This is a genomic window from Thaumasiovibrio clandestinus, assembly GCF_047250365.1.
Classification (GTDB): Bacteria; Pseudomonadota; Gammaproteobacteria; order Enterobacterales; family Vibrionaceae; genus Thaumasiovibrio.
This window is the reverse complement of sequence record NZ_JBLBVL010000001.1, coordinates 287505-345175: the sequence shown is the minus strand read 5'-3', so window position 1 is coordinate 345175 and position 57671 is coordinate 287505. Positions and strand designations below refer to the sequence as shown.

Here is a 57671-nt window from a genome sequence, read left to right as displayed (position 1 = left end):
GTTAATTTTCGTCCAGTTGTAAACGCATGCGCGATCAATGGGTTGACAGTTTACTGTCTAACCGTAGACTAGCCAAGTAATACACATGGAAAAATTAAGGTGAATACGTGGACATTAGGCATAACTGGACCATCAGCGAAGTTGAAGCGCTGTTTAACCAACCCTTTATGGACTTGCTCTTTCAAGCGCAGCAAGTTCATCGACAATCTCATGTGGCAAATAGCGTGCAAGTGAGCACTCTATTGTCGATTAAAACGGGCGCATGCCCAGAAGACTGTAAGTACTGTCCACAAAGCGCGCATTATCGTACCGGATTGGAGCGCGAACGTTTGTTAGAAGTGGAGCGCGTACTGGAAGCCGCGGACAAAGCGAAAGCGTCCGGTGCAACACGTTTTTGTATGGGGGCGGCGTGGAAAAACCCCAAACAACGTGATATGCCGTATTTAACTGAGATGATTCAGGGCGTGAAAGACAGAGGGCTTGAAACGTGTATGACACTGGGGATGTTAACCCCAGAGCAAGCCCAAGAGCTGGCAAAGGCAGGGCTGGATTATTACAACCACAATCTGGATACCTCACCTGAGTATTACGATCAAATTATTACCACCCGCACTTATCAAGACCGTTTGAACACCCTAGGCCATGTGCGAGAGGCCGGGATGAAAATCTGCTCTGGCGGCATTATCGGTATGGGAGAATCTGCGACCGACCGGGCGAGTTTGCTGGTGGAGCTAGCTAACTTGCCTCAGCACCCGGAAAGCGTGCCAATTAACATGTTGGTAAAGGTAAAAGGCACACCATTAGAAAACGCGCAAGATGTTGACCCATTTGACTTCATTCGCATTATCGCCGTTGCGCGCATCCTTATGCCGGCATCGGCAGTGCGCCTATCTGCCGGGCGTGAAAACATGAACGAACAAATGCAGGCGCTTTGCTTTATGGCTGGTGCAAATTCCATTTTTTATGGCTGCAAGCTACTCACTACCCCAAACCCTGATGAAGATAAAGATATGCAACTATTTAAAAAGTTGGGTATCAATAGTGTCGATAAAGCGCAGAAACCTGACGAAGTAGAAGAAGCAGCCCTGTTAGAGCAGGTCACCGAGCGTATTGTCTCGCGTCCGTCGAAAGATGATCTTTTTTATGATGCCAGTGTGTAAAGCATGAAACTGAAGCAGCGCTGGCAGCAGCGCGTAGCCGAGCGACACAGCCAAGGTTTGTTGCGCGGGCATGATGTTAATCAATTGTCGCAGCGCGGGGTGGTTAATTTTTCCAGTAACGACTACCTCGGCTTATCGCAAGCAACGGCGGTTAAACAGGCCTTTTGCGAAGGCATCGCACAATATGGCAGTGGAAGTGGGGCTTCACCTTTGGTCACTGGCTATTTTCCAGCCCACCGTGAGCTAGAGGCCGCTTTATGTGATTGGTTAAATCAGCCACGCGCCTTGCTGTTTAGTAGTGGATTTGCGGCTAATCAGGCTGCGTTGTTTAGCTTGCTAGACAAAGGTGACGTGCTGTTGCAAGACCGTTTGAACCATGCCTCACTGATTGAAGCCGGCCTATTATCTAATGCCACACAGTGGCGGTTTCGTCACAATGATATGCACGATCTTTCTCGCTTATGTCAGCGACATTCGGCAGAGATGGTGGTGACAGAGGGGGTGTTCAGTATGGACGGTGACATGGCACCCTTGCCGGATATCGCTAAGATAAGTTCTGAAGCAAACAGCGTGCTAATGGTCGATGATGCCCATGCCATCGGGGTGGTGGGCGAACAGGGCGAAGGTAGCGCTAGTCAGATCAGCCCAGATATTACCTTGGTGACATTTGGTAAAGCACTGGGTGTGGCAGGGGCGGCGTTGGTATGCAGTGAGGCCGTTTATGATTACTTACTGCAATTTGCACGCCACTATACCTATTCGACAGCCATGCCGCCTGCGCAAGCATTGGCCGTGTATCAATCAATTCGACTTGCTCAATCTGAGCGCTGGCGCCGCGAAAAACTCGCTAGCTTGTCGGCGTTATTTTACCAACACTTGCCAGAGCCTTTGCGGTCGCCATATACGGCGACACCGATCAAGCCAGTCATTATGGAGAATGCCGACCAAGCATTGGCGGTATCACAACAGTTATTGAGTGGTGGGTTTAAGGTGTCTGCGATTCGGCCGCCTACCGTACCCACATCGCGTTTAAGAATAACGTTAAGTTGCGATCATCAACCGCATGAGGTTATTGCATTATGCCGGGCATTAGACAAAGCCACGGAGGCGATATGCTAAAAAATACGGAACAGAAACGCGCTATCGCACAGGCTTTTGGGCGAGCGGCGCAGAGTTATGACAACAGCGCCGAGTTCCAGCGTATTGTTGGCGAACAGTTATTAGCAAAAATACCCCACTATGATATGCCTCAGCGAGTGCTTGATGTGGGTTGTGGCACGGGCTACTTTTCGGCTGAGTTAATAAAGCAAGGCCATCAAGTGACTTGCCTCGATTTGAGTGAGGCAATGTTAGCTCAGGCGCGAACACGCTGTGGAGAGGCAGCAAACTACCTTACCGCAGACGCAGACCATTTACCGATACAAGATAATAGCGTTGATATAGCGTTTAGTTCATTGGCGTTGCAATGGTGCACAGACTTAAGCGTTCCGCTTGCGGAATTGCGGCGTGTGGTTCGGCCTGGGGGGATTATTGCATTTTCCACATTGGCCGAAGGTAGCCTATTTGAACTCGCCAATGCATGGAGGCAGGTCGATAATCTTCAACATATTAATGAATTTTTATCAGAAAAGTTGATAAAAATTGCGTTAGCGCAAGCGAAGCTGAATTTAAAGGGGTTAGAATTTAACCCTATTGTTCAATATTATTCTTGCGCAAGAGACTTAATGCGGGATTTAAAAGGCATTGGCGCGACCCACTTGCATCAGCAACGCAAGTCAGGTTTGCTCAGCCGACGTGCGTTAGCCGAGTTAGAAACGGCGTATATGCACTACCGTCATTCGAATGGTCTCTTGCCCGCAACTTATCAAGTATGTTTTGGAGTGATCGTCAATGAGTAACGCGTTTTTTGTTGCAGGCACCGACACTGAAGTAGGCAAAACTGTTTGTAGTCGTGCCATTATTCAGGCAGCAGTTGCCGCTGGCGTTAATATTGCTGGTTTCAAACCGGTTGCATCGGGCAGTCAACTGACGCCTGTTGGCACCAGAAATACAGATGCACTGTATTTGCTGGATGCTGCAAATGTAGAAATGAGCTACGAAGAAGTAAACCCTTATCCATTAGTGGAAGCAGCATCGCCACACTTGGCAGCACGCAAAGAAGGGGTTTCAATTGACTTTGATGTTATTGATACCGCTTTTGAAAATGCGAAGTCTAAAGCTGAAGTGGTGTTAGTTGAAGGTGCTGGGGGTTGGCGTGTGCCTGTGGCAGATGATAAATATCTGTCAGAGTGGGTACAACACCAGCAATTACCGGTGATCTTGGTCGTCGGGGTTAAGTTGGGCTGTATGAGCCATGCAATATTAACCGCCGAAGCCATCGAGCGTGATGGTTTGAAGGTGGTTGGTTGGGTGGCAAACCGAATCAACCCAGGCCTAGATAACTACGCCGACGTAATTCGCTTGTTAGAAGCGAAGCTGCCGGGTAACAAACTGGGTGAAATCCCTTATATGCCGGGCATAACCAAGCGTGACCTGTCTAAATACATCGACTTTTCGCTACTTCAAGGCGAATAAAGTAGCCTGAGCCTCATCAGATATAAAAAAAGCAGCAGAAATGCTGCTTTTTTTATGCCTGCTCGTTGCGATCATCAGCATCTTGTTGTTTTCCCTGTCTTTAACCTGAATCGCCCAAGACTAAAGGTGTGATTAGTGTGACCAGTATAACATTCTGACATTGGTTCTAGATGGAGCGATATATACAGCACAAAAACATAAAAACAGTAGCACATTTCACGATAAAGCTGGTCTAATAGCGCCAAATTCTAGGTGTGCAGCTAAATAGCAGTTTAGGTGACTACCTTAATCTTGTTTTTGACGAATAATAATCTGTGAGGTTGCGGTGAAAGGGCGTGTTTGTATACGAAATGCGGTAGCAAATGTTTTTGCTATGGTTTTGTTTGGTTTTGTTGCTGGAATGGCAATCGAAATTTTTGTTAGTGGCATGTCGTTCGAACAATCGTTAGCTTCACGTATTTTATCGATTCCGGTCAACATCTTAATCGCATGGCCTTATGGGGCATTTCGTGACTTGGTTATTCGCATATCACAGCGATTGGGGCGCCACAGTGCAGTGAAAGGGTTAGCTGACTTTGTCGCGTATGTACTGTTTCAATCGCCGGTGTATGCACTGATTCTGATTACCGTAGGTGCAGACTTTGATCAAATTGTCACGGCAGTGACCAGTAATGCATTAGTATCGGGTGCATTAGGGGTGGTTTATGGCCATTTCCTTGAGCTTTGCCGCCGCATGTTCCGTGTGCCGGGGTATTACGAAATGGCCCGCTAGTTGGTGCCTTTTACAGCGAAATGTTTAATTGCCGAACAAACAGTTAGCGAATAGGGCTTTTTTCCATAAAGTCGCTTGACCTTAGGGCGGCAAATCATTAAATTAGCCCCCGTTGAGACGCAAAGCGTTACAACAAAACAATACGGTGAGTTGTCCGAGTGGCTGAAGGAGCACGCCTGGAAAGTGTGTATACGGCAACGTATCGAGAGTTCGAATCTCTCACTCACCGCCAAATTTAGAAAAAAGACGTCTTCGGACGTCTTTTTTTGTGTCTGCGGTTTATCAAGCTCAGCCAGTAGCGATTTTGTCTAGTTTCTGTAGCGCGCCACAGTATATGAACAAAGAATTCGGATAAGTTGAACAACTTTGGGTTCAAAATGCTCTTATCATTGAGCTTGGCTCTACTTTTAGAGTCCTCTGTTACACCATATATGTGAGTCCCGTCACATTAATCGATGGTTAAATCATACCGAGCCACCATATAGCTTTCATGCCCATCTCTTATCGTGCTTAAACGCTCAAGGCCTTCGACCTTTTCTAGCTTGTAGCTGGTGAACGTACCTTGCTGCATGTGAAGCAGATCACCATCTTGATCTTCTATGTGGATAACACTCTCAACCCCAGCCTCCATGCCGCCTTCTGTATACCAGCTGGTTAGATCTTCGGGGGTGCCGACTTGGCTTAGGCGGTTGCGGTGTGACCATTCGATGGTGAGGGGTAGCGTGATTGAATCAGGATCGTAAACACCGTTTAAACGGACGTTACATACTGGAAGTGGGCGGATGGCGCGTGCGGTGACTTCTCGGTTTGCTACTGTAGCGAGGGCTCCATCTAATGTGCCGCGCGGGGTAACGGTTAACCCGCGAGCCTTCACCGCTTCACCGAGAATAAACTCATTGTTTAGCGCTTCGCCGTTAATATTAACAAGCCAGCTCATTGCCGCGTGTTGTTGTGGATGGGTATCAAGATGTAGCGCGCCACAGTATATGAACAAAGAATTCGGATAAGTTGAACAACTTTGGATTCAAAATGCTCTTATCATTGGGCTTGGTTCTACTTTTAGAGTCCTCTGTTACACCATATATGTGAGTCCCGTCACATCAGTCGATGGTTAAATCATACCGAGCCACCATATAGCTTCCATGCCCATCTCCATATCTAGTTTAGTTTTTCCTCATAGCACGCGGCAGATTAGGGTATTACAAAAAGTATACTCAAACTGTTTCATGATTGACTGGCGATAGTTCGTTTTAGTCGCGATTAGCATCACAATTACTAGCGCTTGTATAATTCTTGATCGTCATACGTAACTAATCCATATATTATGAATCAGGTTGATATATGGGTTGGTTTATGTCTGTAAATGTCTCTTTCTATAATGAAAATGCTACTCAGCTAGCAACGCAATATGATTCTCTAGAATTTGAAAACGTTCATCGCGCGTGGCGTATGTATTGGCCTAAAGGGGATACCAAGATCCTTGATATTGGTGCTGGATCAGGCCGAGATGCTAGGTGGTTCTTTAAACAAGGTTGCTTTGTTGTTGCTATCGAACCAGCAAGTGAACTTCGTCAACTAGGGCGCTCAAACTCCTCTTCGCAAATTCAGTGGTTAGATGACTCGCTACCAGCTTTAGCGAAAGCAAGAAACTTATGTCAGCAGTATGATTTGATTTTGGTTTCAGCAGTATGGATGCACTTAAATAGAGAAGATAGAGAAGAATCGTTCTCTGTATTTTCTGAGCTTATTTCCGACAATGGAAAGCTGGTGATCACATTGCGCCATGGCGGTTTTGATGATGGACGTAGTGCTCACAGCGTTTCCATTGAAGAAATAGAAACATTAGGTAAGGTTGTTGGTCTGACAGTATGTCATGTGGCTGATGGAGCGGACTCTTTGAACAGGACAAATGTTTCGTGGCAAACAGTTGTGTTGGAGAGAGAAAATTATCGCATCTGCAAAGGATAGATGATGGCGTTAGAATATTACTTAGAACGTTTTCAGAACCTGAAAATGAACAGTGCTGGTGGTAAAAAAAGTCCTCATAAAGTGTGTATGCTGCTTGCTGTCATGGATTTGATTCAAGCAGGACATATAACGACGAATAAGATCTATTTTAATCAGCCCCTTAAAGATCAGTTTACTCATCATTTCGACAACCTTGCTCAGAGCAAAGATAAAAATACACCTGAAAACCCTTTCTTTCATTTAAGAAGTGAAGGCTTTTGGTTTCTTTCTTATCATGACGGCTACGATAAGGTATCAACCAGGCGCTATTCCGCTAAGGCGGTAGATCATGCGTATATTGACGATGAATTGTTTAGCTATATGAAAAGCTATATCGTTTCCAACGAACTAAAAGAAGCGCTAGTCTCCAACCTTTCTGATTTAGCGACGTTATATCATCAGTGGTTGATTGATATAGGTAAGTCCGAAAAAACAGCCAGTAACTATCTGGGAGCGGTGCGGGGATCAATATCTAATTGGTTGATGGATGTTGGTGAAATAGAGGGGCCACTTACTGATATTAATTCATATCGACAATTTGTTAGTTATGAAGAAAAGGCACGAGAATTAGAAGAGTTTCAAATTCGTGATACTAAGGGAAAGGGGATGTACAGCGCCGCCTTATCTCATTACCACAAATTTTTATCAGACTTATCTCAGGTGGATATTAATGCCGATATCAAGCAGGTCATGACTGATAACTCCTTATCCGAGACAGAAAAGACCATCTTGGTTAATACAAGGGTAGGGCAAGGACACTTCAGAACAAAACTGATCCAAATGTGGGGTGGTTGCGCAGTAACAGGGTATCGTAATACTCAATTATTGTTGGCTTCTCATATTAAGCCTTGGCGAGACTCTAGTAACGAAGAACGGTTAGATAGGTTCAATGGTTTGTTACTGCTCGCCAATCTTGATAAGGCTTTTGACCTCGGGTTTATCTCCTTTGACGATCACGGAAAAGTCTTGATCTCTAGATACTTGGAGTCGCCGAATGTGATCGGTTTGAAAGAGGATATGTCATTTAGCATTAAGGATAACCATAAGCCATATCTTCGCTATCATCGTGGTGAAATATTTAAAGGTCGTTAAATGAAAAAACTCTAAACTGGAAAAAGGCACACTAACAACTCCCGGTTTTTACTTTGTAGCACTTGGGTTGGCGCCTAATCGACAGTTGCACATGAAATGGTCACTGAGGTTAACGTTGGCTCGTTACTTCCAAAGGTTAGCTGTGTTGATAGTCGTTCATCAGAAACATCTCTGGCATTACTTTTTGCTTTAACGTAGTTGCCTTTGCCGAATCTAACATCGAGCTCAAACCCTGTAATCCACGGGAGTGTATTGGTTGGCGATATCAATGCACTCGTACCGATGAGTACTTCTAAATCATTAGCTCTAAATATTGATTCAAGATAGTCAGTATCTGAAGTGAGTTTTGTTTGTTCTGTTTTAATTAGAGTAGGGTAGTTAGAAATATAACCTTCGTTAATGATTACGCATTGCACTATGTCATTTGCATAAGCTATGCTTGAAGCGCATAAACATAGGTAAAACGCTTTTAATAGTAAAATTAGTTGCTTCATTGCTTTTCTCATGTTTTTTAATATAAAGAGTTACTCTCGTAGAAAGATAAATATACAAATCAAAGGTGGGAATAACTATGTCATGTCTATATATGGTGTGTAAAATCACATTAATATAGGCGTCTCAATGCATGGGGTGATGTGTTTAGTTCTTCTCTAGTATCTAATGATGAGGTGTTTCTAAGGTCATTTAATTCCGTTGTGTTTTAATAAAAGAATGTTGCTTAATTTGGGTGCAATATTGTTGAGGTAGATAACATTGAAGTGAGTCGCATTTATAAAGAAAAAATAGTGTTTATTTCTTGGCCGCCGAGAATCACTTCGCATCTATTATCTCTCTATATCAACCGCCAGTAATAATGTTTCACCCATCACCTACTAGCATGTGATCATCGCGACCCATAGCGAGATTACACGCCATCAGTACAACTAGCGTGCAGAACCAAACTCAGCAGCGCCTATGGTGGAAGTATTAAGACTCTAGCAATCGGTATCTAGGAGGAGCTTGGCAGTGATGGCAGATGACTTCTTCGAGAACCATGAATTGTCTCTCTGGATTTTTTCTTATGGCATATCAAACATTATATTGCTCTTACTCGGTGGAGGAGTCGCTTGTTTTCTTATGGTTATGTCAATCCATGTTTTAACAGGAGAGTTATCTGCGGAGCAGTTCGGAATATCGTTGACAATAGTCGAAGTATTAATGGCTCTAGCTATAATGGTACCTAACGTTTTAATTATTAGAGGTAAACCTAGTGCGTTGGCGGTAAATAAAATCATGGTCTGTGTCCAAATTGCCAGTTATTTATTGTTTGCAATGACATTCGACCAAGAAAATAAGTGGTTTGGACTAGCATTCGGAGTATTACCTTTCTTATCTCTTTGGTTAATGTCGACACCAAGGTATCGTGCTTTTATCGCATACCACGAAGCGCTTCACAAAGACCCTATTGGTTTTAGAGAAAAGCTCCTGCAAAGAATTAGTGATTCATAAAGTGCCGCCTGTAGGTTTTGTGACCAAAGGCTTGCGGGGCACGGTAACCATCTTACTCAGTCTCACCTAACTAAACCAAAAAACGTTTTGTGACGTCACAGATAATATTAATGGCTTGATTGATTTCAGGGCGATAATCTCCGCCTAGGGAGTGGAATAGGCTGATGCCATAAGTGAACTCCCGCCGTTTATCTAAGAGTGCGATTTTCGCGAGTGTGCCGTCTTTGACATAAGGTTCAGCGTTGTGGGGCGCAAGAATCACCCAGCTATTGTTATCCATTATTCTTAGCAGTAATCGAAAGCTACCAACCGTTTTTACTGTATTGGACACCTTGAAATAGCCCACTCCTCCGCCGGTTGTACAATCAGTAAATAGTTGGGTGGCTAGCCTTAATCCATCGACGGTGGTGGGGGTTTGGGCGAGTTCAGAGTCGGCACGGCAAAAACAAGCGAGTGATAACGCACCAATATAGGTTGCAGCCACCCGTGCTTGAGTTTGCGGTGCATTTTCAATCGCCATTAAGGCAAGGTGACACTGATTATTTTCAAGTGCCTCGTAAGCTTGTTGGCGGGAAGTTTGTCTCCAGTTGATTGCTAATCGTGGTGATACCGCCTCTATTGCAGCGTTTATTTCCGCTAACATTTCCACTGGGAGCATGTTGTCATAATTGATGTTGAGGGTGGTTAGCGTTGTTTTGCTTAACGATAGTGCAGTTAGCTCAAAATCCTCTGCATGTTTGCTCAGATTTTGCGCTCTTAAAAACAGGTGATGTGCTGCATCTGTCGGAATTGCTTTTCTGCCAGAAATTTCAAAAAGTTCGACATGAATCGAATCTTCCAATGCAATCACTAACTCGCGAACGGTGTTACGCTTTTTTCCTAATACCTTCGCTGCGGCACTGTATGAGCCGTGTAAATATACGTGGCGGAAGCTGTGAATTTGTTCAATGGTTATCAAAACTATACTCTGCTTTGTACGTAGAATACGATCAAATTGTATTTTTTCCCGCAAAGATTATGGCTTATTTTAGTCTCAGTCAAATATGCATTTCAGATAGCGTTCGCTGTCTCCTATATTTGTCGGTAAAAATTTGTTTATTAGTCGTAACGTTTAGGGAACAAAGCAATGAAAAGATTGGTTATAGCACTGTCGATTATGGCAAGCAGTGCCAGCTATGCAACGGTGAATAGCGATAGCATCTTCGGTTACTCGGTTGAGCAAGATATTGTCTACGGCCAAGGTGCTGTTCGCCCTGAAGGTGAGCATGGCGAGATTGAAATGCGCGATTTGCTAATGGACGTTTACCATCCAGCAAACATAGAGTCAGATGAGCCATTGCCTGTGGTTGTTTATGTTCATGGTGGTGGTCACCACCGTGGTGACAAATTTATGCCGGGTTTCCGTGTGGGTGATGCGATTCATACAGCACCACAAGAATATGGCCGTATGTTTGCAGCAGAAGGTTATGTAACGTTTGTGCCAGAATACCGTTTGGCTACAGAGTGGCCAGAAACTGATCATATGCCAGGCGAGGCTAACCTGCATGCTGATTTAGATCTTTATGTTGATGATGTCATGCTGGCTGGAGTAAGTCGTGCTCGTACATCATTGGGTCTGTCGACGCCAGAAGGTCAGGAAGGTAAGCTTACTCTTTGGAAAGGCGGTATGTCGGGTGCTGAAGATGTGGTGAAGACAATTAACCATATCATCGAAAACGCGGAGCAATACAATATTGATCCGGAGCGTATTGCGATTGGTGGTCACTCTGCAGGTGGTGGTATTGCAGCAAACGTTGCATTTGGCTTTAAAGCACCGGTTGTGGCAGCTTTCCCGATGTCTGCGCCAGAGATTGCATTTGATGCTAGTGTTATGGACAGCGATATTCCACCAACACTGTTAACGTACTCTCAATTTGACGATCATGCGATGCTTGTACACGCACCACGCATGGTTAAGTTGCTAGAGCGTTCTGGGGTGGATTTCAGCGTAAACTGGGTTCCTGGCTTTATGCATAGCTACCCAGGAAATGCAATCAGCCTAGCCAGTGATGGTACTCGTATGCCGTTGTTTGACCGTATTGTTGCGTTTTTAGACGAGAACGTAAAAAACGCTAAATAGTACGCAAGAATACATTCCGGCACATTTGTGCCGGAATTTGCTAAGTGATAGGGGATAGGTCACAAATCTGCTAAAATTGCTGCGTGCCAGTAATCGTATTGATTGTACTGGGCTTACCTAAGACTAGGATCTATTTTGACCAATAATGATATTTTGCGCCGCCTACGTTACACCTTTGATTTAAATGACAGTGCCATGGTTGAGATCTTTGCGTTAGCAGAGTTCAGCGTAACACAAGAACAAGTGGTGAGTTGGTTAAAAAAGGAAGACTACGACGCGTTTATTAAACTGAAAGACACAGAGCTGGCGATTTTTCTGAATGGATTCATTAATCTGAAACGTGGTAAGCGTGAAGGGGAACAGGCAAAGCCAGAAAGTTATTTGAATAATAACATGGTGTTCCAAAAACTACGTATTGCCCTAAACCTTAAAGCCGATGATATTCTTGAAATTTTAGAATTGGTTGATTTCCGTTTAAGTAAGCATGAACTCAGTGCGTTTTTCCGCAAGCCAGACAATAAGCACTACCGAGAATGCAAAGATCAAATTCTGCGTAACTTCTTGATGGGTGTTCAGCTGCAGCTACGTCCAAACGACACTGCTGAAGCATCAGAATAATCGTTTAAAGAGCCGTTTGTTTAAAGAGCAGTCGCCGATTGTAGTGATGTTACTGCCCATTATTTCAATGGGCTACTGCCTCTGCTACCGCTTTTACTTGAGCTTTACTTGATTAGTGGCTTTGATCTTTCCCCTCAGGGCGACGTTGCTTAATCTCTCCGACATCTGTGGTGCGCTGCTCTGGTGTTACCGACGCGCTACCCCTGTCTTTCTTTATCAATAGACCTATCTGGTAGGCAGTTTCTCTCGCTAACAGTGTTCGTTCACTGCCAGTCCAAGAGCGAACATAACTGCGCTTTGTTGCTTTAATGGCGGGAAAAGGGTGTTGGGCAAATTGTTCACACCAATCTAGTGCTTGCTGCATTGGGTTGTCGGATAGCGCAGTAATTACCCCCAGTTCGAGCGCTGTGTCGGCAGGAAATATTTCACTGGTGAGTGAGAGTTTTAGCAGTTGGTCGCGTCGCGTATTTTCCCTTAGCCCCAATAACCCCCCCATGTCTGGCAGCAACCCCCACTGTGTTTCCATCACCGCAAAGCGGCTATCTGGCGTTGCAATGCGGAAATCTGCGCCGAGCGCAATCTGTAAACCGCCACCTAAGCAATTGCCGTGTATAACACAGATAACAGGCATCGGTAGTTTTCGCCAACAGCGACTGACTTGTTGCGCCAAATTGGTTTGTCCTGGTAGCCACTTAAACAATAGCCGCACGATCGACGTGGGGTGGGTGGTAATAGCGTTAACATCTAGCCCAGCGCAGAAGTCTTGACCCGCACCGTGAATGATCACCGCCCGACACCGGCTGTATTTTGAGAGTTGCTGGGCGATTTGGCTTAGCTGTTTAAACATGGGCATATTTAATGCGTTGCGTTTCTCGGGACGATTGAGTGTAACGACGGCGGTATCACCATGCCAATTGAGTGTGACAGCATCCTGTTTGGTCATATCACTTCCTTCTGGTCAGTCCAGTTAAAGTGTAGCTGAAATGAAGAATGATGAGATATTGAGCATGATAGGTGGCTAGAAGTTGATGGAGTTGAATAATTGCGAGAAATAAGCTGGATATCCATCCAGCTATTTACTATTCTATGGCAAATTTTAAAGAAGAGTTCACTGGTCGTGATTGGACGTTTACGCGGAATTTTAGTTGAAAAGCTACCACCAGAAGTGGTGATTGAAGTGGGTGGTATTGGCTACGAAGTACAAATGCCAATGAGCTGCTTTTACGAGCTGCCAGACGTTGGGCAGGAAGCGATTATCTATAGCCATTTTGTGGTGCGAGAGGATGCGCAACTACTCTACGGTTTTAATACCAAAAGTGAGCGTTCACTGTTTCGTGAGGTAATTAAAGCCAATGGAGTAGGGCCTAAATTGGGCTTAGCTATTCTGTCAGCGATGACGGCCAGTCAGTTTGTTTATTGCGTTGAGCACGATGATTTAACAACGCTGGTGAAAATTCCTGGTGTCGGTAAAAAAACCGCTGAGCGCTTGCTGGTGGAGATGAAAGATCGACTCAAAGGTTGGGGAGAGGGCGATCTATTTACGCCAGCTGATCCGGCTGCTGCATCAAACCACGCCCCTGCGGCCAAACAGGCTAGCGCCGACGACGAAGCGATCAGTGCACTGATATCTTTGGGCTATAAAGCGCCGCAAGCGACCAAGGTGGTGGCACAGGTCTCTCAAGCAGAGATGAGTAGTGAAGCGATTATTCGTGAAGCATTGCGCAGTATGGTATAGGGATCGTCATGATTGAAGCGGATAGAATAATCAGCCAGTCGGTACAATTGAAAGAAGACGAGGTTATCGACAGAGCGATACGCCCCAAGAAATTGGCGGAGTATAAAGGACAAGATCACGTTCGTTCTCAAATGGAAATTTTTATTCGTGCGGCTCAACTGCGTGAAGAAGCGCTCGATCACTTATTGATTTTTGGCCCTCCCGGGTTGGGTAAGACGACATTGGCAAACATTGTAGCCAATGAAATGGGTGTGAGCATCCGTACCACGTCCGGCCCTGTACTAGAAAAGGCCGGTGATTTAGCGGCACTGCTAACCAACTTAGAGCCGCATGATGTGTTGTTCATTGATGAGATCCACCGACTTAGCCCGATGGTTGAAGAGGTGCTGTATCCGGCAATGGAAGATTATCAACTGGACATTATGATTGGTGAAGGCCCGGCAGCACGCTCTATCAAGATTGATCTACCCCCATTTACTTTGATTGGCGCAACGACGCGTGCTGGTTCATTAACATCACCACTGCGTGACCGATTTGGTATCACGCAGCGTTTAGAGTATTACAAGTTGGAAGATCTGCGTGATATTGTGCAGCGCAGTGCTGATTGCTTGGGCTTATCAATGGAAACCGAAGGGGCGATTGAAATTGCCCGCCGAGCACGAGGAACGCCACGTATTGCCAACCGCCTGTTACGCCGTGTTCGAGATTATGCCGAAGTGAAAGGTAACGGCCATATCTGCAATGATGTTGCAGCCAAAGCGCTGGATATGCTCGATGTAGATAGTAGCGGGTTCGATTATATGGATCGTAAGTTACTGTTGGCTATTATTGATAAGTTTATGGGCGGTCCTGTTGGTCTTGATAACCTTGCTGCAGCGATTGGCGAGGAAAAAGAGACAATCGAAGATGTATTAGAGCCTTACCTTATTCAACAAGGCTATTTGCAAAGAACGCCGCGTGGACGTATTGCGACGCAACGCGCTTATTTGCACTTTGGTCTGCCTCAACCCGAGTAGCCCTTTCTGTTATCAAGGTAGGAGTCTTCTCTTGCCTTGATGCTCGCAGCCTTTCCTCCTAATTTGATGTAAATCGCCTCCCTTCGCGTAACCATAGCCTAAAAACGCGGTATACCGCCGTAATTGTTAACGCAAATCTAACTATAGCGTAACGGCATACGGATAAAATCCCTTTTTAACATGACCTAAGTCAAAGGTTTGACGTAACTAAAATAATGCAAGGGAAATATTGATATTTATCAATGAAAAAAGTGCACATTGCCCCTTTGAAGCTGATTGTTATTTCAGTAATATGAGTTGTGACAGCATTAGCTGTCGCCCAACGGTGCCGTAACAATAATGACGCGATTGCAACATAAAAATGGAGTGCTAACATCGGCAATACCAGGAAGGTAGTTCCGTAACTCGTGTTCAACTATTTGGCTTAAGCCAATACCGGTACGGAGTAGTACTGCTCGCCATCAGCCTGGCGACAAAAGGAGTTTTATCATGTTTGATATTGTTGAGCTATCGCGGTTGCAGTTTGCACTCACTGCGATGTATCACTTTTTATTTGTTCCCCTTACTTTAGGTATGGCCTTCTTGCTGGCGATTATGGAATCGGTTTATGTGATGACCGGTAAGCAAGTTTATAAGGATATGACAAAGTTTTGGGGTAAGTTATTTGGAATAAACTTTGCGTTAGGCGTTGCTACCGGCCTTACCATGGAGTTTCAGTTTGGTACAAACTGGTCATATTATTCGCACTATGTTGGCGACATTTTTGGTGCACCACTCGCTATTGAAGCATTAATGGCGTTCTTCCTCGAATCGACTTTTGTTGGCTTATTCTTTTTTGGATGGGACAGGTTATCTAAACGACAGCACTTAGCGGTGACTTGGCTGGTGGCGTTAGGTTCAAATTTCTCTGCGTTATGGATTTTGATTGCCAATGGATGGATGCAAAACCCGGTCGGTGCTGAGTTTAACTTTGAAACCATGCGAATGGAGATGGTGAGCTTTGCGGAAGTGGTGTTTAATCCGGTTGCACAGGTGAAGTTTGTGCATACGGTGGCTTCTGGCTATACCACAGGTGCTGTTTTTGTCTTGGCGATCAGTTCTTATTACCTGCTAAAAGGGCGTGACATTCCGTTTGCACGTCGTTCATTTGCGATTGCCTCCTCGTTTGGTTTAGCGGCCATTCTCTCCACGATTGTGCTAGGTGACGAATCTGGTTATGAACTGGGTGATGTGCAAAAAGTGAAGCTTGCGGCGATCGAAGCGGAGTGGCATACCGAACCCGCTCCAGCTGCCTTTACAGTGATTGGTTTCCCAAATCAAGAGAGAATGGAGACCGATTACGCCATAAAAATCCCGTATTTAATGGGGATCATTGCGACACGCTCCTTTGATACTGAAGTGCAAGGCTTGCGTGAGATAAAAGAAGAACATGCCGATCGAATCCGTAATGGCATGGTAGCGTATGAGTTGTTAGAAAAACTACGTGCAGGGGATAAGACCGCTGAAAATATTGCCGCCTTTGACGCAGTAAAACATGATCTAGGCTATGGGTTCTTACTCAAACCTTACACCGATACGGTTTATGATGCGACGGAAGAGCAGATTGCCGCGGCAGCGGATGATTCCATTCCCACCGTGTGGCCACTGTTTTGGGCTTTCCGTATTATGGTCGGATGTGGTGTGATTATGTTGCTGGTTATTGGTGCGGCCTTTATTCAGACATGTCGTCATAAAATCACGCAGAAAACGTGGGTGCTTAAGGCGTGTTTGTATAGCTTACCGCTACCTTGGATAGCTGTAGAAGCCGGTTGGTTTGTGGCGGAATATGGACGCCAACCTTGGGCGGTGGGTGAAGTGTTGCCTGTGTCTATGGCAGTATCGCAACTCAGTACGGGTGAAGTACTTACATCGATGCTTGCGATCTGTGCGCTTTACACTGCGTTCCTTATTGCTGAAGTTTACCTTATGTTGAAGTTTGCCCGATTGGGACCAAGTAGCCTGAAAACAGGCCGTTATCACTTTGAGACAACGAACGACGCTGAAAATGTTGTCGCTCGCCAAGTTGAAGCTTAAGCAGGGAGAGTTCAGCTATGTTTGATTATGAAATTTTACGTTTTATTTGGTGGGCTCTGATCGGTGTCTTGTGTATTGGCTTTGCGGTTACCGACGGTTTTGATATGGGGGTGGGAGCACTCATGCCCGTATTGGGAAAAACGGATACAGAACGTCGTGTTATGATCAACGCAATTGCGCCGCATTGGGATGGTAACCAAGTGTGGTTAATTACTGCCGGTGGTGCGCTTTTTGCTGCGTGGCCTTTGGTGTATGCCACTGCTTTTTCAGGCTTTTATTTTGCCATGATCCTAACACTTGCCGCGTTATTCTTTCGTCCAATAGGCTTTGATTACCGCTCTAAAATTGAAGACCCACGTTGGCGTAAAACATGGGATTGGGGCATTTTTGTTGGTAGTTTTGTACCACCGGTGATTTTTGGCGTTGCTTTTGGCAATCTAATGCAAGGGGTGCCGTTTGAATTGAGTGAATTTTTGGTGCCAACCTACCGCGGTTCGTTTTTTGGCCTCTTGAATCCGTTTGCGTTGCTATGTGGCTTGGTCAGTCTATTTATGATCATAACGCATGGTGCGGCTTATCTACAGATGAAAGCATCCGATGAGTTGCGTGAGCGGGCACACTCGATTGCGCCAGTTACTGCGCTGTTAACTGCGGCACTGTTTGCTATTGGTGGTATTTGGTCACAAGGTATTGAAGGTTATGTGGTTCAAGGTGGGCTGGATATTACTGCGGCATCAAACCCGCTCAATAAAGAGGTAATGAGGCAGACAGGGGCGCTATTTAATAACTTTGAGAGCTATCCACTGCTTTGGATTGCACCCGCGTTGGGGGTCGTTATGCCACTGCTAACCGCACTATTTTCGAAAGTGAATCGACCAGGCTTTGCCTTCTTAACCTCGAGCCTTGGTATGGCGGGCATTATTCTTACCTCTGGCTTTGCTATGTTCCCATTCGTGATGCCATCGAGTCTGTTTCCTTCACACAGCTTGACGATGTGGGACGCGACCAGTAGTGAGTTGACCCTTAATATCATGACGTTTGTCGCGATGGTGATGGTGCCAATTGTGTTGTCATACACGATTTGGACCTATTACAAAATGTTTGGTCGCATTGATAATAAGTTTATTGAAGATAATAAAACGTCACTTTATTAAGGAGTTAAGATATGTGGTATTTTGCTTGGATTCTTGGTGTATTGCTGGCGTGCTCGTTTGGGATCATTAATGCGCTGTGGTTAGAAACAACAGAAGACATGGACAAAGAGATTGAATCTTGATCAACGTGTAGCGGTCTGGCATCAGGCTGCTAATCAACCTATTTGGCGGGCCATCGCGTTTACATCTGGCATATTGTTGGCTGGTAGCGTGATGTGGGACCCCACTTTGTTTACAGCAGCCATGGGTGAGTTGAGCAACTTAGGTGCTCTATCGCTGGTTTGGGCGTGTTGTAGTGCAATGATCTATGGGGTCGGTTTCAGCCCCAAACGCTGGTATTGGCAGTTGGCGTTTTCGCCATATATCTCATCATGGGTGCTGGGCTACTTCTTGCTACAGCGCTTTGTGGTTTGAAATCTCTATAAATGACAGGGTAATGGGTGACTTGTCGTAAAGACAGTGTGTGCTTAGCTCTAAATTAGAGACGTTAAATGAAGCCTCGATAGTGATATCGAGGCTTTTAGCTATATTAAAGAGTTACGATATTAAGATAAGTTATCAGAGATCGCTTTAAACACTTCTTGCATTTCTAAATCGTATTGTGCTGATGATGGGAATTCAGCAGAAGCCAAGCGGACAACAACGATGTCTTTTTCTGGATTCATGTAGATGAACTGAGAATACATCCCTTTTGCCATCATCGCGTTATCATCATTGTTGGTTAGCCAAAAATAGCTGCTGTACGCGCCACCTGGCAGGTTTTCAGCATGTGAACCTTTAGCAAATTTGCTTACATCGCCTGTTGAAATACGCTTATAGGTTTCTTCACTAAAAATGCGCTCGCCATGTAACTCACCTTTATTGACGATAAGCTGGCCAAACTTAGCAGCGTCTCTGGCTGTCATATTGAGACCACCAGTTGCCCACGCAAACGAGTTAGTATCAGTCATCATATAGGTATCATTCTCAGTGCCTAGTTTTGACCAATAGGTTTCCATCATGACATCTTCTAAACGCTTTCCTGTTACAGAGCTAATCACCCAACCGATAGCATCAATTTGTGGGCCAGCATTTGATTCGTATAACTAAAGAGAAGTTCGGTCTTTATGTCAACGATGAAGTCACGGCGGTGTTAAAGTCTTAACGGGGCATTTATTAGGCGGTTAATTAAATATTTAGCACGCAATCAAAAATAAATAAACCACTAAATAAATCGCTTAATAAGCAGAAAAAAAGTCTGGCTATTGGGCCAGACTTCATTTGCACAGGTCGATCTGATACCGTCAAAGCTGACGATATTCGATAGATAGTTTAGATCTTGATGGTGGTACGTAGGCCAACAACCACTACGTCATTGTCTTCACTACTCAAGGTTTGAGTATTACGGACTTGAACGTTACCAGTGAAGGTTAGCCAAGGTGCAGCTTGGTAAGCATAGAATGCTTCCGCGCCAGACTCATCTTTGATTTCCAGTCCCATCTCTTCGGCACGATCTTGCATGTCGTTTGAAATGCTGGTTGAATAGTAACCGATACCCCAAGTATCTTGTGGGCGGTCAAAGAACAGCGCGCTACCACCTAAGCCGCCAGAGAAGCTGCTGCTTAGTAGGTTAGGGTTGCCATCTGCAATCGCACCGCGTAGATATAGTCCCCAGTTGTGTGCGCCTTGCTCTGCTAGGTTATGAGAAAATTGCACACGAAGGTTATATTTACCCTCACTTTCTGTTGCAACGTCGCTACCAATGCTTAACCAGTCAGCACCACTTTCTGTGCTGTATGTGGCACTTAGGCCGATCGCAGTTCCGCGTCCAGCTAGGGTCATTGGGTAAGTGGCGCTAAGTGAAAGGTTCGCTCCGTCTTTAAACAGCTCTTTAAAGTCTAGAGAACGCTCATAACGGTCGCGTGGATCGTACAGCATTGCTGTCCAATTCATGTCAAGCGCTTGGAACATGTACATCGCACCAAAGAAGCTTGGTGGCGTTACGCCCGATGGTGGCGCTGCAAAGTTAAGGTTAGCAAAGCCATAACGACCAGCACCGCCATAGAATGGTGAATTACGACCGAGCTCGATCGCATCAATTTTACCGGCGAGTAAACGTTGACCATTTTCAAATCCATGCATGTAATACAGTGATGAAATGAATGGTTCGCCAATTTTACTGCCATAGTAGGCAACGTTGGTAGGAGTTGCGGTAAGATAGCCAAGATCATTACCATTATTATGGCGATACACCGTTTGGCTATGGAAGCTACCGCCGTCCCATAATCCCATATCGGCAGTTTTTGCCGATAAGAATACGTCTAAACGATGCGCAGTGTTTAAGTCGGCGTCATCAACACCAGAAGTCACTTGTTGAAGGTAGTTAGTGTATTCAGCATTGATATTTAGAGCGCCATCAGTCAGGCTATTTCTTTCTAAAAAAGATGCAGAAGCAATACCGGGAACGGTAAGAAGTAGCGCAGCAAATGCACTTTTACTAATATTTGTGGACATTATAATTACAACCAAAAAAACAACTAAAAAAATAAGAGCTTACACAAATTATAAGATTATCATGTGTAGGCTGGATTCTAGACGACAAATGAGATGCGCTCAAGTTGGTTTTGATGGTGCGGGATCTCATTTTATCACATCAATCTTAACTCAAGTTGAATGCCAGTAAAAATTAGGCATCTAGGTGCATACCGCCTCTTTTGTTGTTCAACAATAAAACAGAGGCGTAAAATTTTGCATTTTTACTTGGACTAAATGCTGACTATTTTTAGGCAGAATACTTATAGGTATCCATATGGCTTAGCGATAAGTCTTGTTGACAGGTAATGATTGCTCGAATAGCGTCAACCACCTCTTGTACATCCAAATAACCGCTAGTATAAGCTGAGAGAATCGAAGCCATATTGCCTTTGTGTCGTTGATCCTGGCTAACATGAAGTCCTGCATCTTTTAAAGCTAGGTTTAGATTCTGCTCTTCTGCGTGGCTTGTATCTTTATTAGTGCAACGTACTACCGCGCTTGTAACATAGTGACATATTGTTTGAGTGGTACGCTGTAGCGAATGCAATAGTTCACTAATAGGGTGGTGCTTTTCTATGTTAATAACTAATGTTGTGTTTTCAATAATTTCGTCACAACGCTGCGATAAGCTGTGTGCTTCAGTATTGCCTTCCATTAGCTCAGAAACCAACTGCTTAAATGCGAGAATTTGATTGATTAGATGCTCTTTATCCTTTACTGGTACTTTTACGCTTTCATCCTTGAGGCACGCGTCTAGTTCACAGCAAAGGTTTTCTAGATAATTAATATCTAAAGAAGTTAAACTGTTCATATATGCTTACGCTACCAAAAATTGATTTTACATTGGCATACTAGGCGCTAAAAATATAAACGGAAAGCCTTTATAATTATTTATCTATTTATTATATAGTTGAAATTATTAGCTTTTCATTGTTGTTCACTCTATAGCGGTGAGGTTTCACTCGTTTAGGTGGGGCTCTCCGGCAGGTAGCAGGGTCGGATGACTTTTTTTAAGCAGTCGAGTGATGCCAAGGTAAGGCAATTCAATAATCAGTTGATGCTCGCTAAAATGGATGACTTCCCTTTGCGGCGTAAAGATATCTAGCAGTGTCGTGTTAACAAAGCTTCTTAGCTCTTCTTCATTTAGGTTGTCGCTAAACTCAAGTAGTGTGATGCTATCTGAAGCGATGTCAATGGTAATGAAGTTATGCTGAGTCATTGTCCATTCACTGATAAAGTAGACCGTGTAAGAGCCGATGATGCTACCGTCGGTTAGCAGTCGCACACGCATTGCTGTTTCTAAATGCCCATCTTTGACATGGGATTCTGAGTCGATATCCATTAAGGCCGTTTGCGGCAATTGATTAAGGCTGCCGAGGTTTCTGGGGTAACTTCGTGCTGAAAATGTCCAATAATGCCCTTTAGCCAGTTGGTCAATGGTGGGCTCAGCAGGGAGTTGATAGCGAAATATGCTTAGGAAAAGCGCCAAACCGGACAAAACTAGCGCTGTACGTGGGGTGGTTAAAAAACGCATTCTATGACCTCGCGTTTGTCAGATGTCCATCTCAAACCAGGCGCGGTTAACGTATTCACCTCTGCTGATGCTGGCAGAATATCAAATAGCGAATACTGCTCAGCATCGTGAACAAGTTCCAAACATTGCTCAATGGATGCGTTATCCCCTTTGGGGATAATGACAGGAACAGGCAGAATGATCTCAGTGGTGGCAAACAGCGCTGAGAATACGTCTTTGTCATGAATAAAAATCAGCGATTTAAGGATACTTAATAAGGAAATAAGACTAACCAGAGTGAAAAATATTGGTCGGTAATAGGTGGCTATCCACTGTTGCAGCTGTGATTGAATAACACGGCGAGGAGAAAGGTAGCGTTGATACTCCTTTTCAGTTAATACTTGGATAGTTGCAATAAACGCATAGCCTTTCATGACCTGAGTTTGAATATAGTCAGGCTGGTCAGGGTTATCATTCAGTGCTTGGCGCAGCTTTTTCACTGTCGTTAATACATTCGACTTTGCTCGAGCTTGTAACCAAACATGACTAAGGATTTGATCGATAGTGATACTTTTCCCTGGATTGTCTAAAAATAGGTTGAGCAGTTTCCACTCATTTGAGCGTAGCTGATGACCATTTTTATCACCTCGACGATGCAGGTAGCCATTTTGCTGGTTAAACAGAAACTGATTATTGAGTAAGTAGTGTTTTGGCATTCTAATCTCGCTCTTTCTGCCAGCTTGCTAATTGTTGCGAAATAATATGCCAACGCTCAAGCCAGGCTTGTACACCATCGGTTATATCTGTTTTGAGGGGGGCACTAGGGTCGATTTTTTTTGTTTTCAATTTTCGTTGTATGAGGCGTTTTTCGCACTCAAGGCAGCGTATTGAGAATGCACGTTTCTCTTCTGTGCTAGATAACTCTGCGGCCATTTTTTCGAGTTCTGCATCAATATCAGCAATTTGCTGGCTGAGATCAGTTTCTATTTCACCCGCTGCCCGCTTGGGGCGCCCTCTTGATGGCGTTGATGGCGTTGATGGCGAATATTCGTCGGCCCTCAGCTGTTGTAACTTACTGCTTAGCTGTAAACGTTGTGAAACTAATTGTTCGTCGCGTGAGTACTGCTTTCTACCTGCTGATTGTGAACTGAGGTAACGGCGAAACTGTAACCAAATTTCGTCAGGACTAAGCGAACGAACGTGCTCGAGTGATGCACATTGTCGGTACTGTAAATGGCAGGCCATCAGTTCGCTTTCTGCACGTAGTAATAGTACGGGGAGGGGGATCTCAGGTCTGCCTGGTTTCTGTCGTTTAACGATTGGATATAGTAGTGCAAGTCGATGGCGCACAATAAACAGTTGCAACTGACGAAGTTGCTGACGACGCCAATACAGATCTTGTAAATTGAAAGGGTTGTCTATCCAACGCATATAGTACTGGCAGAAGCCCAGTAGCCACACGGATTGCTCTTCTGATTTTAATAGTGTGAGCTCGTATTCGAAATGCTCTGACAAATTAGATAAGCAGATATAATCAAAATACTCCGAATTGAAAAGGAGTTGCATGCCTTTCAACTCAGGGTTTGCTCGCAGGCGCAATTGATATAAGCTTGCGATGTCCTCCAATACCTGTTTCAGTGTCTCTGTTGATGCTGCCCATTTTTGTTCTGGCGCATCGCTGCGTTGAATCGTTAACAGTGTATTATCAGTGTCTGACCAGAGCTTATATTCATCAGCCACGCCAAGAATGGTATGTCTGATATCTTGTCGCTGTTCAATGGACAGGTTAGGGTAGCGGTTGTTAATGCTCTGCTCGAATTGAAAACGTAGTGTTTTAAATTTATCGAATGCGCGCGAAACATCAATTTGTAGGCGCTCTAGCTTTGAACGGGCTGGCCGACCACGACGACTTTCTGACACAGCGAATTACCTATGACTAAAATTTAATTTATAGTATATTAATTAGTTCTGATTCGCACTAATCTTTTGAATGATAATACGTGATAAATATTGACAAGTTAAGCCCTCAGGTGCGCCCTGTTGCACAATACCTATTAAATAGGCATGAGGGAACGCATTTAACCATTGATGATATTGCGCTGGCGATGTCGTTGCCACTGGCTATCGTGCGCCCAGCACTGCTATTTTGTGAAAGGGCAGGCATCATCCAACGAGTTGATGACACACATTATCTCATTTTGAAGTCAGAAGTGAGCGGCGAGCCGTTGATCGACAATGAGGTGGTGATGCAATTGAAAAAAGAGGTAGAAAGGCTTCAAGCTGAATTGCAGCAGGCACGCGCAGAAAAAGTGGTAGCAGACAAAAAAGCCACAGATATGGAGCAAGCATTTAGCGAGTTAAATCAGCGAATCAAATCAATATTAAAGCATTGATATCAAATAATTATGTGACGCAATATCGTGTTGCACACGGAATGAGTTGTACCGCTGAAAGGTGACCGTACAGTGAAGATCCGCTTAGCGAAAAGTGCGCTTTTCTGTTTCCATGGATAGAACCTCTCTCGCTTCTTCATAACTCATTGCTTGTGGGATCACCTTGATGGCTTTTAAGCCTTCATTCTCACCACGGTCTTCTATTTCCATATAAACGCGTTGGCCCGGTATCAGACGTTTATAGCCATCCATTTCAATCGCACTAAAGTGGATCATGACATCAATAGCAGCGCAGTCAGGCACGGCAAAGCCAAAACCTTTCTTGTCATTGAACCACTTCACTCTGCCTTTTGTTCTATAAATTTGTGTTGCCATTGTCTTAATCTTTCTAATTTAGAAACATTACAATAACAGGTAACGTGCCGAAAATCTAACCCTTGATTTAATTAATAAGCAATTAAATAATTGCAGTGATATTTTGTCCTATCTCACGTTAATATGTCGATTATTGACATAAAAATGACAATGGGCACATTCAGGTTTAATTCAGCTTCCTGAATTAAACCTGAACTGGTAGCATTTGCCTGGTTGAGTTTATGAAAACTTATTATGTTGTTTTTGATGTTACTGTGGTAAGACAATGATAAAAAATAAAGTTCTGCCTTTCAGCCTATTGGCTGTAAGTCTCAGTGCACCTGCTGTTGCTAAAACAGTCAGCTTGACTGAGTTGTACCAACACTCCTTAGATAATAACCCTGCTTTACAGGCCGCTGCATTAGGAAAAAGCGCAGCCTTTGAGCAAACCAATCAAACCAAAGCTCTTTATCGCCCACAAGTTGATGCGGGTTTGCAGGTTGCTGCGTTGCGTAATGAGTGGACAAATATGAATGAGACTGATGGTCATGGTGCAGAAGCGTCATTAACCCTAGGTCAAAATTTATATAATCAAGAGCTAAATGTTGCCCATCAACTAAATCAGCAAGCAGCGAATCTGCAAGATACGGTTTATCAAGTCACCTTGACTGGCCTTACCATGCAAGTAGCGGCGGCGTATTTCGAAACAGCGAAAGCGCAAGAAGCACTGGAGCTAAGCAAGGCCACGTTGGCGGCGATCTCTGAGCATATGCGCCAAACTGAACGTCGTTATGAGCTGGGCTTGATTCCGCAAAATGATGTGCAGGAAACTCGCGCACAATTCGATCTTGCTACTGCTGCAGTTATCTTTGCTGGAAATGACGTAGAAAAAGCCCTCGATAGCCTATATGAGCTAACAGGCCAAGAGTACACTGCCGTTAAGCCGCTTAACTACAACCACTTTGATGCAGCGATCCCTGCAGCACCGACGGGATCTTCTTGGGAAGAGCAGGCGCAACGTTTTAACCCTGAAATGTTGATTCAAGCGCACCTTGTCGAGCTGAGCAAAGAGCAAATTTCTCTAGCTCAAGCAGGGCAAATGCCATCGCTAGGTTTGTTAGCTCAGTTCCGTTATGCCTTTGCGTCCGAAAGTCGCCGTAATAGTCCGGGTGAGGACAAAGGTGACTTCATGTCTGTTGATAACAATGCGACCGCGGTGTTGGGTATGGCGATGACCCTGCCAGTCTACCGTGGTGGTGCGACCGATAGCAAAATTGAGCAAGCCCGTCTTCAGTACGAGCAAGCGCTGCAGGTTAAAGAGAAAACAGCACGTAATGTAACCCGTCAAGTGCGCAATGCAGAAAAAGATCTTCGTGCATTGATCAGTGCTGAGCAAGCATACCAGCAAGCCGTTGTATCGGCAGAAGTGGCTAAGCAAGCGACTGAGCAAGGCTTTGAGATCGGTACTCGCACCACGGTAGATGTGCTTGCAGCAACTCGTCAAGAGTTCTCTGCGAAGCAAGATCTGAGCGAAGCGCGTATTAACTTCATTCTTGCCGCACTAAATCTGAAATTTATTGGTGGTCAGCTGAATGCTGATGACTTACTAGCTGCAAACGCCAGCCTAGTTAAATAAGTTAACGATTCAAGTCTGTTTATTAAGTGATTAATTAATTTGTTTATAAGTTCATCGCCATTGATGAGCTTTATGTTGTAGCTAAGAGATAAACTATGAAAAAACTATCCCTCACTCTGGTTGCTGCCAGCTTGGCCATGGCCAGTACTTCTGGTTTAGCGTCATCAGGAACACCTGTGACTGTCTTTGAAGCCCAGTCGCTAGCGCATACCCCAGTCTCGTTCCAAATTGGTCGTATGGAAGCGGTTGAATCTGCCAAACTAACCCCACGTGTTAGTGGTTACCTAAAAGCCAAGTTCTTTGATGATGGTGCGATGGTTCAGCAAGGTGACGTTCTATTTGAAATCGATCCAACACCATATCAAGCGGCTTTTGATGCTGCGCAAGCAACATTGGCTGAAGCGAAGGCTGCCCTGCAAATTACCGAGCTTAACCATGACCGTAGCCGTCAAATGCTAGAAACGGGCGGTATCTCACAAGCGCAAATCGATTTGAGCATTGCTGAGCTACAAATGGCACGTTCTCGTGTTACCTCAGCTGAAGCGAACGTTGTTGTTCAAGAAGATAACTTGAACCAAACAAAAGTTCGTGCACCTTACAGCGGCCAAATTGGTAAGTCTAACTTCTCGATTGGTGACATGGTGGGTACAGCGATGGGTCCATTGACCGATATCGTGATGGTAGACCCAATCAATGTGAGTTTCTCTGTTCGTGAAACGGAGCTAAATACATTCAACCTGCGTGGTGAATTGCCAACATTTGTTAGCCTAGAAATCGACAACCAAACTTACCCTGAATTGGGCCAAGTTACCTTTGTTGATAACAAAGTTAGCCGTACCAGCGGTACTGTTGAAATTGCTGCCTCTTTCTCAAATGAAACTGGCGCGTTGCTTCCAAACCAATTTGCTCGTGTAGGTTTAAGTGCTGATCGAGTAAACGGCGTGAAAGTGCCAAACGAAGCCCTACAACAAGATGCGACATCTCAGTATGTTTTAGTGATTGAAGATGGCATCGCAACTCGTCGCGATGTTGTTGTTGCTGATCGTAAAGAGCTGGATGTTGTGGTTAAAGGTTTATCTGCGGGTGAACCTGTAATTATCGGTGGCCTGCAGCGTATTCGTGCGGGCGCTCCTGTTGTCGCTGCTAACTAAGAGTTGTCATGTTAAGTAAATTCTTTATCAACAGACCGAAGTTCGCCTTCGTTATATCAATCTTTTTGACATTGATTGGTCTGATTGCAATCAAAACAATGCCAATCTCGGAATATCCGAGTATTACACCACCACAGGTGCGTGTTGTTGCCTTTATGCCGGGTGCAAGTGCTGAAACGGTAAAAGAGGTTATAGGTAACCCAATTGAAGCGGAAGTAAACGGCGTAGAAGGCATGGTATACATGCAATCACGTTCATCTAACGATGGTCGTTACTTCTTGAACATTACCTTCGAGAACGGCATCGATTCCGATATGGCGATGGTAAACGTATCTAACCGTGTTGCAACGGCTGAGAATATGTTGCCATTTGATGTACGTGCTCGTGGTGTACGTATCCGTAAGGCATCTCCGGATGACTTGATGGCAATCGCCTTCTATTCACCAGAAGGAACCATGAGTGAGCTTGAGCTTAACAGCTGGGTAGAAGCGAACTTCATGGAGCGTTTGTCGCGTGTTCCAGGTCTTGCTGCTGCAGAGCTGATTGGTGCAACTTACGGTATGCGTGTTTGGACTGACATTGACCGTATGGCTAACCTAGGTGTTAGCACTATGGAAGTTAAAGCCGCCATTCGCGAGCAAAATGCCGTTGTGCCAGCAGGTCGAATCGGTCAAGGTCCAAGCCGTGACAATGTAGCGATGCAGTACAACTTGATCACTCAAGGGCGTTTAAGTTCAGCTGAAGACTTCCAGAATATCATTGTTCGTACTAATCCAGATGGGTCACAAATCTATCTTGGTGATGTTGCAAAAGTGGAAGTTGAGAAGCAGTTCTTCGATGCATACGCAACCTACAACGGTGCGCCAGCTGCGTTGGTGACCACGTCGTTGTCACCAGGTTCAAACGCCCTAGATGCAGGTGCATTGACCAAAGAGATCTTGGCGGATATCGAACCATTGTTGCCTGAGGGCGTGATTTACACGATTCCTTACGATACAACAGTAGCGGTAGAAGTATCGATCACTGAGATCGCTAAAACACTGCTTGTTGCTGTATTGTTGGTTATCTTAGTCACCTTCATGTTCCTAGGTAGTATCCGTACTACATTGGCGCCGATTGTCGCTATTCCGGTTTCTTTGATTGGTACCTTTGCATTCATGCAGATGGGCGGATTTACGATTAACACCGTAACTCTGTTTGGTTTGATTCTTGCGATTGGTATCGTGGTAGATAACGCCATCCTCGTAGTAGAAAACGTTGAACGTATTCTAAACGATGAAGACGATATTACAGCGAAAGACGCGACAATCCAGGCGATGGTAGAGGTTACCGGTCCGATTATCGCATCAACATTAGTAATGCTAGCGGTATTTATTCCGGTTGCGATGCTACCGGGTATTACAGGTCTAGTATTTGCTCAGTTCTCTATCACTATCTGTATTGCACTGGTTCTGTCAGCGGTTAACGCATTAACGTTGTCACCAGCACTGTGTGCAATGGTAATGAAGCGTACTGATAAGCCTGCTGGTTGGTTTGTCGCCTTCAACAAAGTATTCGATAAGATTACTGAAGGTTACGGCAAGGTTGTGACTGTTTTTGTTCGCAAATCGGTTGTGCTATTGGCGGCCTTTGCGATTGCGATTGCCTCGATGATGGCAATGAACACCCAAGTACCAACGGCGTTCGTCCCTACCGAAGATAAGGGCGTTCTAGCGGTTGCAATGTTCCTACCGGACAATGCATCAAAAGAGCGTACTCAAGAGTTGGTCAATCAAGCTGAAGCGATTCTTGCGCAAGATCCTGCGGTTGAAGACTTCGCTGCTGCGGTTGGTTTTAACGCCATTACCGGTGGTGTTTCAGCGAATGCTGCTGCGTTATTCGTTAACTTGAAGCATTGGGATGAGCGTCTAGCAATGGACGGTGATCATACCCAAGCGGCAGTTGCACAGCGTTTGAACCGCCAGATGTATAGCATTGATAAAGCAATGTCTATCGCGATGGGTCTACCTGCTATCCCTGGTATCGGTGCAGGTGATGCACTGGAAGTAATGGTTCAAGATAACGTAGGTCGTAGCGCGCAAGAATTGGCGACAATGACTTACACCTTGATGGCAGCTGCTAACCAAGCACCTGAGCTGGTTAACGCAATGACCACTTACCGTGCGAACGTACCTCACTTCAATGTTGACATTGACCGTGAGAAGGCGCGTCAAATGGGTGTCTCTGTTGGTGCAGTTAATGATGCACTAGCGACACACTTGGCATCAGCTTACGTAAATGACTTCGCGATGAGCGGCCGTAGCTACCGTGTATTTGTGCAGGCGCGTGGTGAACAACGTAACGACTTAGATGACGTATTGCGTATTCATGTTCCTTCTGCCACTGGCACACAAGTTCCACTGTCAGCAATCGCAACGATTGAACCAACCATGGAACCTGACTTGGTAACCAGCTACAACATGCTGACTTCAGCACGTTTGCAGATGAACCCAGCGCCAGGTTACTCTTCAGGCCAAGCAATTGCTGCCCTAGAGCGCGTTGCTGCCGAAGTGCTTACTGAAGGTTATACCATCGATTGGACCAACATGGCGTACCAAGAAAAACTGGCAGGTAATGCTGCTCAGGTTGCAATGGGTCTGGCTTTGGTCTTTATCTATCTGTTCTTGGTTGCGCAATATGAGTCATGGGCACTGCCTGCGGCGATCATTATCGTTGCGCCAATTGCAGCGGTTGGTACCTTTGCCGCGCTCCTTGTGGGTGGACAGGCATTGTCTATCTACGGTCAGATTGGCTTAATCCTTCTAGTTGCACTAGCTGCGAAGAACGCCATCTTGATGGTCGAGTTCTCGAAGCTGAAGCGTGAAGAAGAAGGCTTGAGTATCGAAGAAGCGGCCATCCAAGGTGGTAAGATGCGTTTCCGTGCGGTAAACATGACGTCGTGGTCGTTTATCCTAGGTATCTTGCCATTAGTATTTGCTGAAGGTGCGGGTTCTGTTTCTCAGAACACCACAGGCTTGGCACTATTGGGTGGTATGCTGGCGGTATTGTCTGTGGGCTCAATGATGACCCCAGGCTTCTACGCTATCTTCCAGCGTTTACGTGAAAAATTTAAAGGTTAATTAATTATGCTAGCAGTGTGATCTATTCCTCATAGATGCACTGCTTGATTTAATTGAATGCTTATTAAATGGCTGTATTCAGCTTGGGTTAAGCTACCTTGGCTGAATATAGTCACAATACCCGATAGACATTAAGTTTTTGGGTATGACGTTATGGCGGTTTTGGATAAAACCGGAAATAACTTTTGTTCAATAGCTAGCACGGATGCATAGCGTTGTTTATGTTGTAATTGGTATATTAAAAATGAAAAAACTATTAGTTTCTGCGTCGATTCTTGCAGCGTTATCTGCTGCTCCTGCTCTAGCTGAAGAAGAGCTAATTGATCCATCTGATCTTACTCGCGTTTATAAGCAAGCTGCTGCATTTATCACTTCAGATGCTGACATGCGTTTCTCTACCATGATGACTGGTGCTTGGTCTGAAACCACGCAGTTTGCTGGTTTCATTGAAGGTAACTTTGGTAACAAAGACGCAGATAAAGATGGCGACAACTTTGGTATCGACTTTAAGAATGCGCGTGCTCAGTACTTCCAAGTACATGCAATGAACAACAGCGTTCTACCTCGTGCTGGTTTCATGGTTGACGCCATTTATAATGACGTTGCAGACATGTCTCTACTATCTGTTGGTGCAATTGGTTTGATTAACCCTGCTTATACTGCGGGTATCACGACATTCCCTAACCTAAACTACACCTATGGTGAGATCATGAACGATACCGTTGACGGTTTCATGGTTAACTATTTTGCTACTATCCCAATGGGTGATACTGGCTCATTTCTACAAGTATGGCCTGAGTACATGAACGTGTCTGGTGACAGCATTGAAATGGAATCAACCAAGTTTAACGTTATGTTTAACGCGCCAATCAAAACAAACCGTACTACATGGTTGATGACTAAGCTTGAGTACGGTTCAACTGATATGACGATTGATGGCCAAATGCTAGACAGCAACAACGAGCTAAAAGCTGAAATCGGTGTTAAGTGGTTCCTTTAATCCATTAAAGGCACTAACAAAAGCGCATTTCTAGCGCGATGATTAATAATCCCTTAATGCTTCAGGTGTTAGGGGATTTTTGTATTTGGATTTAATAATGTACCAATTAAGTTATATTTTTCTTGCGGGTTTGTTCTTATTCGCGGGTGGCGCTGTTGGCAAGGATGCTGAAGAGCACGCTCAAGAGAATGAAAGTAAAGCGCAGGACAAAAAGTTTGCCATCGCCCCGATGATCTCGTCTAACCCTTCTATGGGTACGGGCTTAGGTTTTAACGCCTCGTACCTGTATCAGGCCGATGAGCAGAGCCGCCCTTCACAACTGATGGTGGGTGGCCAGTACACCAGCAATGACAGTTACAATCTGTTTGTTTTGAACAATGCTTCGTTTAAGGGGGATACCATTCGTAGTGTTTCTTTTATTGGTAATTGGCATGTGAACAACAGCTTTAGCAATAGCTGTGATACGAGTGCGGTGGATTGTGATCCAAACGCAGACGTAAAATACAGTAATGATAACCTCGTTGCTGGCCAACGCTTAATGTTTGATGTTGGCCATAACATTTGGCTTGGTGGTGGGGGCTTCTGGGGGCGTAACATTGCCGAAGGACAAAATGACTTAGGTAGCGATTTTGTCTCTGAACGAGACATGGGTCGAACCAATACTGCTGGCCTGTTTTTAGCCGCAACGTATGACTCACGCGATAATCGTTTCTACCCGCTTGAGGGGACGATGATCGAGATCAGCCCATCGTTTAGCATGAAGGCGTTAGGCGGTGAGTATAACTCAAAACAACTGCGTGTTGATGCGCGCCATTATGTCAATGTTAATCAAAACGATGTCATTGCCCTTCAGTCGGTCGCAAATATCGTAGAGAAAGGCGTGCCTGTATCAGGCCAATCTTTCCTGGGGCGCAATAATGTATTGCGCGGCTTTAGCGTAGGCGAATATATGGGTGAAGAGTTGTATGCAGCACAAGCTGAATATCGTCACCATATATCAGAAAAATGGAAGCTAGTTGGTTTTGGTGGCGTAGGCACATTGCGTGGCGAAACCGCGCGTCGCTTCGACAACGACATTCTTTATTATTCAGCTGGTGCTGGTGTTCGTTATGCGATTCAGCCACAAGCAAAAGTTCATTTCCGATTTGACTTTGCGGTTGGTAACGAAGACAACAATGGCTTTTATGTTGGCATTCAAGAGGCTTTTTAAGCGTCTTTTGCTACCACAGAGACTGTTGTGTGTACAAGCCCGCGTTTGCGGGCTTTTTTGTCTTTCTGGTTTATTAAGAGATGAACTTATTATGTCGATTTGAAGACAGCGGAGTCGTATATTATTTGTTTGTATCGAATACTTGTAACCAGGTGGTGATAATTTACTCATTTGTTGATGAATTAGTTGCGGTCACATGCAAAAAAAACAATTGGTCGACATTGCTGGGTTACAGTGATGATTTGCTAGGGTATAGTTTCAAGTCGGTTTGAAACTATTTAGTGGGTTTTTCCTGCTTAAGCCAAGGAACTTATTGTTTTTATTGTGGTCGTTTCAAGCAGGAATTTGTGCCGAAGTGAGTGTCGATTTTGATGCTGTTTTAAGCAAAAATGGCGACATTGAGCTGGCTTATTGGCATTTTTGTCAGGTTTTAGTCAATAACGATAGCATAACGTTGTGCTTTGATACCATTACGGTAGCCTTGCTACAACTTACATCGCTATCGTATGTAACGAGCTATATGTTGGAGAAAAATTGTGGCTGCTGATTTATCTATTCTTGACCTGTTTTTACAGGCAGGTCCACTTGTTCAAATTATCCTGTTTGGATTGTTGATAACATCGGTGATGTCTTGGTCCATTATCATTCGACGCAGCCAAGCGATATCGGAAGCGAATCGCCGAGTTACGCGTTTTGAAGATCGTTTCTGGTCTGGTGTTGATTTATCACAGCTTTACCATGAAGTGCAGGCAAGAAAAAATGACCTGAGTGGCACGGAAAAGATTTTTTTCCATGGATTTAAAGAGTTTGCTCGTCTACATCAAGTTAACGAACCTCAGCCTTCCGCGGTTATGGAAGGGACGTCACGTGCGATGCGTGTTGCGCTATCACGTGAAGTTGATGAATTAGAAGTTAACTTGCCGTTTTTGGCAACGGTAGGCTCGGTGTCACCATACATCGGCTTGTTTGGTACGGTATGGGGCATTATGAACGCATTTATCGCTTTGGGTGCGGTGAAACAAGCGACACTAGCGATGGTGGCACCAGGTATTGCAGAATCATTGATTGCGACAGCGATGGGTTTGATCGCGGCGATTCCAGCGACGGTATTTTTTAACCGCCTTACCAATAAGGTGGAAAAGCTAGAACACAGTTATATGACCTTTATGGATGAGTTCACTAGCATACTTCACCGACAGGCCTTTGCATCAAAGGAGGGCTAGTCGATGTACTATCACCGTAAGCGTCGTAAAATTAGTTCAGAAATCAATGTAGTTCCCTACATCGATGTTTCATTCGCTCTGTTGGTTATCTTTATGGTAACAGCGCCCTTTGTGACGCAAGGGGTGGATGTCGATTTACCACAAACTGTGGATGCTAAAAGTGCCGCTGAATTGGCTCAGGATGAAAACAACAGTACCTTCATTGTTGTTGAAGTTGATGCGGATGGGAATCATCGTTTAAGTGTCGATAATGGCGATTTTATCAGCCTAGATTTGAATGAGATGCTGACCCGAGTCAGTGCTGAGTTACAGATTAACCCGAGCTCCACTGTATTGGTTGGTGGGGCAGCACAAGCGCCTTACTTCTTCATTATTGAAACGTTGGATGCATTAAATCAGGCTGGTGTTTCAAAAGTTGGTTTGATGACAGAAGCGAGAGAGTAGTAGGCGTTGACACGGATGAAGAAGAAAAAAGACAGCTCGGCTCCGTTTATTATTTCACTGCTTGCCCATGGTGTGGTTATAGGATTACTTATTTGGGGAGCGGATATCGCGACGCATCGTCCGGTTGTACCACAAGGTAACTCGATTGAAGCGGTGGTGATTGACCCTGCTGTTGTTCGTCAACAAGCTCAGCAATTGCGGCAGCAGCGTGAAGCAACCAAAAAAGCAGAACAAGACAGATTACGCCGTCTTGAAGAGCAAGCAAAAGCGGTTGAACGTGAGCGTGCTGCTGAAGAGCAGCGATTAAGACAGCTTCAGGCTGATAAATTAAAAGCTGAAAAAGAGACCCGCGAAGCTGAAAAAGAGCGTGAGCGAGTGGCGGAATTACAACGCATTGCGGCGAAAGAGCAAGCGAAGGCAGAACAAGCGGCTAAAAAAGCGCAACAGCAAGCAAAAGCAGCGGAAGCCGAACGTAAACAGCAAGAGCAAGCTAAACGAGAGGCAGAAGCAGCCCGTCGCCAAGCTGAAGCAGAGCGTCAAGCACAGGAACAAGCCAAGCGTGAAGCGGAAGCCGCGCGTAAGAAGGCAGAAGCAGAGCGTGTTGCCCAAGAGGAAGCACGCAAAAAGGCGGAAGCTGCAGCGAAGAGAGCAGCAGAAGAGCAGAAAGAAGCAGAACGTAAAGCACGTGCAGCCGAAGAACAACAGCGCCAGCAGGAGGCGGCGCTAGCTGATATGTTTCAAGGACTAGAAGCGGAAACCGAACGTCGTTCAGGTGCGCATAGTCGTTATGTTGATAGCGAAATTAGTCGTTATGCACTTATCTATACGCAGATGATTGAACAGAACTTACGTATTGATAGTAACTTCATTGGTAAGCAGTGCCGGCTAGACTTGTCTTTGGCTTCTTCTGGTTTGGTGATCAATGTGGTAGAGCGAGGTGGGGATAGAAATGTCTGCCGCGCTGCAACTGCCGCGGTTACACAAGTTTCTCAGTTTCCAATGCCAGAAGACAAAGATGTCGCCGCACAGTTGAGAGACATTAGCCTAACGATTCAACCGCAATAGGGTGAAAGAGTGATGAGAAAAGGATTGTTTATATTTTCAACGTTATTGGCGCTAGTCAGTCAAATGGCGTTTGCTCAACTGGAGTTGGTGATTACCGGTGGTGTTGATTCAGCACGTCCGATCGCCATTGTTCCCTTTCAGTGGGAAGGGGAGAAGCGGTTGCCTCAAGACGTTTCTGCGGTGATTGCCTCAGATTTGCGCCGTAGTGGGAAGTTTAACCCTGTGGCGGTTAATCAGATGCCGCAAACGCCTTATAGCCCAGACGATATTAACTATGACGCTTGGTCGGCGATGGGTGTCGATGCGTTGTTAACGGGTAAGATCACGCAGAACGGTGATCGTTACGTTATCCACTATCAACTGGTAGATATTGTTCGTGGTCAACTAACCGATGGTCAGAGTCGTGGTTTGGTTGATGGCGAATTGATTAAAACGAATGATCATATCCTACTCAATACGAGAGCAACGGTAGGTGCGACGCAATTACGAGCGCAAGCGCACCGTATTGCTGATGTTGTGTATGAACGCTTAACGGGTGAAAAAGGCGCATTCTTAACTCGTATTGCCTATGTGGTCGTTGATGATGAAGAGGAATACCCTTATCAGCTTCGCGTCGCAGATTATGATGGTTATAACGAGCGCTTGGTTCTGCAATCACCCGAGCCATTGATGTCACCAGCGTGGTCGCCAGATGGCAGTAAGCTAGCTTATGTGAGTTTTGAGAACCGCAAAGCTGAGGTGTTTATTATGAACATCTATGAAGGAAGTGTTGAGAAAATCGCGTCCTATCCAAGGCATAACGGATCACCACAGTTTTCTCCGGATGGAAGCAAGCTGGCGTTGGTTCTGTCCAAGAGTGGCAGCTTGCATGTTTATGTTCACGATTTGAAGACAAAGACCTTAACGCAAGTAACGCGTGGTCGATCGAATAATACAGAAGCAGTGTGGCACCCAGATGGCAGCTCACTGATGTTTACTTCTGATAGGGGTGGTAAACCACAGATTTATCAAGTAAATTTAGCAACTGGTGATACAAACCGTATTACGTGGCAGGGGTTACAAAATCAGGGGCCACAGATTACCCCTGATGGTAAGTTCCTTGTTATTGTTCATCAATCAGCGTCAGGTTTTAATATTGCAAAGCAAGATTTAGCAACAGGTGCGTTGCAGGTATTAACAAAGACGCTGTTAGATGAGTCACCAAGTATTGCTCCTAATGGAAGTATGGTTATTTACAGTTCTATTTATGGCGAAGCTAACGTATTGTCGTTAGTGTCAATAGATGGACGTTTTAAGGCTCGGTTACCAGTTACTAGCGGCAGAGTGCGAGCGCCGGCCTGGTCACCATTCTTGTAATTTTTGCCACTGAGCAAGTTTTAAAAGGAAATATACAAATGCAACTGAATAAAATTCTAAAAGGTCTGGCAATTGCTTTACCAGTAATGACTATGGCAGCGTGTAGCTCAACTGACACAGCCACTAGCGCTGGTGATGCAGATACGACGACCCCTGTAGAAGAAAGTACTGGTGCGGTAGTAACGACTCCAATTCAAGATCCAAATGCAGGTATGACTGAAGAAGAAGTGCGCAACCAAGAGTTGCGTCAAGAACAGACAGTATACTTTGCGTTTGACAATTCAGATGTAGAAGCAAGCTATGCAGCGATGCTAGAAGCACATGCTGAATATCTAGTTAAGAATGACAGCATGTCAGTATTGGTAGAAGGCCATGCTGATGAGCGTGGCACGCCAGAGTACAACATTGCGCTAGGTGAGCGTCGTGCGAGTGCTGTAGCAAACTACCTACAAGCACTAGGTGTTGATGCATCTCAGATTTCAATTGTTAGCTACGGTGAAGAGAAGCCATTAATGATGGGTCAAACTGAAGCGGCATATGCGAAAAACCGTCGTGCAGTTTTGGTTTACTAATTAGGTAAATTTTTATGAATAGTAACTTGGTACGTATTGGCGTGCTGATGTTGCTGAGTGGGGCTGCGATTGCAGCCCCTGCGCCAGTGACGGACTTAACGAATAGTGGCAGTTCTGATCTTGCGCGACTTGAACAATTGATTATTTCGCGTAATCAGGTTCAAATCCAAATGCAGCAGCAGTTAAGTCAGCTGGGTGAAGAAGTAGATGAATTGCGAGGTATGGTTGAGCAAAATAGCTATGAGCTAAGTCAAATGCTGAATCGACAGCGCGATCTCTACCGTGAAGTCGACGCGCTAAGTCGCCAGCCTGCCGTTACCTCCCCCCCTCAAGAACAAAAAAACCTTGATGAACCTGATGTTGCATTTTCGGCCGATATGGACGAAAACAGCTCGTATGAAGCGGCAGTTGCGTTAATCTTACAAGAAAAAGATTACGCTGGAGCGATTGGTGCCTTTGAAGCCTTTTTGACTCAATACCCAGAATCCACCTATAGTGCTAACTCTCATTATTGGTTAGGACAGCTCTACTTTATTCAATCTGAGAATGCGAAAGCTCAACAGCATTTTGAGTCTGTTGCTACATTTGAAAGTTCGAATAAGCGAGCAGACGCAATGTTTAAACTGGGCTTGATTGCCGAACGCGAAAACGCACCGGAAAAAGCGAAACAGCGTTATCAGGCAGTGATTGATGCGTATCCTGGCAGCACCAGTGCAGTACAGGCAAAAACCAACCTCGATAAACTGTAATACTGTTGTATCATCTGTTTTAAAGGCCGGTATAGATGCCGGCTTTTGTCTTTTTGCCAACCCGTCCATTTCAAATTTACGTTATTCACTCTCATTTCATTAGCCATAGGCATGCATCTTGGTCTAGTTCCGGTATAATGGCTGGATTGATCAGGAACCTGATAGAGCAAGACCATGAGCGTACAATTAGATCCAAGCCAAACAATTTATCCTTTTCCGGCTAAGCCTGAAAAATTGTCAGATGAGCAGAAAGTAGCGTACAAGGCAAGCATCCACGCGTTATTAAAAGAGCGTGATGCGGTGCTTATCGCCCACTACTATACCGATCCAGAGATTCAGGCGCTGGCCGAAGAAACAGGCGGTTTCGTTGGCGATTCACTTGAAATGGCCAAATTCGGAAATCAACATCCAGCGAAAACACTGATTATTTGCGGTGTTCGCTTTATGGGCGAGTCGGCAAAAATTCTTACGCCAGAAAAGTGTGTACTAATGCCGACGTTAGAGGCGGAGTGTTCGCTTGACTTGGGCTGCCCTGCGGACAAGTTTACGCAGTTTTGTGATGAACACCCTGAGCACACCGTTGTTGTGTATGCGAATACCTCTGCCGCGGTTAAAGCGCGTGCAGATTGGGTGGTAACATCGAGTATTGCACTGGAAATTGTTGAGCATCTTGATGGTGAAGATAAGCCAATTATCTGGGGGCCAGATCGCCACTTAGGCTCATATATCCAGAATCAAACTGGCGCAGAGATGATCTTGTGGCAGGGCGAGTGTGTGGTGCACGATGAGTTTTCTGCAAAAGCATTGCGCGATATGAAAGCGGTCTATCCTGATGCTGCTGTGCTGGTTCATCCAGAATCACCAGCAAGTGTGGTTGAGTTGGCCGATGCCGTTGGGTCGACCAGTCAGTTGATTAAAGCAGCGAAAGCGTTGCCGAATAAACAGCTGATTGTTGCGACCGACAAAGGTATCTTCTTTAAGATGCAGCAACTTGTGCCAGAGAAAGAACTTATCGAAGCGCCAACGGCTGGTGCAGGTGCGACGTGTCGTAGTTGTGCGCATTGTCCGTGGATGGCGATGAATGGCTTGAAGGCCATTGAAGCTGCCCTTCGTGAAGGTGGGGAAGAGCATGAGATCTTTGTTGATGCATCTATTCGCGAAAAGTCACTGATCCCGCTTAATCGCATGCTTGATTTTGCCGCGCAATTGCAAAAATAGTTATTGCGTAAATTGGAAGCGAGCAAGAGAAAAGGGGAAGCGTGGTGCTTCCCCTTTTTTATTTGCGGCTTACTATCGAAACCTATCTTATCGACAGTTTTGCATTGCGACGAGCTGCTGGCCTTTTAGTGTTAGACCGCAGAGCATTGCTGGCATAGCAGAGTAGATCTCTTCAAATTGTTCTAACCCATGGAGCCCTTGTGAGGCGAGCTCGCTAATGGCGGTCTCCGGGTCAAATAGCAGGCTAATTGACAGCAGGACGCCGCCAAGCAGTGCGTTGTCTTCACTGTGTTCTGGCATTAACGTTTCCCAGTCATCACGTGCTAATTGCCAGCCTTGCAACATCCCTTCACAATAGGCCTGACACGCTTCAGTGACTATCTGGGCGTCATCGAGTTGACACGCTGCTGGCCATTGCCATTCGTGGCTTAATAATGCGTCGCGAGTTTGGTTGAAGCTTGTTACTACCGCTTGGGCAAATTGCTCTAATTGTTCTGGACTATCAAAGGGCGCAAGGTCTTCGCCTCCCCAAAAGAAACTGATCCACTCAGCGGGATCGATAACATTAGGTGCAGCGGCCATTGCAGTAATAAAACCTAGACTTTGGTAAGCGGGAAGCAGTCCAGTTACATTAGCGGGTGATTGATAAAAACTTAGAAGCGTCGACATAACAACGATCTCATTATAAACAGAAAGGTGTAGTCTACCAGTTCTCACCAGCGATTGAATACTGTGTTATGTGGGGTAATTATATTGTCATTTCGGCTTCAAGCATCCGCCCGTTGAAGGTGTCGTTTCTAATAATGTATTCGGCATGGCGCACCATTTCATAATGGAGTTGTGCATATAGCTCGTTGGTTACCGCTTCCATTTCTAGCGTACTTAGCCGACGTGCAATAATGCCCCCAACTCGAATTCGGTATGGAATGAGGTCTTGAGACCAGCTTTGGGTGATGCTAGCGATAAGGGAGTGCGCACCACTAATGGATTGACTTGGTTTTAGTTGAATATTATCAGCAATATTGATGATGACACCGGGCTGGCCTAGTTTAGCCATTTGCTGGGTTGCTGTTGACGTGAAAGAGTAACGTGAAGAGATGACTTGACTCATATTCTTGCAGTAGTTCTCCACGCCGCTATCGTCAAATAGACCCGGTAGGGCAACGCCGTGCCAACAGTTGATTAGAGCATTCACACAGCCAATGTTTTGATGTATTTGCTCAAAATGCTGTTCTATTTGTTGTGGTTTGTTGGGGTCGAGCAAAATTTTGTGGCAGCGTTGGCTGATACTGTCACATGCTTGGAAGCTAATGCTTAGGTTAATAGCATCATCATCGATAAGGACGACAGAAGCACCTAGTGCAGCGAAGTGTAATACTAGCTCACGCCCAAGCGAGCTACCAGCTTCTGTAATAACGATAATTGACTGGCTAATGTTCATGAAGACTCTATACGGGTTGTTTTAAATGCCTTCTTAGTGTGGTTGAGTTCTACGATGATTCAGCGATCATATGGTGAGATAGTGAACTAAGTCATAAATAATCTCGTGATACATAAGGTAGGTCACAGATATCAATCGTTGTAAGTGTTCAGGCAGTAAGTTGTAACTCATTCGCACGTTTCGATAAAGTCAGTGCGTTCAGAAGTCGTTGTGGCCGCAGTGAGGGTGTTTGGGGGCTATTTATCTCAAGACGACGACGCTGATGCCCAGACAGGTTGTGGTAAACCTGCTCAGGAAAGCCATGCGTATCTTGGGGTAGATGAGTGAGGGCTGATGGGCTGGTGTAGTGCTGCAAATGGGCGGCGTTAAGTCCGCCGCGATGAAAGGCGTTGGCTTCTAAAGCACCTCGCTCATAGCTGCTATCATCGGCATGTAAGGCTTGCGGTGCTGGAAGCTCTAGTTGTTCACGCAACACAGCATCACAATGGAGGCTATCTTGGTGTATATCGAGTGGTTCATGCTCACGAATGTCGGGTGATAGCATCGCAAGGAGCAACGAAAAGTCAGCACGATACCCGCAAGAGACCGATTGATTTAATCGGTCCCCGAGTTGGGTTTCATTGATCAGTTGTGCTTTATCTAGCTGATGTACTTTCATTGACTCTTAGACAAAAAGGGATGTTCTCTTTGGTTATCGTCAAGAAAGGCTATAGCTTTAGCGGTAAATTGCGTTGTCGTGGTTAAGTGGCTAAAAAAGAAGCGCAAGCACCCAATGGACGCTGAGTGGTGAGGATTTGTAACAAGAATGCCCCAGCTTATGGGAGTAAACTGGGGCATAGACGTTCAGGGGTTTAGGATTTTACGGGATACTAGTACCCACCAAATTGCTTGGCAGACCACGCAACTCGTGCGGCAGGTTTGGGATACTCGAGATGCTCGCCTAACCCTTCAACTAAGCGCAGACGGGGCAGCAGGCCACAATTGTTGGCGATTTGGATGGCTAAGCCAGGGCGAGCATTAAGCTCTAACACCATTGGCCCGAGAGATTTGTCGAGCACCATATCTGTTCCCATGTACCCAAGCCCAGTCATCTCCCAAGCACTGGCAGCCAGTGTGAGTAGCTGCTCCCAATGGGGGACTTGTAAGGTCTGAAGATCCTTACCCGTATCAGGGTGATAGGTGATCGGCTTATTAAATTGCACCGCATTAATTGCTTTACCTGTGGCGATATCAATGCCGACACCAACAGCCCCTTGGTGCAGATTGGCTTTACCATCCGACGCTGCAGTGGATAGGCGCATCATTGCCATGACAGGGTAACCTTTGAAGACAATAACCCGTATATCAGGTACGCCTTCGTAGCTAAATCCATCAAAGACATTGTCGAACTCAATCAGGCTTTCCACCATCGCGACATCATTTTTTCCACCTAACGAGAATAGCCCAGCGAGGGTGTTGGTAATGTGCCTTTCTACGTCTTGCTCGTTGATGGTGCTGCCTGACGGTTTGGTGTAGACCCCATCTTTGTGTGAGGTAATCACTAAGATGCCTTTGCCGCCAGAGCCTTGCGCAGGCTTAATAACAAAGCCCGGCCACGATTTCACCATTTTGTGGATGCGCTTTACTTCAGCCTGATTATCAACCACGCCAATCAGTTCAGGCACCGTCGCGCCGTGACGTTGGGCGATGACTTTTGTCTGCAACTTGTCGTCAACCAGCGGATACTTAGTACGATCATTGTATCGGCTGATATAGCTGATATTGCGCTGGTTCATCCCCATTATTCCTTTATTTTTCAGTTTAAAGGGTGAGGTGAATTGTGACAGCAGCATATTAATCCTCCGCTAACGGCTTAAAGCGGCGAAGTTCGCTGAGCCTATAACCGGTATAGTTACCGAGAACAAGGATCAGCGCCAGAATTAAGAACTGTAGGCCGATAAAGTTGAATGTCAGGTGGCGCACGATGCCATTGGTCATTGCAAGGTAAACCAATACTGCGGTTAGTAGTGAACCACCGCCTTGGATCATGACTTCTTTGGCACCTTCTTCTTCCCATAGGATAGACATACGTTCGATAGTCCAAGAAAGAATGATCATCGGGAAGAAAGTAATGGTTAATCCTTCCACGAGGCCAATTTTATAGGCGATGACGGTAAAGGCTGAAATGATCAGGATTACTGTAATGATCACTGCAGAAATTCGCGATACCAGCAAAAGGTTTAGCTTAGATAAGTAGCTGCGAATGATAAGGCCCACGCCAACAATCAATAAGAAACCAATAATGCCCGTGAGCAGTTGCGTTTGTACAAATGACATGGCAATTAAAACAGGCATAAACGTTCCCGACGTTTTAAGACCAATTAAAATGCGCAAGAACACCACGACCAATGCACCGATTGGGACGAGCATAATGCCTTTAAACATTGCTTGTTCTTCGATGGGGAGGGAGTGGATTGAAAAGTTAAGCAGGTTATCTGCTTCGACTTTTTGCACCGTCGCAGCTTGGTGTGTAATGTCTTGAGAGATGTACGAGAATGTCACGGCACTGTTCTGACCGCCCATGACATCGAGCATTGAACCGCCTTGCTTATTCCAGATAAAGAGGTTTTCCGGTTTGCCATCTTCGCCGGTGGTCACATCAAAGATTAACCACTTCCCACCATCCCAAATTTGGATCATGTGAGTAACAAGTTGACGGCGACGTCCGTCCTCTAGGACGAGTCCACCGACAGCTTGAGTTGGGATTGACTCCATGGCGAGCAGCGTAGCAATCAAATCTTCACGTTGGAAGTAGTTAAGCAATAATGATGCGTTTTGGTTATTAATATCGTTAAATTGCAAAATAACCTGACGGGTAAAGCTAATGTCGTCAGCAGACTGTTGTCGTGCAGTCTCTATTAGTGCTGTCGCTGCTTTTAGCTGAGGACCGTCAAACATCAGCCTTTGCTGCGTTGCTTTTGGTGGAACGGCAGTAAAGGATGCTTTGTCATCAACGAGCATTTGAGTCTTGTAATAGAGGATTTGTCGACCTTCTGCTTCTCGAATCGTCCACTCAATACGACGCCCTTGCTCGTTCTCAATAAATGAAACACCGTAGCCAGGCGATGAGCTTGTTTCGTTGATAAGTGTGAAGCCTTCTTGCGTGCTCGGCGCTGCCATGGATACTTTTACAGCATCACCAATAGCATCAAATTCTACACGAGCCTCTAGTTCCCAAACTTGCGCATTGCCGTCGGGTAGTAGTGGGACGCCATAAACATTATGACGATGCCAAGTCAGGGTTAAACCACCTAAGATCAGCAGTGTGATCAGTAGGTAAAATGGAGTTCTTGAAACCATAGTGTCCTCAAGGGGTGTTACTGATTGTTATTAATTTGGGGTTTGCCCTGCAGATATGTGCGGCCAACATCGACGACGGCAATATCTTGGAAAAACTCACGGCCGAGTAAAATCGGGTATTCCATTTTTGTTCTGTCAGCTAAGGTAAACTGCGTTCGTTCGCGTAAATCACCAATACGAACCCATGCTTCAATAACAGGGCGGCGATCGGTTTCCGGCGTATTGGAGTGGCGTATTTTTACCCACCGAACCACACGAGCTTCGACGAGCTCTTCTTTGCCTCCTTGATCGTCTTGCGTATGGTTAAGATTGAAGCTAACCCACGTCTTTCCTTCGCGCTCAAATTGTTGAATATTGGTGGCATTTAAGGATGAGGTTGTCGCGCCAGTGTCGACTCGCGCCTTAAAATAGCTGTCGACCATGTCGAGCCACACCCATTCTTGTGCGCCAAGTAGGGTTTTTTCTACTGAATCTTCAGAGATAGTCGGTGATAATACAGGCTCTGTTTTTTCTGGCTTACGTAGGGTTTCACTGTCTGCACTGGCCGCGAGCCGAGTTAACAATAGGTTTTGTCGATTTAGGGTATAGCTTAGTGCCGCGATTTGTTGTTCAAGTTGACTAATTAATGCTGTTTGCGATTCAACATCATAAGATATTGAACCCAGTTGCTCATTTAAATGACTCTCAACGGTGTAGATCGTTGCTAGTGTTTCTTCATGAGCTAAGTCGTAATTCTCTTGAGTCAACACACAGCCGGAAAGAAGGGCGACAAGTATTAACGGCAAGCTGTGGCGAATCATTGGTCTCTCCTGACAGATTACTTCTTGATTTATAAGGTTAGTTTAGCTTAGCTGCACAGATGCGCAACGCATGGGTTCAGAGCTGAAGTTAATGCGGGTTTTTGGCCACCAAAATTGCCCGCTTCGGTGCAGGGTATCCTTCAATTGTTTTCGATGGATCGTTTGGGTCTAAATAATCGGGTAGAGAGTTATGTGTCATCCAGCCAGTTGAGCGCTGTTCTCCCGTCGAGGTAACACATTCGTCGACAATACGTACGTCTTCAAAGCCTGTTTGCTCTAACCAGACTTTTAGAGCCCGTGCAGACGGGAAGAAAAACACATTGCGCATCTGCGCATAACGATCGGTTGGAACGAGCACCGCGTTCTCATCACCATCGATAACCAAGGTTTCTAATACGAGCTCCCCCCCTTTGACTAGCTGGTTTTTTAACTGCAGCAAGTGGTCAAGTGGTGAGCGACGGTGGTATAACACCCCCATACTAAACACGGTATCAAACGCGCGCAGTTCAGGTAGCTGCTCAATGCCCAATGGCAACAAATGGGCGCGTTGGTCGTTGCCCATGAGTTTGCGTATGGCTTCAAATTGAACTAAAAAAAGGTGTGAAGGGTCGATACCAACAGTCAGCTCCGCGCCTTCACCCAACATGCGCCACATGTGGTAGCCATTGCCACACCCGACATCTAAGACATAGCGGCCTTTTAGCGGTGAGATGTGTGGTAACACACGGTCCCATTTCCAGTCAGAGCGCCATTCAGTATCAATGTGAATGTCGTGTAGGTGGTAAGGGCCTTTTCGCCATGGGTGAAAGGTACGTAATAAGTTCTCTAATTTGGCCTTCTCACCCAGCGGCAATGATGTGTTGTTGCTAACGTGAACCGCAGTCTTCAGATCAATATTATCTGGACAAGTCGTCGGGATCTTATTGAGTACCCGCAGCCATTTTGGCATGTCGCCATGCTCTGCCGCTTGCCAATCGGTGAGTTGTTGCGGCAGGCTGTTAAGCCATCCGCTTAAACGGTTTTTAGCAATCAGCTGATAGAAATCCGAAAAATCAAATGTCATGTTATTACCTTACGCTATTGCTGATTATTTAATGGCGAACATTGAACCAAAATTGAAACATTGGAACCAGACTTCGACACTGCTAAAGCCAATTTCCCCTAAACGTTCTTTGTGAGTTGCAATGCTATCGGGGCGCATCACGTTTTCAATCGCACTACGTTTTTGGCTAATCTCGAGTTCGCTATAACCATTGGCACGTTTAAAGTCGTGGTGTAGATCGATAAGCAGCTCGTGAGCGCTGTTGTCGGCAAAGACGTATTTTTCAGAGAGGATCAAAATGCCTCCCGGACGTAGCCCTGCGTAGATTTTCTTCAGCAGTGTTAGGCGATCGTCTGGTGCTAAAAATTGCAACGTAAAGTTAAGCACGACAACAGATGCGTTCTGGATGTCGATATCACGAATATCAGCATGCATAACCTCGACGTTGGTATCGCTACGATAGGCAGAAACGTGTAGCTTGCAGCGTTCCACCATCGCTTCGGAATTATCAACAGCGATAATTTTACATCCTTCGTGATTGATGTGGCGGCGCATTGATAGTGTCGCGGCACCAAGAGAGCACCCCAAGTCGTAAATATTGGTGTTAGGTTTTACAAACCGTTCAGCCAGCATACCGATGGCCGAAATGATGTTGCTATAGCCCGGCACAGAGCGTTGGATCATATCCGGGAACACTTCTGCAACGCGTTCATCGAAGGTGAAATCGCCCATTTTATCGATAGGGGCGGAGAAAATTGTATCTCGTTGTGCCATTGAGTATTACCTGAGCTACAACAGGCTGGAATTTGCCTGAATCATAAAGCGCGCTATTGTATTGGATTAAATTATCAATGTCTGCAATCAAGCAGTGACCTATAGCTAGTTTATAGGCCATTTGGACAAAGAATTGACAATTTACTGACTTTTGATGAAAAAACAATCTTGTAAATATGACAAGGCGGTTGTTTTCTAACTCACTTTGGCTGTCTTAAAGTAAACTTTGCCGTCGATATAAAAGATTCCTGATCAGAGTTTCCACTCTGTCGGTATTTTCCTTTATAATGCGAGGTCAATGAATGAATAATCCCATTTCGTGGTTGATATTGATGAAAACATCGACGAAATGGAAGCCCTGTATGCCATAAACATGGCAGCAGGTAGGATTTAAGCAACTTTTTTCTATCGGGATTTTGATATGCGCACCCAATATTGTGGTCACCTGAACGCGTCCTTAGCGGGACAAACTGTAGAACTATGCGGCTGGGTAAATAAACGCCGTGACTTAGGCGGTCTGATCTTTATCGATATGCGAGATCGCGAAGGTATTGTTCAGGTGGTGGTTGACCCAGACACCAAAGAGATCTTTGAGCTGGCTAACCAACTGCGTAATGAATTCTGTATTCGTATTACCGGTGAAGTTCGCACTCGCCCAGAAAGCCAAATCAACAAAGATATGGCAACCGGTGAAGTGGAGGTCATTGCTAAAGGGTTAGAAATCATCAACCGTGCAGACGTTCTGCCATTGGATTTCAACCAGAAGAATACAGAAGAGCAGCGCCTGAAGTTCCGTTATCTAGACCTGCGTCGTCCGGAAATGAGTAATAACATTAAGATGCGTGCCAAAGCCTCTGCGTTTGTGCGTCGCTTTATGGATGAACATAGCTTCTTAGATATTGAGACGCCAGTGCTGACCAAAGCAACGCCAGAAGGTGCACGTGATTATCTTGTGCCTAGCCGTGTACATAAGGGCAGCTTCTACGCATTGCCACAATCACCACAGCTGTTTAAGCAGTTGTTAATGATGTCTGGTTTTGATCGCTACTATCAAATCGTAAAATGTTTCCGTGATGAAGATTTGCGCGCTGATCGTCAGCCTGAATTTACCCAGATCGATATCGAAACCTCGTTCATGTCAGCGGACCAAGTTCGCGCGACAACTGAGGCGTTGATCTGTGAGATGTGGAAAGAGTTGCTAGATGTTGATTTGGGCCAGTTCCCAATTATGCCTTTTGCAGAAGCGATGCGTCGTTTCGGCTCTGATAAGCCAGATCTACGTAACCCATTAGAGATGGTCGATGTTGCTGACATCTTAAAAGATGTTGAGTTTAAAGTTTTTTCTGGTCCTGCTAATGATCCAAAAGGGCGTGTGGCTGTTATCCGCGTTCCTGGTGGCGCAGCGTTGTCACGTAAGCAGATTGATGAATACACCAAGTATGTGGGTATTTATGGTGCGAAAGGCTTAGCATGGATGAAGGTTAACGATCGTGCTGCTGGTTTCGAAGGTGTTCAATCGCCGGTTGCGAAGTTCCTTGATGAAACCGTGGTTGAAGCATTGCTTGAGCGTACAGGTGCTGAGTCAGGCGATATTATCTTCTTTGGTGCTGATAGCGCGAAAGTGGTGACGGAAGCGTTGGGTGCACTGCGTTTGAAACTGGGCACCGATTTGGAGCTAACTGATACATCAGCTTGGGCTCCGTTATGGGTTGTCGATTTCCCAATGTTTGAAGAAGATGATGAAGGCAACTTGCATGCTATGCACCATCCATTCACTGCACCACTAGACTTAAGCCCTGAAGAGCTAAAAGCGAATCCAGCAGGCGCAAATTCGAACGCTTACGACATGGTTATTAACGGCTATGAAGTGGGTGGGGGTTCTGTACGTATTCACAATTCAGCGATGCAGTCTGCGGTATTTGATATCTTAGGTATTGAAGCCGATGAGCAGCAGCAGAAGTTTGGCTTCTTGCTAGAAGCATTGAAGTACGGTACGCCACCACACGCAGGTTTAGCCTTCGGTCTAGACCGTTTGGTGATGCTATTATGTGGTACTGAGAATATTCGTGATGTTATCGCATTCCCGAAAACAACGGCGGCCGCGTGTTTGCTAACAGACGCACCTAATGTTGCAAACCCAGCAGCGTTAGAAGAGCTGGCGATTGCCGTTAAACTGGCAGAAAAAGACGCAGAATAACTCACTCGTATTGTGGGGCGATGATTGCGCTTTTGAAATAGAATTTAAACGCCCGAGTAGGGCGTTTTTTTGTCGTATGGTTAGGGTGGTGTCTTACCCTTGCAAAGAATGGAGTTTGATATGGCAGGTCATAGTAAGTGGGCCAATATTCGTCACCGTAAAGCGGCGCAGGACGCTAAGCGTGGCAAGATTTTTACTAAGTTAATTCGTGAGATTGTTGTTTCAGCGAAAGAGGGCGGCGGCGAGCCAGAAAATAACCCTCGTTTACGTGCTGCGATCGATAAAGCACTATCAAATAACATGACGCGAGATACCGTTAACCGAGCGGTGAGCCGTGGCGCGGGCGGTGAAGGCGATGATAACGTTGAAACCGTTATTTACGAGGGGTATGGCCCGGGTGGTACTGCTGTTATGGTTGAGTGTATGACCGATAACCGTAACCGTACTGTGTCTGGGGTTCGTCACGCCTTTTCTAAATCTGGTGGCAACTTAGGCACGGATGGCAGTGTGAGTTACCTGTTTGATAAAAAAGGGGTTATCTCTTATGCGCCAGGCCTTGATGAAGATGCGGTGATGGAGGCGGCATTGGAAGGTGGGGCAGACGATGTTGAAACACATGACGACGGGGCTATCGATGTATTTACCGCTCCTGCCGAGTTCGGCGCGGTGAAAGATGCATTAGATGCGGCGGGCTTTGAGGCACAAAATGCAGAAGTGTCATTGATCCCTTCTACCAAAGCCGATTTGGATGCGGATACGGCACCAAAATTACTTCGTCTGATTGATGCGCTGGAAGATCTCGATGATGTCCAAGAGGTTTACCATAATGGTGAAATCTCTGATGACGTAGCTGCAGGTCTTTAAGTGTCGATCATTCTTGGTATTGACCCTGGATCACGGGTGACGGGCTATGGCGTGATTCGCCAGCGTGGTCGTCACCTTGATTATCTTGGCAGCGGTTGTATTCGTACCGCTGCGGATAACCTTCCGCAAAGGTTAAAACAAATTTATGCAGGTGTGAGTGAAGTGATCACGCAATTTCAGCCGGAGCAGTTTGCTATTGAGCAGGTCTTCATGGCGCGTAATGCGGATTCGGCGTTAAAATTGGGGCAAGCCCGTGGCAGTGCGATTGTTGCCGCGGTCAATGCTGATTTACCCGTGAGCGAGTACGCGGCGCGTTTGATTAAACAGGCTGTAGTGGGTAACGGTGGGGCTGACAAAGCACAAGTTCAGCATATGGTGACCTCAGTGTTAAAGCTAAATGCGACCCCGCAATCTGATGCTGCGGATGCGCTGGCTGTGGCAATTTGCCATGCACATACCAACAAAACCCTTATCGCCATGTCGGGACAGGCACAAAGTAGCCGTCGCGGGCGCTATCGTTAATTTCCATCTCCCTGAGTGCAATCCAGCCTCAGGGGATCTTCATGAGATAGTCTTGTTTCTTATTGCTCCTGGGGTTTTAAGTTCGGCAAACTCGCGTATTAATTAATGTGCCGATAAGCGCAGCGACTAACGCATTGGTTGGCGAATGATGGTTTTCCAGTTTTCTGGCGCGGCTCTACGGATGTCTGATAGGTATATTTCATGGTGCTTGCCGCTTAACTCAGCTCCGGTGTCTTTAATAAACTGATGGACACGTTGTACCGTTGGCCCCTCTTCACTAAATGGCCCCACATGTAGCGTTTGACTACAACGTCCCTCATGAAAGAGCGCGAACTCCACTTTATCAATCGCCGCTAATTGCTTTTTCTCTCTTACTGTCGCTATTGCTGCGTTGATATGTTTGCGAGTAATGAAGTCGGGTTGCATTATCATTAAACGCCATTCCCAATTGGACTTATTGTCATCAATAAAGTCATTCATCTCATCGGCCCACCAAAGCCCTTCCAAAGGAAGTACGCCATAGTCGATGCCAAGGTCACCTTTTTTGATTATGAACTTTAGTGTGTAGGACACAGAATACAGCGCTTCTATCGCTTCTTGAAAGGTTGGATCTTCCGGGCCACCAGTGCCATCAATGACCAGAAATTGCATTTCATGTACGTCGACTTCGACAACGCATTTTGCCGATGGGCGATAAAGGTGTTTGAGTGTTTTCTTAAAGTCGATTTTGGACATAGCGAGACGTGTTGGTAACAAAGTATTGATTTAGTTTAGCATTGGGTCTGTATGTATGTACAGTTTGTCACGCTTAGAGGTATCCATGTAAATCGGAATCTAACAAGGCTTTTGACTTCGACTAAATCACATCTAACCTGAATAGGTAGATACGATTAGAACGCAATGTTTTGGTTGCGATGTGAGATATACCACCGATGACCTTAGGGGAATACCGTTATGACCGATAAATTCATTAAATCTCGTGCAGCGATAGCGTGGGGGCCAAAGCAACCTTTGTCGATTGAAGAGGTCGACGTCATGTTACCACGCAAGGGCGAAGTGCTAGTGAGAATTATTGCAACGGGGGTGTGTCACACTGATGCATTTACCTTATCTGGCGATGATCCTGAAGGGATTTTTCCATCAATTCTGGGTCATGAAGGCGGCGGTATTGTTGAACAGGTTGGAGAAGGGGTGACCAGTGTTGCGGTTGGCGATCATGTTATTCCGTTATACACACCAGAGTGTGGTGAGTGTAAGTTCTGCAAATCGGGTAAAACAAATCTGTGTCAAAAGATCCGAGAAACGCAAGGAAAAGGCTTAATGCCCGATGGTACGACACGCTTTTATAAAGACGGTCAGCCGATTTATCATTATATGGGGTGCTCGACATTTTCAGAGTACACGGTACTCCCTGAGATCTCTCTGGCTAAAGTGAACCCATCTGCACCGCTAGAAGAAGTCTGTTTGTTGGGCTGTGGTGTCACCACGGGCATGGGCGCGGTATTGAAAACAGCGGATGTTAAACCTGGTGATACCGTGGCGGTGTTTGGCCTTGGCGGTATTGGTTTGTCGGCAATCATTGGTGCAACAATGGTGAAGGCCGGGCGCATTATCGGGATTGATTTAAACGAGAGCAAGTTCGAGTTAGCACGTAAGCTAGGCGCGACAGATTGTATTAATCCGAAAGACTATGATAAGCCGATTCAGGATGTGATTGTTGAACTTACCGATGGTGGCGTTGATTTTTCCTTCGAGTGCATAGGGAATGTTAACGTGATGCGCAGTGCCCTAGAGTGTTGCCATAAAGGCTGGGGTGAGTCTGTGATTATCGGGGTGGCTGGCGCAGGACAAGAGATATCAACCCGTCCATTCCAGTTAGTGACCGGGCGTGTTTGGCGCGGCAGTGCATTCGGGGGAGTTAAAGGGCGTTCAGAGCTGCCTGACATCGTAGAGCAGTACATGGCGGGCGAGTTTAAGTTGGATGACTTTATTACTCATACCATGGGGTTAGAGCAGATAAATGAGGCGTTTGATCTAATGCATCGCGGTGAGAGTATTCGTTCAGTTATTCACTATGACAAGTAAATAAGTAGATTAGCCAGTTTTTCCCCGCAGTGATTGCTGCGGGGCATCCAATGCGATTGAAATTAGACCTACAGTAAAGGGCTAAAAAGGTAGAAAAAATGTTCACGTGCTCGGTCGAATAGGGTCCGCTTCTTCCAACGTGAATAGTCGATAGTTTCTGATTGTGTTTTATACGACTCCAATAACCAGACCATTTGCTGTGTAAACTCGCGATCATCCACTGCTAAAGAGACTTCAAAGTTAATCCACAAACTGCGCATATCGAGGTTTACTGTGCCGATTAGGCAGTGTTTCTTATCAATAATTACTGATTTCGTGTGTAACAACCCACCATCAAAGAGGTAAATAGTGGCACCAGCACTGAGAAGCTCATAAAAGAAAGAGTTGCTGGCCCACTTAACCATTAACGAATCGTTATGTTTTGGCAGAATGATCTCAACGTTAACTCCGCGTTGAGCGGCGTTGATCAACGCTTGGTGTAATGCTTCACTTGGTACAAAGTAAGGTGAGGTTATCACAATGCTGTCACGAGCTTGGTAGATCGCGAGACTTAGCACCTGATGGATAATATCTGGCGGCATCCCTGGACCCGACGGAATGGTTTGTATTGCGTCGTAATCGGTGAGCGAAGGACCAATAGTGCACTCAGGCATCGCAGGTAAGCAGCGCTCCCCTGTTTCCACTTCCCAATCCCATGCTTGAATCGCATTCAGTACCGCAACATTGGGGCCGGTTGTCCGCACCATGATATCGACCCATTGACCAACGCCAGCGTCGGTTTTGAAATGACGAGGGTCGACTAAATTCATTGAGCCGGTATAAGCAATGACATTATCGATAACAATAATCTTGCGATGTTGACGGAGATCCATTCTGCGAAAGAACATTCGCCAAGCTTTTACCGCTAATGCTTCTACCACGTTGATACCTGCCGCTCTAAAGGTTTTTGGCCAGTCGGAACGAAAGAAGCTATGGCTGCCTGCTGAGTCGAGTAGCAATTTGACTTCAACGCCACGTCGAGCTGCTTGAATTAATGCAGCGCCGATATCATTGGCCATTCCACCGGGATGCCAAATATAAAATTCTAGATGGATATAGTGTTGAGCGGCGCGGATATCTTGCAATATAGACTGCATGATTTCATCGGGTGCAGTGAGTAAGGTTAACGTATTACCACTCAAACTTGGAATGTTGAGGTTATTTTCACACAGTAAATGAATCGGTTTCGCCGCTTGGCTGATCATAGCTGGCTGGTGGGCTTCACAGCTGTCGAGTTGACTAAACCAGTTTGCGTATGGCTGATACATTTGTCGGGCGCGCTCAGCACGCTTCCGCCCGAGGTTGAGCTCGCCAAAGGTGAGATAGGCTGCAATTCCGACAAATGGAACAATATAGATAACCATCATCCACGCAAGAGATACTCCCACCACTCGGCGTTTAACCACGACTCGAATAGAGATACCGACGGCTAAGATGTAGTACACGATGATGCTAAGCCAAGCAAGGAATGAGTATAAGTTGTCCATTAAATAATCCTGTTCTTCCTTTTGATAATGTACAAGTTTTTGCTGATATCGGCTAGAACATTCATAACACGGATGGAATGAAATGTGGCGGGTATGTTAATGGGTGGTTGTAAATGGAGGTGATTTTGAGTTTAACAACAAAAAATCGCAACAAATTGGGTTAATTTAGAACTTGCCTCTTTCAATTTTAGTTTCAAACTGGTTTACTTGCTAGTGATAAGTCGCTAAATAACGCCGCTAAGGTGTAAATAATAAATTACAGGTGTAGCGACATGTATACTGACAGACAGAATAATAGAGAGAGAGACATGACAAACAGTATAGCCAGTGAATCTCGAGCGCAGTTTAGCTCCAAGATTGGTTTTATTTTAGCCGCAGCGGGATCGGCGGTTGGCCTTGGAAATATTTGGGGTTTTCCAACTCAAGCAGCCAGCAATGGTGGCGGCGCCTTCCTTCTTGTATATCTTTTCATGGTGTTTTTGTTGGGGTATCCACTGCTGGTTGCAGAACTAACGATTGGTCGCTATAGCCAAGCCAACCCGGTTAAATCATCGAGCAACATATTGCCATCGCGTTTTAAAGGCGCAGGTAAAGGGCTGGCTTTAATTGGTCTATTAACCGCATCAGGCATTCTTAGCTTTTATATTATTTTGGCGGGTTGGTTAGTCGGATTTTTGATTAGTCCAATTCTCGAAATATTGGGTATGCATAATGCGGCAGCTTGGCTCGAATCATTCTCTACGGCACGAAACCTTTTGCTGATGGGGCTATTTATGTATGCCACCATCTTTATCGTTAAAAGTGGTGTAGCAGAAGGGATTGAGCGTTGGTCTACCCGTTTAATGCCAATCCTCATTGCACTATTTATTGTGTTAATTGGCTACATCTTTACCCAAGAAGGGGCGATGGATGGGTTGAAAATGTTCCTTATCCCTGATTTTAGCCATATTGATGCTGGGTTAATCCATAGTGCTCTTGGGCAAGCGTTCTTCTCGTTGTCATTGGGGGCGTGTACCATGATGGTTTATGGGTCATACCTGAAAAAAGATGCCAATATCCCTAAAACAGCAGCGCAAGTGACGTGTATTGATACGTTTATTGCGTTTATTGCCGGTCTATTGATTTTGCCTGCAATGTTTGTGGCGCAAAACAATGGTGTAGAAATTTTTAATGAAGCAGGGCAACTTGAGAGCTCTGGCGGTTTGGTCTTTGACGTGCTTCCAGCGATGTTTGATACCATGGGCGGTGCAGGCTTGTTGGTCTCGATTGTCTTTTTTGCATTGATGGTGATTGCAGCGCTAACGTCTTCAATCTCTTTACTGGAAGTGCCAGTAGCAACAGCGACGGAAGAGTTGAATTTATCAAGAAGCAAAGCGACTTGGATCATCGGTGGCGTGATTGCGCTGTTTTCTGCGCTGATTATCTTTAATTTCGGTTGGATGTTTGATGCGGTTATTATTGCCTCTACTGAGTATGCACAACCTATTCTCGGTCTGATCTATGCGTTATTGGTCGGATGGGTATGGAAACGTGATGGACTGCTGCAGGAAATGCGCCAAGGTGCACCTGAACTAGAGCAAGGGCTATTTTGGAAAGTTTGGCCTTGGTATGTGCGCGTTGTTTGTCCGGTTATGATGCTATTCGTTTTCTTTGCATAGAAGATTAGCGTAATCCCCTTAGTAAAGCAGCCTGCAATGGCTGCTTTTTTTATGGGGGTTGTGTACACTTGCCGCGCTATATTTTAGGAATTCGATATGTTTTCAATCGTACACATTAATCCGCACTTTGTTGTAATAGACAAACATCCCAATGTGAGTGTGCATAAGGATGACGGCGATACCATGCTGGTGGCAGAAGTGGCCGCCAGCATTGGCGATGAGCAGCTCTACCTCGTACATCGGTTAGATAAAATGACGTCAGGTTTACTACTTCTGGCACGAGATGCGACGACAGCAGCGACATTGTCAGGGCTATTTGCGGCGCGTCAGGTGAGTAAATACTATCTTGCCATTGGGGAGAAAAAGCCAACTAAGAAACAGGGTTTAATTGTCGGCGATATGGCTCGTTCACGAAGAAGTAGTTGGAAGTTATTATCGAGCAAAGAGAACCCTGCAGTAACCCAGTTCTTTTCATTAGCGGGTGAAAACGGTCAGCGGCTTTTTTTGTGCAAACCGCATACTGGAAAAACGCATCAGATACGTGTCGCGCTAAAGAGTATTGGTTCAGGCATTATTGGAGACCCAATCTACGGCAGTGCCGCGGTAAATGCAGATCGCGGTTATTTGCATGCCTATGTTCTACAGTTCGTGTTTGGTGATAAGCAACACTGTTTTACGTCGATACCGACCGCAGGAAACGCATGGACAAGCGCATCGATGGCAGATGCGTTGCAACAATGGAAACAACCGTGGGATTTGCCATGGCCCGTGATCAAATCAGGAAATAGAAAATGAAGGTTGAAGCAATTTCGACGTTATATCAGCACTTAGTCGATCAACTGGCACAACAGCCAACAGAGGCAAAGCGCTTATTTCATGGCCGTGGTCGACAGTGGGAAGGGTTAGAGCAGTTGACGGTAGATTGGTTGAACGGTCAGTGTTTGGTGTCTATTTTTAAAACCCCCGATGAACCATTTATTCAAACCCTACGCGATCAGTTAGAGCAATTAGCTCAAGAGACCGTTTGGCATGCGGTGTCGCCGCAAGCGCTGTTGCTGCAGTATCGTGATCAACCCGGCACACCAACCGAAGTGATCTGGGGTGAGTTGAGCCGACAGCAGCTAATTACCGAGTCGGGCTTAACGTATGAGCTTGATCTTGGCAGAAACCAGAATTGTGGGCTGTTTTTAGATATGCGTAACGGGCGCGACTGGGTTCGTCAGCACAGCCACGGAAAGCAGGTGCTTAATTTATTTGCTTATACGTGTGGCTTCTCTGTGGCCGCTATTGAAGGCGGGGCAAACAAAGTGGTGAATGTGGATATGGCGAAAGCGGCACTCAGCCGTGGTCGCGATAATCACCGCCACAATGGGCATGATTTGTCCAAGGTCAGCTTTATGGGGCACGACATTTTTAAGTCATGGGGCAAAATTAGGAAAAGCGGTCCTTATGATCTGATTATTATTGATCCACCAACGTTTCAAAAAGGGAGTTTTGCGCTGACCAAAGATTATCAGCGCATTTTGAGAAGACTGCCAGAATTGCTAGAGGCGGGAGGAGAGGTGTTAGCGTGCGTTAACGACCCACATTTGAGTGAAGACTTTTTGATTGCTGAAATGCAACGCGAAGCCCCGCAACTGACTTTTGTTGAACGCTTAGAAAATCCTCAAGAATTTGCTGATAGCGACCCGAATGGTGGACTGAAAGCACTCTTGTTCAAATAGTGCTTATTTGAATTGTTTTGTTTCTATAATGCCGAAACCGTATTGGTTAATGTTGTCACTAAATAAGTGATCAACGGCACAAAAAAAAGCCCGCACTTTGGCGGGCTCTTGTCGCAGCTTTGCATCCATTATCTTAAACGAGTTGGATGTTACTCCTTATTATTATCCAGCCAACCCAGGGAAGAGCGTTCTTAACCCTGTAGCAATAAATTCTACGCCAAGTGCTGCGAGGATTAATCCCATAATACGGGTGATAACGTTGATGCCGGTTTGACCAAGAAAGCGAACAATGATCGGCGCACTTCTAAATAGCAACCAGCAGCTCAGCGCAAAGAGTGCAATTGTGACGATAAGGCCGGTAATGCTCAACACCC

59 protein-coding genes and 1 tRNA gene (1 of these 60 only partly in view) are annotated in these 57671 nt (G+C 45.5%); 38 read left to right on the top strand and 22 right to left on the bottom strand.

Annotated features, from left to right (window positions below; genetic code table 11):
• The first annotated feature begins 107 nt into the window (after positions 1-107).
• From bioB to ACKLNH_RS01630, 6 genes are all read left to right on the top strand, one after another.
• A complete protein-coding gene (gene bioB, locus ACKLNH_RS01655) occupies positions 108-1160 on the top strand; it encodes a biotin synthase BioB (RefSeq protein ID WP_413110490.1) in 1053 nt (350 codons plus the stop codon).
• Positions 1161-1163: 3 nt separating this feature from the next.
• Positions 1164-2279, top strand: a complete 1116-nt coding sequence (locus ACKLNH_RS01650) for an 8-amino-7-oxononanoate synthase (RefSeq protein WP_413110489.1) — start codon at positions 1164-1166, stop codon at positions 2277-2279.
• Positions 2273-3058 carry a malonyl-ACP O-methyltransferase BioC gene (gene bioC, locus ACKLNH_RS01645; protein WP_413110488.1) on the top strand — a complete coding sequence of 262 codons (786 nt, stop codon included), beginning with the start codon at positions 2273-2275 and terminating at the stop codon, positions 3056-3058. Before ACKLNH_RS01650 ends, bioC begins: the two co-directional genes overlap by 7 nt.
• A complete protein-coding gene (gene bioD / locus ACKLNH_RS01640; RefSeq protein ID WP_413110487.1) occupies positions 3051-3734 on the top strand; it encodes a dethiobiotin synthase in 684 nt (227 codons plus the stop codon). Before bioC ends, bioD begins: the two co-directional genes overlap by 8 nt.
• A 325-nt stretch (positions 3735-4059) precedes the next feature.
• On the top strand, positions 4060-4506 hold the full coding sequence (locus tag ACKLNH_RS01635; protein WP_413110486.1) for an L-alanine exporter AlaE: 447 nt from the start codon (positions 4060-4062) through the stop codon (positions 4504-4506).
• 144 nt (positions 4507-4650) lie between these two features.
• A tRNA-Ser gene (locus tag ACKLNH_RS01630) sits at positions 4651-4738 on the top strand.
• A 216-nt stretch (positions 4739-4954) separates the two neighbouring features.
• On the opposite strand, the gene ACKLNH_RS01625 is transcribed toward ACKLNH_RS01630, so the two are convergent.
• Positions 4955-5443, bottom strand: coding sequence for a hypothetical protein (locus ACKLNH_RS01625; protein ID WP_413110485.1), 489 nt, complete (start codon positions 5441-5443; stop codon positions 4955-4957).
• A 416-nt stretch (positions 5444-5859) separates the two neighbouring features.
• Here ACKLNH_RS01625 and ACKLNH_RS01620 point away from each other — a divergent pair, with 416 nt between their 5' ends.
• Both ACKLNH_RS01620 and ACKLNH_RS01615 read left to right on the top strand, forming a co-directional pair.
• Positions 5860-6474, top strand: coding sequence for a class I SAM-dependent methyltransferase (locus ACKLNH_RS01620; protein ID WP_413110484.1), 615 nt, complete (start codon positions 5860-5862; stop codon positions 6472-6474).
• Positions 6475-6477: 3 nt separating this feature from the next.
• The gene (locus tag ACKLNH_RS01615) at positions 6478-7605 is read left to right on the top strand and encodes an HNH endonuclease (RefSeq protein WP_413110755.1); all 1128 of its coding nucleotides are present in this window, start codon (positions 6478-6480) and stop codon (positions 7603-7605) included.
• A gap of 74 nt (positions 7606-7679) precedes the next feature.
• Here ACKLNH_RS01615 and ACKLNH_RS01610 read toward each other — a convergent pair whose 3' ends face one another.
• Entirely contained in the window at positions 7680-8099 is a 420-nt protein-coding gene (locus ACKLNH_RS01610; RefSeq protein ID WP_413110483.1) for a hypothetical protein, read from the bottom strand.
• 511 nt (positions 8100-8610) lie between these two features.
• On the opposite strand from ACKLNH_RS01610, the gene ACKLNH_RS01605 reads away from it, so the two are divergent.
• Positions 8611-9093, top strand: coding sequence for a hypothetical protein (locus ACKLNH_RS01605; RefSeq protein WP_413110482.1), 483 nt, complete (start codon positions 8611-8613; stop codon positions 9091-9093).
• 70 nt (positions 9094-9163) lie between these two features.
• Here ACKLNH_RS01605 and ACKLNH_RS01600 read toward each other — a convergent pair whose 3' ends face one another.
• Entirely contained in the window at positions 9164-10051 is an 888-nt protein-coding gene (locus ACKLNH_RS01600) for a LysR family transcriptional regulator (RefSeq protein WP_413110481.1), read from the bottom strand.
• Positions 10052-10219: 168 nt separating this feature from the next.
• Between ACKLNH_RS01600 and ACKLNH_RS01595 the strand changes: the two genes are divergently transcribed.
• Positions 10220-11212 carry an alpha/beta hydrolase gene (locus tag ACKLNH_RS01595; protein ID WP_413110480.1) on the top strand — a complete coding sequence of 331 codons (993 nt, stop codon included), beginning with the start codon at positions 10220-10222 and terminating at the stop codon, positions 11210-11212.
• Between the two features lie 135 nt (positions 11213-11347).
• On the top strand, positions 11348-11830 hold the full coding sequence (locus ACKLNH_RS01590; protein WP_413110479.1) for a YehS family protein: 483 nt from the start codon (positions 11348-11350) through the stop codon (positions 11828-11830).
• Between the two features lie 112 nt (positions 11831-11942).
• Here the strand turns inward: ACKLNH_RS01590 and ACKLNH_RS01585 are convergent, their stop codons facing one another.
• Positions 11943-12773, bottom strand: coding sequence for a crotonase/enoyl-CoA hydratase family protein (locus ACKLNH_RS01585; RefSeq protein ID WP_413110478.1), 831 nt, complete (start codon positions 12771-12773; stop codon positions 11943-11945).
• 174 nt (positions 12774-12947) lie between these two features.
• Here ACKLNH_RS01585 and ruvA point away from each other — a divergent pair, with 174 nt between their 5' ends.
• From ruvA to ACKLNH_RS01555, 6 genes are all read left to right on the top strand, one after another.
• On the top strand, positions 12948-13565 hold the full coding sequence (gene ruvA / locus ACKLNH_RS01580) for a Holliday junction branch migration protein RuvA (protein ID WP_413110754.1): 618 nt from the start codon (positions 12948-12950) through the stop codon (positions 13563-13565).
• An 8-nt stretch (positions 13566-13573) separates the two neighbouring features.
• Entirely contained in the window at positions 13574-14581 is a 1008-nt protein-coding gene (gene ruvB / locus ACKLNH_RS01575) for a Holliday junction branch migration DNA helicase RuvB (protein ID WP_413110477.1), read from the top strand.
• Between the two features lie 489 nt (positions 14582-15070).
• Positions 15071-16654: a cytochrome ubiquinol oxidase subunit I gene (gene cydA, locus ACKLNH_RS01570; protein ID WP_413110476.1), complete on the top strand. Its 1584-nt coding sequence runs from the start codon at positions 15071-15073 to the stop codon at positions 16652-16654.
• A gap of 17 nt (positions 16655-16671) precedes the next feature.
• Entirely contained in the window at positions 16672-17808 is a 1137-nt protein-coding gene (gene cydB / locus ACKLNH_RS01565) for a cytochrome d ubiquinol oxidase subunit II (protein ID WP_413110475.1), read from the top strand.
• 11 nt (positions 17809-17819) lie between these two features.
• On the top strand, positions 17820-17930 hold the full coding sequence (gene cydX, locus ACKLNH_RS01560; RefSeq protein WP_413110474.1) for a cytochrome bd-I oxidase subunit CydX: 111 nt from the start codon (positions 17820-17822) through the stop codon (positions 17928-17930).
• The gene (locus tag ACKLNH_RS01555) at positions 17920-18222 is read left to right on the top strand and encodes a cyd operon YbgE family protein (RefSeq protein WP_413110473.1); all 303 of its coding nucleotides are present in this window, start codon (positions 17920-17922) and stop codon (positions 18220-18222) included. The genes cydX and ACKLNH_RS01555 overlap by 11 nt, the downstream gene beginning before the upstream one ends.
• A gap of 131 nt (positions 18223-18353) precedes the next feature.
• Here the strand turns inward: ACKLNH_RS01555 and ACKLNH_RS01550 are convergent, their stop codons facing one another.
• From ACKLNH_RS01550 to ACKLNH_RS01525, 6 genes are all read right to left on the bottom strand, one after another.
• Entirely contained in the window at positions 18354-18848 is a 495-nt protein-coding gene (locus tag ACKLNH_RS01550; RefSeq protein WP_413110472.1) for a serine hydrolase, read from the bottom strand.
• Positions 18849-19119: 271 nt separating this feature from the next.
• Positions 19120-20301, bottom strand: coding sequence for a carbohydrate porin (locus tag ACKLNH_RS01545; protein WP_413110471.1), 1182 nt, complete (start codon positions 20299-20301; stop codon positions 19120-19122).
• Positions 20302-20569: 268 nt separating this feature from the next.
• Entirely contained in the window at positions 20570-21133 is a 564-nt protein-coding gene (locus ACKLNH_RS01540; protein ID WP_413110470.1) for a hypothetical protein, read from the bottom strand.
• A gap of 147 nt (positions 21134-21280) precedes the next feature.
• Positions 21281-21856, bottom strand: coding sequence for a hypothetical protein (locus ACKLNH_RS01535; protein WP_413110469.1), 576 nt, complete (start codon positions 21854-21856; stop codon positions 21281-21283).
• Positions 21844-22551 (bottom strand): winged helix-turn-helix domain-containing protein, encoded by a 708-nt coding sequence (locus tag ACKLNH_RS01530; RefSeq protein WP_413110468.1) that lies wholly within the window; start codon positions 22549-22551, stop codon positions 21844-21846. Before ACKLNH_RS01530 ends, ACKLNH_RS01535 begins: the two co-directional genes overlap by 13 nt.
• 1 nt (position 22552) lies before the next feature.
• The gene (locus ACKLNH_RS01525) at positions 22553-23755 is read right to left on the bottom strand and encodes a hypothetical protein (RefSeq protein ID WP_413110467.1); all 1203 of its coding nucleotides are present in this window, start codon (positions 23753-23755) and stop codon (positions 22553-22555) included.
• An 80-nt stretch (positions 23756-23835) separates the two neighbouring features.
• Between ACKLNH_RS01525 and ACKLNH_RS01520 the strand changes: the two genes are divergently transcribed.
• A complete protein-coding gene (locus tag ACKLNH_RS01520) occupies positions 23836-24228 on the top strand; it encodes a hypothetical protein (protein WP_413110466.1) in 393 nt (130 codons plus the stop codon).
• A gap of 84 nt (positions 24229-24312) precedes the next feature.
• Here ACKLNH_RS01520 and ACKLNH_RS01515 read toward each other — a convergent pair whose 3' ends face one another.
• Entirely contained in the window at positions 24313-24603 is a 291-nt protein-coding gene (locus tag ACKLNH_RS01515; RefSeq protein WP_413110465.1) for a cold shock domain-containing protein, read from the bottom strand.
• 265 nt (positions 24604-24868) lie between these two features.
• Here ACKLNH_RS01515 and ACKLNH_RS01510 point away from each other — a divergent pair, with 265 nt between their 5' ends.
• The 13 genes from ACKLNH_RS01510 (at position 24869) to nadA (ending at position 39325) form a co-directional block, all read left to right on the top strand.
• Positions 24869-26218, top strand: coding sequence for a TolC family outer membrane protein (locus ACKLNH_RS01510; RefSeq protein WP_413110464.1), 1350 nt, complete (start codon positions 24869-24871; stop codon positions 26216-26218).
• Between the two features lie 95 nt (positions 26219-26313).
• On the top strand, positions 26314-27369 hold the full coding sequence (locus tag ACKLNH_RS01505; RefSeq protein WP_413110463.1) for an efflux RND transporter periplasmic adaptor subunit: 1056 nt from the start codon (positions 26314-26316) through the stop codon (positions 27367-27369).
• 8 nt (positions 27370-27377) lie between these two features.
• The gene (locus ACKLNH_RS01500) at positions 27378-30488 is read left to right on the top strand and encodes an efflux RND transporter permease subunit (RefSeq protein WP_413110462.1); all 3111 of its coding nucleotides are present in this window, start codon (positions 27378-27380) and stop codon (positions 30486-30488) included.
• Positions 30489-30732: 244 nt separating this feature from the next.
• Positions 30733-31488 carry a hypothetical protein gene (locus tag ACKLNH_RS01495; RefSeq protein ID WP_413110461.1) on the top strand — a complete coding sequence of 252 codons (756 nt, stop codon included), beginning with the start codon at positions 30733-30735 and terminating at the stop codon, positions 31486-31488.
• Positions 31489-31585: 97 nt separating this feature from the next.
• On the top strand, positions 31586-32698 hold the full coding sequence (locus ACKLNH_RS01490; protein WP_413110460.1) for a BamA/TamA family outer membrane protein: 1113 nt from the start codon (positions 31586-31588) through the stop codon (positions 32696-32698).
• Positions 32699-33011: 313 nt separating this feature from the next.
• Positions 33012-33245, top strand: coding sequence for a hypothetical protein (locus ACKLNH_RS01485; protein WP_413110459.1), 234 nt, complete (start codon positions 33012-33014; stop codon positions 33243-33245).
• Complete coding sequence (tolQ, locus tag ACKLNH_RS01480; protein WP_413110458.1) at positions 33235-33921, top strand: protein TolQ; 687 nt, start codon at positions 33235-33237, stop codon at positions 33919-33921. Before ACKLNH_RS01485 ends, tolQ begins: the two co-directional genes overlap by 11 nt.
• Before the next feature lie 3 nt (positions 33922-33924).
• Positions 33925-34365 carry an ExbD/TolR family protein gene (locus tag ACKLNH_RS01475; protein WP_413110457.1) on the top strand — a complete coding sequence of 147 codons (441 nt, stop codon included), beginning with the start codon at positions 33925-33927 and terminating at the stop codon, positions 34363-34365.
• A gap of 15 nt (positions 34366-34380) precedes the next feature.
• The gene (gene tolA / locus ACKLNH_RS01470; RefSeq protein WP_413110456.1) at positions 34381-35430 is read left to right on the top strand and encodes a cell envelope integrity protein TolA; all 1050 of its coding nucleotides are present in this window, start codon (positions 34381-34383) and stop codon (positions 35428-35430) included.
• A gap of 12 nt (positions 35431-35442) precedes the next feature.
• Positions 35443-36786, top strand: a complete 1344-nt coding sequence (tolB, locus tag ACKLNH_RS01465) for a Tol-Pal system beta propeller repeat protein TolB (protein ID WP_413110455.1) — start codon at positions 35443-35445, stop codon at positions 36784-36786.
• A 38-nt stretch (positions 36787-36824) separates the two neighbouring features.
• The gene (gene pal / locus ACKLNH_RS01460; protein ID WP_413110454.1) at positions 36825-37358 is read left to right on the top strand and encodes a peptidoglycan-associated lipoprotein Pal; all 534 of its coding nucleotides are present in this window, start codon (positions 36825-36827) and stop codon (positions 37356-37358) included.
• A 14-nt stretch (positions 37359-37372) separates the two neighbouring features.
• Positions 37373-38107 (top strand): tol-pal system protein YbgF, encoded by a 735-nt coding sequence (ybgF, locus tag ACKLNH_RS01455; RefSeq protein WP_413110453.1) that lies wholly within the window; start codon positions 37373-37375, stop codon positions 38105-38107.
• A 174-nt stretch (positions 38108-38281) separates the two neighbouring features.
• Positions 38282-39325 carry a quinolinate synthase NadA gene (nadA, locus tag ACKLNH_RS01450; protein ID WP_413110452.1) on the top strand — a complete coding sequence of 348 codons (1044 nt, stop codon included), beginning with the start codon at positions 38282-38284 and terminating at the stop codon, positions 39323-39325.
• A gap of 87 nt (positions 39326-39412) precedes the next feature.
• Here the strand turns inward: nadA and ACKLNH_RS01445 are convergent, their stop codons facing one another.
• The 8 genes from ACKLNH_RS01445 to cmoA form a co-directional block, all read right to left on the bottom strand.
• On the bottom strand, positions 39413-39994 hold the full coding sequence (locus ACKLNH_RS01445) for a UPF0149 family protein (RefSeq protein ID WP_413110451.1): 582 nt from the start codon (positions 39992-39994) through the stop codon (positions 39413-39415).
• A 79-nt stretch (positions 39995-40073) separates the two neighbouring features.
• Positions 40074-40766, bottom strand: coding sequence for an SDR family NAD(P)-dependent oxidoreductase (locus tag ACKLNH_RS01440; RefSeq protein ID WP_413110450.1), 693 nt, complete (start codon positions 40764-40766; stop codon positions 40074-40076).
• Positions 40767-40914: 148 nt separating this feature from the next.
• Positions 40915-41424 (bottom strand): VC2046/SO_2500 family protein, encoded by a 510-nt coding sequence (locus ACKLNH_RS01435; protein ID WP_413110449.1) that lies wholly within the window; start codon positions 41422-41424, stop codon positions 40915-40917.
• 211 nt (positions 41425-41635) lie between these two features.
• Complete coding sequence (locus ACKLNH_RS01430; RefSeq protein WP_413110753.1) at positions 41636-42595, bottom strand: alpha-L-glutamate ligase-like protein; 960 nt, start codon at positions 42593-42595, stop codon at positions 41636-41638.
• A gap of 4 nt (positions 42596-42599) precedes the next feature.
• Positions 42600-44105 carry an inactive transglutaminase family protein gene (locus ACKLNH_RS01425; protein ID WP_413110448.1) on the bottom strand — a complete coding sequence of 502 codons (1506 nt, stop codon included), beginning with the start codon at positions 44103-44105 and terminating at the stop codon, positions 42600-42602.
• Between the two features lie 17 nt (positions 44106-44122).
• Positions 44123-44905, bottom strand: a complete 783-nt coding sequence (locus ACKLNH_RS01420; RefSeq protein WP_413110447.1) for an ATP-dependent zinc protease family protein — start codon at positions 44903-44905, stop codon at positions 44123-44125.
• 88 nt (positions 44906-44993) lie between these two features.
• Complete coding sequence (gene cmoB / locus ACKLNH_RS01415) at positions 44994-45968, bottom strand: tRNA 5-methoxyuridine(34)/uridine 5-oxyacetic acid(34) synthase CmoB (RefSeq protein WP_413110446.1); 975 nt, start codon at positions 45966-45968, stop codon at positions 44994-44996.
• A 24-nt stretch (positions 45969-45992) separates the two neighbouring features.
• The gene (gene cmoA, locus ACKLNH_RS01410) at positions 45993-46721 is read right to left on the bottom strand and encodes a carboxy-S-adenosyl-L-methionine synthase CmoA (protein WP_413110445.1); all 729 of its coding nucleotides are present in this window, start codon (positions 46719-46721) and stop codon (positions 45993-45995) included.
• Positions 46722-47142: 421 nt separating this feature from the next.
• Between cmoA and aspS the strand changes: the two genes are divergently transcribed.
• From aspS to ruvC, 3 genes are all read left to right on the top strand, one after another.
• Positions 47143-48918 (top strand): aspartate--tRNA ligase, encoded by a 1776-nt coding sequence (gene aspS, locus ACKLNH_RS01405; protein ID WP_413110444.1) that lies wholly within the window; start codon positions 47143-47145, stop codon positions 48916-48918.
• A gap of 120 nt (positions 48919-49038) precedes the next feature.
• On the top strand, positions 49039-49782 hold the full coding sequence (locus ACKLNH_RS01400; RefSeq protein ID WP_413110443.1) for a YebC/PmpR family DNA-binding transcriptional regulator: 744 nt from the start codon (positions 49039-49041) through the stop codon (positions 49780-49782).
• Positions 49783-50304, top strand: a complete 522-nt coding sequence (gene ruvC / locus ACKLNH_RS01395) for a crossover junction endodeoxyribonuclease RuvC (RefSeq protein WP_413110442.1) — start codon at positions 49783-49785, stop codon at positions 50302-50304.
• Between the two features lie 126 nt (positions 50305-50430).
• Here ruvC and ACKLNH_RS01390 read toward each other — a convergent pair whose 3' ends face one another.
• Positions 50431-51039: a GyrI-like domain-containing protein gene (locus ACKLNH_RS01390; RefSeq protein WP_413110441.1), complete on the bottom strand. Its 609-nt coding sequence runs from the start codon at positions 51037-51039 to the stop codon at positions 50431-50433.
• Positions 51040-51258: 219 nt separating this feature from the next.
• Here ACKLNH_RS01390 and ACKLNH_RS01385 point away from each other — a divergent pair, with 219 nt between their 5' ends.
• Complete coding sequence (locus tag ACKLNH_RS01385) at positions 51259-52389, top strand: S-(hydroxymethyl)glutathione dehydrogenase/class III alcohol dehydrogenase (RefSeq protein WP_413110440.1); 1131 nt, start codon at positions 51259-51261, stop codon at positions 52387-52389.
• Between the two features lie 68 nt (positions 52390-52457).
• Here ACKLNH_RS01385 and cls read toward each other — a convergent pair whose 3' ends face one another.
• Positions 52458-53915 carry a cardiolipin synthase gene (cls, locus tag ACKLNH_RS01380; protein WP_413110439.1) on the bottom strand — a complete coding sequence of 486 codons (1458 nt, stop codon included), beginning with the start codon at positions 53913-53915 and terminating at the stop codon, positions 52458-52460.
• Between the two features lie 308 nt (positions 53916-54223).
• Here cls and ACKLNH_RS01375 point away from each other — a divergent pair, with 308 nt between their 5' ends.
• From ACKLNH_RS01375 to ACKLNH_RS01365, 3 genes are all read left to right on the top strand, one after another.
• Positions 54224-55573, top strand: a complete 1350-nt coding sequence (locus ACKLNH_RS01375; RefSeq protein ID WP_413110438.1) for a sodium-dependent transporter — start codon at positions 54224-54226, stop codon at positions 55571-55573.
• A gap of 96 nt (positions 55574-55669) precedes the next feature.
• Positions 55670-56368, top strand: coding sequence for a TIGR01621 family pseudouridine synthase (locus ACKLNH_RS01370; protein ID WP_413110437.1), 699 nt, complete (start codon positions 55670-55672; stop codon positions 56366-56368).
• On the top strand, positions 56365-57297 hold the full coding sequence (locus ACKLNH_RS01365; RefSeq protein WP_413110436.1) for a class I SAM-dependent methyltransferase: 933 nt from the start codon (positions 56365-56367) through the stop codon (positions 57295-57297). The genes ACKLNH_RS01370 and ACKLNH_RS01365 overlap by 4 nt, the downstream gene beginning before the upstream one ends.
• Before the next feature lie 162 nt (positions 57298-57459).
• Here ACKLNH_RS01365 and ACKLNH_RS01360 read toward each other — a convergent pair whose 3' ends face one another.
• Positions 57460-57671, bottom strand: the 3' portion of a protein-coding gene (locus tag ACKLNH_RS01360; protein ID WP_413110435.1) for a YchE family NAAT transporter. 430 nt of this gene lie beyond the right edge of the window; 212 of the gene's 642 nt are visible here — the last part of the coding sequence; the start codon falls outside the window, past its right edge; its stop codon occupies positions 57460-57462.

Bases quoted from the DNA above. Each gene is read 5' to 3' on its own strand.
- ACKLNH_RS01650 (WP_413110489.1), top strand. From the start codon at position 1,164: ATGAAACTGAAGCAGCGCTGGCAGCAGCGCGTAGCCGAGCGACACAGC.
- bioC (WP_413110488.1), top strand. From the start codon at position 2,273: ATGCTAAAAAATACGGAACAGAAACGCGCTATCGCACAGGCTTTTGGG.
- bioD (WP_413110487.1), top strand. From the start codon at position 3,051: ATGAGTAACGCGTTTTTTGTTGCAGGCACCGACACTGAAGTAGGCAAA.
- ACKLNH_RS01625 (WP_413110485.1), bottom strand. From the start codon at position 5,443: ATGAGCTGGCTTGTTAATATTAACGGCGAAGCGCTAAACAATGAGTTT.
- ACKLNH_RS01620 (WP_413110484.1), top strand. From the start codon at position 5,860: ATGTCTGTAAATGTCTCTTTCTATAATGAAAATGCTACTCAGCTAGCA.
- ACKLNH_RS01615 (WP_413110755.1), top strand. From the start codon at position 6,478: ATGGCGTTAGAATATTACTTAGAACGTTTTCAGAACCTGAAAATGAAC.
- ACKLNH_RS01610 (WP_413110483.1), bottom strand. From the start codon at position 8,099: ATGAAGCAACTAATTTTACTATTAAAAGCGTTTTACCTATGTTTATGC.
- ACKLNH_RS01595 (WP_413110480.1), top strand. From the start codon at position 10,220: ATGAAAAGATTGGTTATAGCACTGTCGATTATGGCAAGCAGTGCCAGC.
- ACKLNH_RS01585 (WP_413110478.1), bottom strand. From the start codon at position 12,773: ATGACCAAACAGGATGCTGTCACACTCAATTGGCATGGTGATACCGCC.
- ruvB (WP_413110477.1), top strand. From the start codon at position 13,574: ATGATTGAAGCGGATAGAATAATCAGCCAGTCGGTACAATTGAAAGAA.
- cydA (WP_413110476.1), top strand. From the start codon at position 15,071: ATGTTTGATATTGTTGAGCTATCGCGGTTGCAGTTTGCACTCACTGCG.
- cydB (WP_413110475.1), top strand. From the start codon at position 16,672: ATGTTTGATTATGAAATTTTACGTTTTATTTGGTGGGCTCTGATCGGT.
- cydX (WP_413110474.1), top strand. From the start codon at position 17,820: ATGTGGTATTTTGCTTGGATTCTTGGTGTATTGCTGGCGTGCTCGTTT.
- ACKLNH_RS01545 (WP_413110471.1), bottom strand. From the start codon at position 20,301: ATGTCCACAAATATTAGTAAAAGTGCATTTGCTGCGCTACTTCTTACC.
- ACKLNH_RS01540 (WP_413110470.1), bottom strand. From the start codon at position 21,133: ATGAACAGTTTAACTTCTTTAGATATTAATTATCTAGAAAACCTTTGC.
- ACKLNH_RS01535 (WP_413110469.1), bottom strand. From the start codon at position 21,856: ATGCGTTTTTTAACCACCCCACGTACAGCGCTAGTTTTGTCCGGTTTG.
- ACKLNH_RS01530 (WP_413110468.1), bottom strand. From the start codon at position 22,551: ATGCCAAAACACTACTTACTCAATAATCAGTTTCTGTTTAACCAGCAA.
- ACKLNH_RS01515 (WP_413110465.1), bottom strand. From the start codon at position 24,603: ATGGCAACACAAATTTATAGAACAAAAGGCAGAGTGAAGTGGTTCAAT.
- ACKLNH_RS01510 (WP_413110464.1), top strand. From the start codon at position 24,869: ATGATAAAAAATAAAGTTCTGCCTTTCAGCCTATTGGCTGTAAGTCTC.
- ACKLNH_RS01505 (WP_413110463.1), top strand. From the start codon at position 26,314: ATGAAAAAACTATCCCTCACTCTGGTTGCTGCCAGCTTGGCCATGGCC.
- ACKLNH_RS01500 (WP_413110462.1), top strand. From the start codon at position 27,378: ATGTTAAGTAAATTCTTTATCAACAGACCGAAGTTCGCCTTCGTTATA.
- ACKLNH_RS01495 (WP_413110461.1), top strand. From the start codon at position 30,733: ATGAAAAAACTATTAGTTTCTGCGTCGATTCTTGCAGCGTTATCTGCT.
- ACKLNH_RS01490 (WP_413110460.1), top strand. From the start codon at position 31,586: ATGTACCAATTAAGTTATATTTTTCTTGCGGGTTTGTTCTTATTCGCG.
- ACKLNH_RS01475 (WP_413110457.1), top strand. From the start codon at position 33,925: ATGTACTATCACCGTAAGCGTCGTAAAATTAGTTCAGAAATCAATGTA.
- tolA (WP_413110456.1), top strand. From the start codon at position 34,381: ATGAAGAAGAAAAAAGACAGCTCGGCTCCGTTTATTATTTCACTGCTT.
- tolB (WP_413110455.1), top strand. From the start codon at position 35,443: ATGAGAAAAGGATTGTTTATATTTTCAACGTTATTGGCGCTAGTCAGT.
- pal (WP_413110454.1), top strand. From the start codon at position 36,825: ATGCAACTGAATAAAATTCTAAAAGGTCTGGCAATTGCTTTACCAGTA.
- ybgF (WP_413110453.1), top strand. From the start codon at position 37,373: ATGAATAGTAACTTGGTACGTATTGGCGTGCTGATGTTGCTGAGTGGG.
- nadA (WP_413110452.1), top strand. From the start codon at position 38,282: ATGAGCGTACAATTAGATCCAAGCCAAACAATTTATCCTTTTCCGGCT.
- ACKLNH_RS01445 (WP_413110451.1), bottom strand. From the start codon at position 39,994: ATGTCGACGCTTCTAAGTTTTTATCAATCACCCGCTAATGTAACTGGA.
- ACKLNH_RS01440 (WP_413110450.1), bottom strand. From the start codon at position 40,766: ATGAACATTAGCCAGTCAATTATCGTTATTACAGAAGCTGGTAGCTCG.
- ACKLNH_RS01435 (WP_413110449.1), bottom strand. From the start codon at position 41,424: ATGAAAGTACATCAGCTAGATAAAGCACAACTGATCAATGAAACCCAA.
- ACKLNH_RS01425 (WP_413110448.1), bottom strand. From the start codon at position 44,105: ATGGTTTCAAGAACTCCATTTTACCTACTGATCACACTGCTGATCTTA.
- ACKLNH_RS01420 (WP_413110447.1), bottom strand. From the start codon at position 44,905: ATGATTCGCCACAGCTTGCCGTTAATACTTGTCGCCCTTCTTTCCGGC.
- cmoB (WP_413110446.1), bottom strand. From the start codon at position 45,968: ATGACATTTGATTTTTCGGATTTCTATCAGCTGATTGCTAAAAACCGT.
- cmoA (WP_413110445.1), bottom strand. From the start codon at position 46,721: ATGGCACAACGAGATACAATTTTCTCCGCCCCTATCGATAAAATGGGC.
- aspS (WP_413110444.1), top strand. From the start codon at position 47,143: ATGCGCACCCAATATTGTGGTCACCTGAACGCGTCCTTAGCGGGACAA.
- ACKLNH_RS01400 (WP_413110443.1), top strand. From the start codon at position 49,039: ATGGCAGGTCATAGTAAGTGGGCCAATATTCGTCACCGTAAAGCGGCG.
- ACKLNH_RS01390 (WP_413110441.1), bottom strand. From the start codon at position 51,039: ATGTCCAAAATCGACTTTAAGAAAACACTCAAACACCTTTATCGCCCA.
- ACKLNH_RS01385 (WP_413110440.1), top strand. From the start codon at position 51,259: ATGACCGATAAATTCATTAAATCTCGTGCAGCGATAGCGTGGGGGCCA.
- cls (WP_413110439.1), bottom strand. From the start codon at position 53,915: ATGGACAACTTATACTCATTCCTTGCTTGGCTTAGCATCATCGTGTAC.
- ACKLNH_RS01375 (WP_413110438.1), top strand. From the start codon at position 54,224: ATGACAAACAGTATAGCCAGTGAATCTCGAGCGCAGTTTAGCTCCAAG.
- ACKLNH_RS01370 (WP_413110437.1), top strand. From the start codon at position 55,670: ATGTTTTCAATCGTACACATTAATCCGCACTTTGTTGTAATAGACAAA.
- ACKLNH_RS01365 (WP_413110436.1), top strand. From the start codon at position 56,365: ATGAAGGTTGAAGCAATTTCGACGTTATATCAGCACTTAGTCGATCAA.